This window comes from Oerskovia sp. NPDC060338 (assembly GCF_042726295.1).
Classification (GTDB): domain Bacteria; phylum Actinomycetota; class Actinomycetes; order Actinomycetales; family Cellulomonadaceae; genus Oerskovia; species Oerskovia merdavium.
The window spans coordinates 172,477-228,283 of the sequence record NZ_JBHXCQ010000004.1; the positions used below are offsets into that span (position 1 = coordinate 172,477).

General features: G+C 72.3%; 53 protein-coding genes (2 of these 53 running past the window's edge). 12 read left to right on the forward strand and 41 right to left on the reverse strand.

Annotation, left to right across the window (positions count from 1 at the left end):
• The 17 genes from ACFWGN_RS06610 to ACFWGN_RS06690 form a co-directional block, all read right to left on the reverse strand.
• Positions 1–592: the 5' portion of a polyprenyl synthetase family protein gene (locus ACFWGN_RS06610; RefSeq protein WP_377616189.1), read on the reverse strand. The gene continues 431 nt to the left of window position 1, outside the view; 592 of the gene's 1,023 nt are visible here — the first part of the coding sequence; its start codon is at positions 590–592; its stop codon lies off the left edge, out of view.
• On the reverse strand, positions 589–2,397 hold the full coding sequence (nuoN, locus tag ACFWGN_RS06615; protein ID WP_377616190.1) for an NADH-quinone oxidoreductase subunit NuoN: 1,809 nt from the start codon (positions 2,395–2,397) through the stop codon (positions 589–591). Before nuoN ends, ACFWGN_RS06610 begins: the two co-directional genes overlap by 4 nt.
• Positions 2,394–3,959: an NADH-quinone oxidoreductase subunit M gene (locus tag ACFWGN_RS06620; RefSeq protein ID WP_377616191.1), complete on the reverse strand. Its 1,566-nt coding sequence runs from the start codon at positions 3,957–3,959 to the stop codon at positions 2,394–2,396. Before ACFWGN_RS06620 ends, nuoN begins: the two co-directional genes overlap by 4 nt.
• 7 nt (positions 3,960–3,966) lie before the next feature.
• Positions 3,967–6,024: an NADH-quinone oxidoreductase subunit L gene (nuoL, locus tag ACFWGN_RS06625; protein ID WP_377616192.1), complete on the reverse strand. Its 2,058-nt coding sequence runs from the start codon at positions 6,022–6,024 to the stop codon at positions 3,967–3,969.
• Positions 6,025–6,034: 10 nt separating this feature from the next.
• Positions 6,035–6,334, reverse strand: a complete 300-nt coding sequence (gene nuoK, locus ACFWGN_RS06630; protein ID WP_056649827.1) for an NADH-quinone oxidoreductase subunit NuoK — start codon at positions 6,332–6,334, stop codon at positions 6,035–6,037.
• A 1-nt stretch (position 6,335) separates the two neighbouring features.
• A complete protein-coding gene (locus tag ACFWGN_RS06635; RefSeq protein WP_056649825.1) occupies positions 6,336–7,163 on the reverse strand; it encodes an NADH-quinone oxidoreductase subunit J in 828 nt (275 codons plus the stop codon).
• Positions 7,160–7,828: an NADH-quinone oxidoreductase subunit NuoI gene (gene nuoI / locus ACFWGN_RS06640; protein ID WP_056649822.1), complete on the reverse strand. Its 669-nt coding sequence runs from the start codon at positions 7,826–7,828 to the stop codon at positions 7,160–7,162. Before nuoI ends, ACFWGN_RS06635 begins: the two co-directional genes overlap by 4 nt.
• On the reverse strand, positions 7,821–9,266 hold the full coding sequence (gene nuoH, locus ACFWGN_RS06645) for an NADH-quinone oxidoreductase subunit NuoH (RefSeq protein WP_377616193.1): 1,446 nt from the start codon (positions 9,264–9,266) through the stop codon (positions 7,821–7,823). The genes nuoI and nuoH overlap by 8 nt, the downstream gene beginning before the upstream one ends.
• A complete protein-coding gene (locus ACFWGN_RS06650) occupies positions 9,263–12,001 on the reverse strand; it encodes an NADH-quinone oxidoreductase subunit G (protein ID WP_377616194.1) in 2,739 nt (912 codons plus the stop codon). Before ACFWGN_RS06650 ends, nuoH begins: the two co-directional genes overlap by 4 nt.
• Positions 12,001–13,335, reverse strand: a complete 1,335-nt coding sequence (nuoF, locus tag ACFWGN_RS06655; RefSeq protein ID WP_377616317.1) for an NADH-quinone oxidoreductase subunit NuoF — start codon at positions 13,333–13,335, stop codon at positions 12,001–12,003. The genes ACFWGN_RS06650 and nuoF overlap by 1 nt, the downstream gene beginning before the upstream one ends.
• Before the next feature lie 11 nt (positions 13,336–13,346).
• A complete protein-coding gene (nuoE, locus tag ACFWGN_RS06660; protein ID WP_191804572.1) occupies positions 13,347–14,186 on the reverse strand; it encodes an NADH-quinone oxidoreductase subunit NuoE in 840 nt (279 codons plus the stop codon).
• Positions 14,183–15,544: an NADH-quinone oxidoreductase subunit D gene (locus tag ACFWGN_RS06665; RefSeq protein ID WP_191804570.1), complete on the reverse strand. Its 1,362-nt coding sequence runs from the start codon at positions 15,542–15,544 to the stop codon at positions 14,183–14,185. The genes nuoE and ACFWGN_RS06665 overlap by 4 nt, the downstream gene beginning before the upstream one ends.
• Positions 15,541–16,263, reverse strand: coding sequence for an NADH-quinone oxidoreductase subunit C (locus tag ACFWGN_RS06670; protein WP_377616318.1), 723 nt, complete (start codon positions 16,261–16,263; stop codon positions 15,541–15,543). Before ACFWGN_RS06670 ends, ACFWGN_RS06665 begins: the two co-directional genes overlap by 4 nt.
• Positions 16,264–16,334: 71 nt before the next feature.
• A complete protein-coding gene (locus ACFWGN_RS06675; protein ID WP_056649804.1) occupies positions 16,335–16,886 on the reverse strand; it encodes an NADH-quinone oxidoreductase subunit B family protein in 552 nt (183 codons plus the stop codon).
• Positions 16,887–16,911: 25 nt separating this feature from the next.
• The gene (locus ACFWGN_RS06680) at positions 16,912–17,274 is read right to left on the reverse strand and encodes an NADH-quinone oxidoreductase subunit A (RefSeq protein ID WP_056649801.1); all 363 of its coding nucleotides are present in this window, start codon (positions 17,272–17,274) and stop codon (positions 16,912–16,914) included.
• 151 nt (positions 17,275–17,425) lie between these two features.
• Positions 17,426–18,727, reverse strand: a complete 1,302-nt coding sequence (locus ACFWGN_RS06685; protein WP_191804566.1) for a geranylgeranyl reductase family protein — start codon at positions 18,725–18,727, stop codon at positions 17,426–17,428.
• A gap of 253 nt (positions 18,728–18,980) precedes the next feature.
• A complete protein-coding gene (locus ACFWGN_RS06690; protein WP_377616196.1) occupies positions 18,981–19,676 on the reverse strand; it encodes a demethylmenaquinone methyltransferase in 696 nt (231 codons plus the stop codon).
• Positions 19,677–19,708: 32 nt separating this feature from the next.
• Between ACFWGN_RS06690 and ACFWGN_RS06695 the strand changes: the two genes are divergently transcribed.
• Complete coding sequence (locus tag ACFWGN_RS06695; RefSeq protein WP_377616197.1) at positions 19,709–21,166, forward strand: isochorismate synthase MenF; 1,458 nt, start codon at positions 19,709–19,711, stop codon at positions 21,164–21,166.
• Between the two features lie 115 nt (positions 21,167–21,281).
• Positions 21,282–21,821, forward strand: coding sequence for a hypothetical protein (locus ACFWGN_RS06700; RefSeq protein WP_377616198.1), 540 nt, complete (start codon positions 21,282–21,284; stop codon positions 21,819–21,821).
• A gap of 237 nt (positions 21,822–22,058) precedes the next feature.
• Here ACFWGN_RS06700 and ACFWGN_RS06705 read toward each other — a convergent pair whose 3' ends face one another.
• From ACFWGN_RS06705 to ACFWGN_RS06720, 4 genes are all read right to left on the reverse strand, one after another.
• Positions 22,059–23,708, reverse strand: coding sequence for a trypsin-like peptidase domain-containing protein (locus ACFWGN_RS06705; protein ID WP_377616199.1), 1,650 nt, complete (start codon positions 23,706–23,708; stop codon positions 22,059–22,061).
• A 114-nt stretch (positions 23,709–23,822) separates the two neighbouring features.
• Complete coding sequence (gene menD / locus ACFWGN_RS06710; protein WP_377616200.1) at positions 23,823–25,637, reverse strand: 2-succinyl-5-enolpyruvyl-6-hydroxy-3-cyclohexene-1-carboxylic-acid synthase; 1,815 nt, start codon at positions 25,635–25,637, stop codon at positions 23,823–23,825.
• Complete coding sequence (locus tag ACFWGN_RS06715) at positions 25,634–26,629, reverse strand: o-succinylbenzoate synthase (protein ID WP_377616202.1); 996 nt, start codon at positions 26,627–26,629, stop codon at positions 25,634–25,636. The genes menD and ACFWGN_RS06715 overlap by 4 nt, the downstream gene beginning before the upstream one ends.
• Before the next feature lie 139 nt (positions 26,630–26,768).
• A complete protein-coding gene (locus ACFWGN_RS06720; protein WP_377616203.1) occupies positions 26,769–27,377 on the reverse strand; it encodes a TetR/AcrR family transcriptional regulator in 609 nt (202 codons plus the stop codon).
• Positions 27,378–27,571: 194 nt separating this feature from the next.
• Between ACFWGN_RS06720 and ACFWGN_RS06725 the strand changes: the two genes are divergently transcribed.
• Positions 27,572–28,537 (forward strand): 1,4-dihydroxy-2-naphthoyl-CoA synthase, encoded by a 966-nt coding sequence (locus ACFWGN_RS06725; RefSeq protein ID WP_191804551.1) that lies wholly within the window; start codon positions 27,572–27,574, stop codon positions 28,535–28,537.
• 66 nt (positions 28,538–28,603) lie between these two features.
• Here the strand turns inward: ACFWGN_RS06725 and ACFWGN_RS06730 are convergent, their stop codons facing one another.
• Positions 28,604–28,852, reverse strand: coding sequence for a hypothetical protein (locus ACFWGN_RS06730; RefSeq protein WP_191804549.1), 249 nt, complete (start codon positions 28,850–28,852; stop codon positions 28,604–28,606).
• Between the two features lie 174 nt (positions 28,853–29,026).
• Between ACFWGN_RS06730 and ACFWGN_RS06735 the strand changes: the two genes are divergently transcribed.
• Positions 29,027–29,698: an RBBP9/YdeN family alpha/beta hydrolase gene (locus ACFWGN_RS06735; RefSeq protein ID WP_377616204.1), complete on the forward strand. Its 672-nt coding sequence runs from the start codon at positions 29,027–29,029 to the stop codon at positions 29,696–29,698.
• Here ACFWGN_RS06735 and ACFWGN_RS06740 read toward each other — a convergent pair.
• Positions 29,691–30,800, reverse strand: a complete 1,110-nt coding sequence (locus ACFWGN_RS06740; protein ID WP_377616205.1) for a DUF3048 domain-containing protein — start codon at positions 30,798–30,800, stop codon at positions 29,691–29,693. The genes ACFWGN_RS06735 and ACFWGN_RS06740 overlap by 8 nt on opposite strands.
• A 26-nt stretch (positions 30,801–30,826) precedes the next feature.
• Between ACFWGN_RS06740 and ACFWGN_RS06745 the strand changes: the two genes are divergently transcribed.
• Together ACFWGN_RS06745 and ACFWGN_RS06750 are read left to right on the forward strand one after the other, a co-directional pair.
• A complete protein-coding gene (locus tag ACFWGN_RS06745) occupies positions 30,827–32,059 on the forward strand; it encodes an AMP-binding protein (protein ID WP_377616206.1) in 1,233 nt (410 codons plus the stop codon).
• Positions 32,060–32,069: 10 nt separating this feature from the next.
• On the forward strand, positions 32,070–32,939 hold the full coding sequence (locus ACFWGN_RS06750) for a 1,4-dihydroxy-2-naphthoate polyprenyltransferase (RefSeq protein WP_377616207.1): 870 nt from the start codon (positions 32,070–32,072) through the stop codon (positions 32,937–32,939).
• Here ACFWGN_RS06750 and ACFWGN_RS06755 read toward each other — a convergent pair.
• Positions 32,936–33,241, reverse strand: coding sequence for a DUF4229 domain-containing protein (locus ACFWGN_RS06755; protein WP_377616208.1), 306 nt, complete (start codon positions 33,239–33,241; stop codon positions 32,936–32,938). The genes ACFWGN_RS06750 and ACFWGN_RS06755 overlap by 4 nt on opposite strands.
• Positions 33,242–33,376: 135 nt before the next feature.
• On the opposite strand from ACFWGN_RS06755, the gene ACFWGN_RS06760 reads away from it, so the two are divergent.
• Positions 33,377–33,883 (forward strand): PLD nuclease N-terminal domain-containing protein, encoded by a 507-nt coding sequence (locus ACFWGN_RS06760; RefSeq protein WP_377616209.1) that lies wholly within the window; start codon positions 33,377–33,379, stop codon positions 33,881–33,883.
• A gap of 51 nt (positions 33,884–33,934) precedes the next feature.
• Here ACFWGN_RS06760 and ACFWGN_RS06765 read toward each other — a convergent pair whose 3' ends face one another.
• The 7 genes from ACFWGN_RS06765 to ACFWGN_RS06795 form a co-directional block, all read right to left on the reverse strand.
• Complete coding sequence (locus ACFWGN_RS06765; RefSeq protein ID WP_377616210.1) at positions 33,935–35,263, reverse strand: LCP family protein; 1,329 nt, start codon at positions 35,261–35,263, stop codon at positions 33,935–33,937.
• A 142-nt stretch (positions 35,264–35,405) separates the two neighbouring features.
• Positions 35,406–36,365 (reverse strand): c-type cytochrome biogenesis protein CcsB, encoded by a 960-nt coding sequence (gene ccsB / locus ACFWGN_RS06770; protein WP_377616211.1) that lies wholly within the window; start codon positions 36,363–36,365, stop codon positions 35,406–35,408.
• The gene (locus ACFWGN_RS06775) at positions 36,362–38,281 is read right to left on the reverse strand and encodes a cytochrome c biogenesis protein ResB (protein WP_377616212.1); all 1,920 of its coding nucleotides are present in this window, start codon (positions 38,279–38,281) and stop codon (positions 36,362–36,364) included. The genes ccsB and ACFWGN_RS06775 overlap by 4 nt, the downstream gene beginning before the upstream one ends.
• Positions 38,281–39,048 carry a cytochrome c biogenesis CcdA family protein gene (locus ACFWGN_RS06780; RefSeq protein ID WP_377616319.1) on the reverse strand — a complete coding sequence of 256 codons (768 nt, stop codon included), beginning with the start codon at positions 39,046–39,048 and terminating at the stop codon, positions 38,281–38,283. Before ACFWGN_RS06780 ends, ACFWGN_RS06775 begins: the two co-directional genes overlap by 1 nt.
• 69 nt (positions 39,049–39,117) lie before the next feature.
• A complete protein-coding gene (locus ACFWGN_RS06785; RefSeq protein ID WP_082848771.1) occupies positions 39,118–39,762 on the reverse strand; it encodes a TlpA disulfide reductase family protein in 645 nt (214 codons plus the stop codon).
• 52 nt (positions 39,763–39,814) lie between these two features.
• On the reverse strand, positions 39,815–40,504 hold the full coding sequence (locus tag ACFWGN_RS06790) for a histidine phosphatase family protein (RefSeq protein WP_354507906.1): 690 nt from the start codon (positions 40,502–40,504) through the stop codon (positions 39,815–39,817).
• Between the two features lie 92 nt (positions 40,505–40,596).
• The gene (locus tag ACFWGN_RS06795; RefSeq protein WP_377616213.1) at positions 40,597–41,103 is read right to left on the reverse strand and encodes a MarR family winged helix-turn-helix transcriptional regulator; all 507 of its coding nucleotides are present in this window, start codon (positions 41,101–41,103) and stop codon (positions 40,597–40,599) included.
• Between the two features lie 215 nt (positions 41,104–41,318).
• Between ACFWGN_RS06795 and ACFWGN_RS06800 the strand changes: the two genes are divergently transcribed.
• Positions 41,319–41,870, forward strand: coding sequence for a YceI family protein (locus tag ACFWGN_RS06800; protein ID WP_354507910.1), 552 nt, complete (start codon positions 41,319–41,321; stop codon positions 41,868–41,870).
• A 163-nt stretch (positions 41,871–42,033) separates the two neighbouring features.
• Here ACFWGN_RS06800 and ACFWGN_RS06805 read toward each other — a convergent pair whose 3' ends face one another.
• Both ACFWGN_RS06805 and ACFWGN_RS06810 read right to left on the reverse strand, forming a co-directional pair.
• Positions 42,034–42,738, reverse strand: a complete 705-nt coding sequence (locus ACFWGN_RS06805; protein ID WP_068623777.1) for a redox-sensing transcriptional repressor Rex — start codon at positions 42,736–42,738, stop codon at positions 42,034–42,036.
• A 95-nt stretch (positions 42,739–42,833) separates the two neighbouring features.
• Entirely contained in the window at positions 42,834–43,193 is a 360-nt protein-coding gene (locus ACFWGN_RS06810) for a glutaredoxin family protein (RefSeq protein ID WP_377616214.1), read from the reverse strand.
• 105 nt (positions 43,194–43,298) lie between these two features.
• Here ACFWGN_RS06810 and ACFWGN_RS06815 point away from each other — a divergent pair, with 105 nt between their 5' ends.
• Positions 43,299–44,108, forward strand: a complete 810-nt coding sequence (locus ACFWGN_RS06815; RefSeq protein WP_377616215.1) for an HAD family hydrolase — start codon at positions 43,299–43,301, stop codon at positions 44,106–44,108.
• Positions 44,109–44,247: 139 nt separating this feature from the next.
• Here ACFWGN_RS06815 and ACFWGN_RS06820 read toward each other — a convergent pair whose 3' ends face one another.
• Both ACFWGN_RS06820 and ACFWGN_RS06825 read right to left on the reverse strand, forming a co-directional pair.
• Positions 44,248–44,346, reverse strand: coding sequence for a 30S ribosomal protein bS22 (locus ACFWGN_RS06820; protein ID WP_003792170.1), 99 nt, complete (start codon positions 44,344–44,346; stop codon positions 44,248–44,250).
• A 221-nt stretch (positions 44,347–44,567) separates the two neighbouring features.
• Positions 44,568–45,764 carry an acetoin utilization protein AcuC gene (locus ACFWGN_RS06825; RefSeq protein WP_377616216.1) on the reverse strand — a complete coding sequence of 399 codons (1,197 nt, stop codon included), beginning with the start codon at positions 45,762–45,764 and terminating at the stop codon, positions 44,568–44,570.
• Positions 45,765–46,035: 271 nt separating this feature from the next.
• Here ACFWGN_RS06825 and ACFWGN_RS06830 point away from each other — a divergent pair, with 271 nt between their 5' ends.
• Entirely contained in the window at positions 46,036–47,412 is a 1,377-nt protein-coding gene (locus ACFWGN_RS06830; RefSeq protein ID WP_377616217.1) for a TrkH family potassium uptake protein, read from the forward strand.
• A gap of 72 nt (positions 47,413–47,484) precedes the next feature.
• Positions 47,485–48,156, forward strand: coding sequence for a TrkA family potassium uptake protein (locus ACFWGN_RS06835; protein ID WP_056649726.1), 672 nt, complete (start codon positions 47,485–47,487; stop codon positions 48,154–48,156).
• Positions 48,157–48,207: 51 nt separating this feature from the next.
• Here the strand turns inward: ACFWGN_RS06835 and ACFWGN_RS06840 are convergent, their stop codons facing one another.
• From ACFWGN_RS06840 to ACFWGN_RS06860, 5 genes are all read right to left on the reverse strand, one after another.
• Positions 48,208–48,783: a hypothetical protein gene (locus ACFWGN_RS06840; protein WP_377616218.1), complete on the reverse strand. Its 576-nt coding sequence runs from the start codon at positions 48,781–48,783 to the stop codon at positions 48,208–48,210.
• Between the two features lie 366 nt (positions 48,784–49,149).
• Positions 49,150–49,626: a hypothetical protein gene (locus ACFWGN_RS06845; protein WP_377616220.1), complete on the reverse strand. Its 477-nt coding sequence runs from the start codon at positions 49,624–49,626 to the stop codon at positions 49,150–49,152.
• Positions 49,627–49,759: 133 nt separating this feature from the next.
• On the reverse strand, positions 49,760–50,491 hold the full coding sequence (locus ACFWGN_RS06850; protein ID WP_377616321.1) for an ABC transporter permease: 732 nt from the start codon (positions 50,489–50,491) through the stop codon (positions 49,760–49,762).
• Positions 50,492–50,583: 92 nt separating this feature from the next.
• Positions 50,584–51,360 (reverse strand): ABC transporter ATP-binding protein, encoded by a 777-nt coding sequence (locus ACFWGN_RS06855; protein WP_377616221.1) that lies wholly within the window; start codon positions 51,358–51,360, stop codon positions 50,584–50,586.
• Positions 51,347–52,000, reverse strand: coding sequence for a TetR family transcriptional regulator (locus ACFWGN_RS06860; RefSeq protein WP_377616222.1), 654 nt, complete (start codon positions 51,998–52,000; stop codon positions 51,347–51,349). The genes ACFWGN_RS06855 and ACFWGN_RS06860 overlap by 14 nt, the downstream gene beginning before the upstream one ends.
• A 153-nt stretch (positions 52,001–52,153) precedes the next feature.
• Here ACFWGN_RS06860 and ACFWGN_RS06865 point away from each other — a divergent pair, with 153 nt between their 5' ends.
• The gene (locus tag ACFWGN_RS06865) at positions 52,154–53,170 is read left to right on the forward strand and encodes an Abi family protein (RefSeq protein WP_377616223.1); all 1,017 of its coding nucleotides are present in this window, start codon (positions 52,154–52,156) and stop codon (positions 53,168–53,170) included.
• A gap of 196 nt (positions 53,171–53,366) precedes the next feature.
• Here the strand turns inward: ACFWGN_RS06865 and ACFWGN_RS06870 are convergent, their stop codons facing one another.
• Positions 53,367–55,807 carry the 3' portion of an immunoglobulin-like domain-containing protein gene (locus ACFWGN_RS06870; protein ID WP_377616224.1) on the reverse strand. 352 nt of this gene lie beyond the right edge of the window, so the window shows 2,441 of its 2,793 coding nt (coding positions 353–2,793); its start codon lies beyond the right edge, outside the window; its stop codon occupies positions 53,367–53,369.

Below are 55,807 nucleotides of genomic sequence, written 5' to 3' on the forward strand. Positions count from 1 at the left end.
CGAACATCGCGCCCAGGCGAGCCGAGGTCGAGAGCAGCGACGCGGTCTTGTCCGCGAGGACCTCGAGGTAGTGCTCGACGGGGTCGTCGCTCTCCGAGGGGCCCGTCGTCTCGTGCAGCTGGCCGAGGCACAACCGCTCGAAGGTCCGTGCCTGGATGAGCACGGCCTCCGGACCCAGCGCGGCGACCGTCGACGCCGCACGGGCGAAGAGCAGGTCTCCGATGAGGATCGCGACGGAGTTGCCCCACACGGCGTGCGCCGAGGGAGCGCCGCGTCGCACGGGCGCGGAGTCCATCACGTCGTCGTGGTAGAGCGAGGCCAGGTGGGTGAGCTCGACGACGACGGCCGCCTCCACCACCTCCGGGCGGGCACCGTCGCCCAGCTCCGCGCACAGCAGTGCGAGGAGCGGGCGCAGGCGCTTTCCGCCGGCGTTCACGAGGTGGCGGGACGCGGTGTCCGCGAGCCCGTCGGAGTGCGCGACGGCGTCGCCCAGGCGCGCCTCGACGGTCGCAAGGCGTGCGGTGAGCGTCGCGGAGAGCTCCGGATCGGTCAGGGGGATCGCCGTCGCTGAGACGGGTGGCACTGTGGTCACGGTCTGAACTTAGCCGCCTCGAGGGCAAGATCGAGAACCGAGGAGGGCAAAACGCCGAGAAGGACGACTCCTGTCACGCAGATCACGATCGCGACCGTGGTGAATCCCTCGGACCGGACGACCGTCACCCGGGTCGTGAGCGCGGCCAGGGCGGAGGCCGCCGCGGGTCCCCCACCCGCGTTCTCGCGGCCCTCCTCCCCGACCCCGCCGGCGGCGCTCGACGGCGACGGCGTGAAGAACATGAGGACGATGATCCGCACGTAGAAGAACACCGAGACCGCCGAGGCAAGGACCCCGATCAGGGCGAGCGGCCAGGCCCCCACCGCGACGGCGGCACCGAACGCCGTGAACTTCGCGATGAAGCCCGCGGTCAGGGGGATGCCTGCCATCGAGAGCAGGAACAGGGCGAACGCCCCCGCGAGCCACGGGCTGCGCTTGCCCAGCCCGGCCCACTCGGTCAGGTGCGTGGCCTCGCCGAGGATCGCTCCGCCGTCGGGCGCGTGGAGGTCCCCCGCTCCAGCGGCCGCGGGCCCCGCTGCTGCTGCGGACCCTGCCGTCCCGCCGGTACCCACCGCAGCGAGCACCGGGCTCTCCGTGGCGGCCTGAGGCTGCGGCGACCGCTCGCGCACGAGCGTCACGACCGCGAAGGCCCCCACGGTCGCCAGACCGTAGGCGAGCAGGTAGAAGACCACGGCCCGGACACCGAACCCGCTGAGCTCGCCGAAGCCCACGAGCGCCACGAGGAGGAAGCCCGCGTGCGCGATCGACGAGTATGCGAGAAGACGCTTCATGTCCGTCTGGATCACACCGATGACCGACCCGACGACCATGGTGAGGATCGCGACGACCCACAGCGCGACCACGAGCTTCTCCTGCAGGTCCGGCGGGAGCGCCGAGCCGATCAGGTAGAGCACACGCACCAGCGCGCCGAACGCCGCCGCCTTGGTGCAGGCCGCCATGAAGCCCGTGATGGGCGTGGGAGCACCCTGGTAGACGTCGGGGGTCCACGAGTGGAACGGGGCCGCGCCGACCTTGAAGAGCAGGCCCGCGAGCACCATGACCAGGCCCAGGAGCACCAGGCCCGTCATCCCGTCGAGCCCGCCGCCGTCCAGCAGCGCCGCGCGCACCTCGGCGATCCGCACCGAGCCCGCGAAGCCGTACACGAGCGCCACGCCGAAGATGAAGATCGCCGACGCGAAGGCCCCCAGCAGGAAGTACTTGAACGAGGCCTCCTGCGACAGGAGCCGACGACGGCGCGCGAGCGCCGTGAGCACGTACAGCGGCAGGGAGAGCACCTCGAGCGCGACGAACATCGTCAGCAGGTCGCCCGTGGCGGGGAAGATCATCATGCCGCCCACCGCGAACAGCACGAGCGGGAAGACCTCGGTCTGCTCGAGACCGCGGCGGCGGGCGAGGTCCTCGTAGGCCGAGCCGGGCACGGCCGCAGCGGTGGGCGCGAACGCGTCCTGCCCGGTCGAGGTGCGGTCGGCGATCACGAGCGTGGCCAGCAGCGCGAGGACCACGACGATCCCCTGGAGCGCCAGGCCGAACGGGTCGATCACGAGCGACCCGCCCAGCACCTGGATGCCGTTGAGCTCCTGCACGTCGCCCCAGAGCAGGACGATCGTCGTGAGGGCCCCGACGAGTGCGCCCAGGGCCAGGACGACCTGGACCGCCCGGCGGTGCCGGTCCGGCACGAAGGCCTCGACCAGGACGCCCAGGACACCGGCCCCCAGGACGACGATCACGGGGACGAGGTAGGCCCAGTCGATCGTGGGGGCCACGAAGGCGGCTGCGGTGCTCACGAGTCGCTCCCTTCAACGCTGAGGAGTTCGGGGTTCGGGGCAGGGTCCTCGAGCCCGACGGCCGTCATGGTCGCCTGCGCGGGCTCGCGCACCAGGTCGAGCGCGGGTGCCGGGTAGAAGCCGAGGACCAGCAGGGCCACGATCAAGGGCGCGACGACCCACTTCTCGCGAGCTCCCAGGTCCGCGGTCCCCGTCAGGGCGTCGGGCGTCCGGCCCGTGAAGACCTTCTGGTAGGTCAGCAGCACGTACAGCGCCGCGAGGACCACACCCAGGACCGCGACGAGCGCCGCCGGGTGGCTGCGCGAGAACGTCCCGACGAGGACCATGATCTCGGACACGAACGTCGACAGGCCGGGCAGCGAGAGCGCCGAGAGACCCGCCACGAGGAACGTGCCCGCGAGGATCGGCGTCACCCGCTGCAGGCCGCCGTAGTCGGTCAGGCGCTGCGAGCGCGTCGGGTGCCGCGCGATCAGGAAGCCCGCCAGGAGGAAGAGCGCCCCGGTCGAGATGCCGTGGTTGAACATGTAGAACGACGCCCCGGAGATGCTGAGCGACGTGAACGAGAAGATCCCCAGCACGATGAACCCGAAGTGGGACACCGACGTGTAGGCGATGAGCCGCATGACGTCGGTCTGGCCGATCGCCATGAGCGCGCCGTAGAGGATCGAGACCACTGCCAGCACCACGATCACGGGAGCCGCCCACCGGCTCGCGTTCGGGAACAGCGGCAGGCACAGCGTCAGCATGCCGAACGTGCCGACCTTGTCCAGGACGCCCACGAGCAGCGTCGAGGTGCCCGCGGGGGCGTGCTCGGCGGCGTCGGGCAACCAGGTGTGGACCGGGAAGAGCGGCGCCTTGATCGCGAAGGCGAGGAAGAACGCGAGGAACAGCAGCCGCTCGGTGCTCACGGGCAGCGGGTTCGCCGCCAGGTCGTCGACCAGGGTCTGGGTCAGGAAGCCCTGCTCCCCGCCCGGCCCGTTGAGGTAGAGGGCGATGACCCCGACGAGCATGACGAGCCCGCCCGCGAGCGAGAAGAGCAGGAACTTCACGGCCGCGTACCGCCGCTGCGCCCCGCCCCCGAACCCGCCGATCATGAAGTAGACCGGGATCAGCATGGCCTCGAACAGGACGTAGAAGAAGAACACGTCGCGGGCCACGAAGACCGCGACCATGAACGCCTCGAGGAGCAGCACCAGGCCCAGGTAGTGGCGGAGCTTGGCGAGGTCGCCGTCCTGCTCGCGCCACGCGGCGAGCACCACGAGCGGGACCAGGAGCACCGCGAGCCCGACGAGCAGGAGCGCGACGCCGTCCGCGCCGACCGCGTAGCTCACGCCGAGCTGCGGGATCCACGCGTGGGTCTCGGTGAGCTGAAAGGTGCCCGCGTCCGCAGTGTCGAACGCGCTGATCGCGAGGCCGAGCAGCACGAGCTCGGCGAGCGCGAAGACGACCGCGACGGTCCGCAGGTGCTTGCGCGCAGAGGTCGCGCCCAGCCCCCAGACCGCCGCCGCGCCGACGAGCGGCAGGACGATCAGAAGTGTCAGCCAGGGAATATCGGTGGTCATCGGTCCCTCAGCTCCCTGTTCCGGTGGTCACGGCGAGGACCACCGCGACGATCACGATCAGGCCAGCGAGCATCGTCGCCGCGTAGGACCTGACGAATCCGTTCTGCATGCCGCGCAACTTCTCCCCTGTCGCTCCGACGAGGCCGGCGAGGCCCATCCAGCCGCCGTCGACCATCTGCCGGTCCCCGTAGACCAGGGATCGTGTGAGGTACTGCCCGGGCCGCATGAAGACGGCCTCGTTGACGTCGTCCTGGTAGAGGTCCCGTCGCGCGGCCCGCGTGAGCGCCGACCCGTGCGGAGGCACGATCGGCACGCGGGACACCGCGTACTGGCGCCAGGCGAGCAGCACGCCCACCAGGACCAGCAGGAGGGTCAGCGCGATGAGCGCCCAGACCGGCAGGACCGGCTCGGCGTGCTCGGCGTGGCCCGTGACGGGCGAGAGCCAGTCGACGAACCCGTTGCCGATCGCGAGGAGTCCGCCGAGCGCGACGGACCCGACCGCGAGGACCACCATGGGGATCGTCATGAGCGCCGGGGACTCGTGCGGGTGCTGCACGGGGCCGTCTGTCGAGAGCGGCCCCGTGGGGCTGCCCGACCCGTCGTTCCAGCGCTTGTGCCCGTGGAACGTCATGAAGAACAGGCGCGACATGTAGAACGCGGTGATCCCCGCGCCCAGCAGCGCCACACCGCCGAAGACCCATGCACGCCACTCCTGGCCGTCGATCGGGACGAACGCGGCCTCGATGATCTTGTCCTTGGACCAGAACCCGGAGAACGGCGGGATGCCCAGGATCGCGAGCCAGCCCAGACCGAACGTGACCCACGTGACCTTCATGTACCTCGACAGCGCGCCGAAACGGCGCATGTCCACCCCGTCGTTCATGCCGTGCATGACCGAACCCGCACCCAGGAACATCCCGGCCTTGAAGAAGCCGTGCGTCACGAGGTGGAAGATCGCGAACGCGTACCCGATGGGTCCCAGGCCCGCCGCGAGGATCATGTAGCCGATCTGCGACATGGTCGAGGCCGCCAGGGCCTTCTTGATGTCGTCCTTGGCACAGCCGATGATCGCCCCGAACAGGAGCGTGATCGCACCGACGATGACCACCACGAGCTGCGCCGTCGGGGCCCCTTCGAACACGGGGGCCGAGCGGACCACCAGGTAGACGCCCGCGGTGACCATGGTCGCCGCGTGGATGAGGGCCGAGACCGGCGTGGGGCCCGCCATGGCGTCCCCGAGCCAGGCCTGGAGCGGGAACTGGGCCGACTTGCCGCACGCGGCGACCAGGAGCGCGAGGCCGATCGCCGTCAGCAGCGCCGTGCCCGCCGCGGGGGCGTCGGCGAAGACCGTCGCGAAGTCCACCGCGCCGAAGCCCGCGAACATGAGCATGAGCGCGACGATCAGGCCCAGGTCGCCCACACGGTTCATGATGAACGCCTTCTTGGCCGCGACCGCGTTGGCCCGCTCGTGGTTCCAGAACCCGATGAGCAGGTACGAGGCCAGACCCACGCCTTCCCAGCCGACGAACAGCAGCAGGTAGGAGTCCGCGAGGACCAGGATCAGCATGGCTGCGACGAACAGGTTCAGGTAGGCGAAGAACCGGCGCTTGTCCGGGTCGTGCTCCATGTACGCGACCGCGTAGACGTGGATGAGCGTGCCGACGAAGGTCACGAGCAGCACGAACGTCATGGACAGCGGGTCGATCCGCAGACCCACGCCCACGTCCAGGCCGCCCGCGGCGATCCAGTCGAAGAGCCGGTGGTCGACCACCCGCTCGTCGGCCGGCAGGCCGAGCATCGAGAAGAAGACGACGAGGGCGACGACGAACGCGCCGCCCGACATCAGCACCCCGAACCACGCGCCCCAGCGGTCGCTGCGGCGCCCCGCGAGCAGCAGGATCGCGGCGCCCAGGAGGGGCAGCAGGATCAGCAGCGGGGCCAGCAGGAACGGGCCGGGCACGATAGTCGAGACGGGCACGATCTCCTGCGTCGGGAGGGCGGCCGGGAGCAGCGCGCCGAGCTCGCCGACGCGCGGGAGGGCTGAAAGCAGAGTCACCGTTGGCATGCCTGCCCTCTCAGTTCTTCAGCAGGTTGACGTCGTCGACCGAGGCCGAACGGCGGGTACGGAAGATGGCCACGATGATCGCGAGCCCCACGACGACCTCGGCCGCGGCCACGACCATCACGAAGAACGCGATGACCTGCCCGTGGAGGTCTCCGTGCATGCGCGAGAACGTCACGAAGGTGAGGTTGGTCGCGTTGAGCATGAGCTCGATGCCCATGAACACGATGATCGCGTTGCGGCGCAGCAGCACCGTGGTCGCGCCGATCGCGAACAGGATCGCGGCGAGGATCAGGTAGTTGGTCAGCTCCATGTCAGCGTTCCTCGTCCTCGTCGGTGCCCGCGGCCAGCTCGGGGAACCTGCGGCCCGTGAGCTCCGGCTCGTGCTCGACCAGCACGTCGCGCTCGGCCGCGAGGATGCGGTCGGCCGACCTCTCCTGGCCGCGGATGCGCAGGATCCGCGAGACCGAGTGCTCGATGGGGCGACCCTGCGGGTCGAGCGCCGGGGTGTCCATGGCGTTGTTCTGCGCGTAGACGCCCGGGGCGGGCAGCGGCGTGAGGAGCCCGCCCTCGGCGAGGGCCGCGACCTTGGCGTCCGAGACCTGCCGCTGCCCGACGCGCGGCACGAGCCGGCGGCGGTGGGTCAGGACCAGGGCGGCGATGGCCGCGGTCACGAGCAGGATCCCGACGACCTCGAGGGCGAACACGTAGTCCGCGAAGAGGATGCGGGCGAGCGCCACGGGGTTGGTCTCGGCGTTCGCGGCCGTGAGCCCGACCGACGGCGGGAACGTCGCCTGCGCGATCACCCCGACCAGGACCGAGCCGAGCCCCAGGCCCAGCAGGATCCCGATGAAGCGCTGACCGCGGATGGTCTCGACGAGCGAGTCCGAGGCGTCGACGCCCACGAGCATGAGCACGAACAGGAAGAGCATCATCACGGCGCCCGTGTAGACCACGATCTGCACGACGCCCAGGAAGGCGGCCTCCTGCGCGATGTAGAGGATCGCGAGGCTGATCATGACGAACACGACGCAGATCGCGGCGTGCACGGCCTTGCGGGCGAACAGCAGGCCGAGCGCGGCCAGGACCATGAGGGGGGCGAGGACCCAGAACAGGACGACCTCTCCCCCGCTGACCGTCACCGGACCACCTTGCGGACCTCGGGGCGCCGCGCGGCGGCGGGGTCCACGACGGGCGGCAGGGTCGGGTCGTCGGGCCGGTGCTCGCGCACCCAGTCGATCTGCTCGGGCACGGGCCCGGTCACCTCTCCCCGGTAGTAGTCGGTGTCGGTCGTGCCGGGCACCATGGGGTGCGGCGCGGCCAGCATGCCCTCGCGCAGCGGCGCGAGGAGGTCTTCCTTCTCCCAGATCAGCCCTTCACGGGTAGGTCCGGTGAGCTCGTACTCGTTGGTCATGGTGAGCGCCCGGGTGGGGCACGCCTCGATGCACAGCCCGCAGAAGATGCAGCGCAGGTAGTTGATCTGGTAGACGCTGCCGTAGCGCTCTCCGGGCGAGCGGTGCGCACCGTCGGGGAGCGCCGAGTTGTCCGCGCCCTCGACGTAGATCGCGTCCGCGGGGCACGCCCAGGCGCACAGCTCGCACCCGATGCACTTCTCGAGCCCGTCCTCGTACCGGTTGAGCTGGTGACGCCCGTGGTAGCGGGGCTTGGTCGGCACCTTCTCGAACGGGTACTGCTCGGTCACGGTCGGCTTGAACATCGAGGAGAACGTCACCCCGAACCCGGCGACGGGCGCGAGCAGCCCGCCGAGCCCCTTCCTCTGCGGGATCAACGACTCGTAGTCAGCCACGGGGGACCTCCTCGTCCTGGGCGTCGGGTGCTGCGGGACCGTCTCCCGCGGGCGGGCTGCCCTCGGGGACCAGGCGCCGCGCCCTGCGCGGTGCGCTGGGCAGGGTCTGTCCTGGCAGCGGCGGGACGGGGAAGCCGCCCGCGAAGGCGTCGAAGGGCTCGGGGGCCGCGGTGGTGCCCTTGCGGTAGGGCGAGGTGCCCGACGGCGCCGCTCGCCCGCCCGCGTCGGCGTCGGGCTGCTTCTTCTGCGGCCACAGGAAGATCGCGGCGATCGCGACCACCCCCAGGACGACGGCCGCCACGAGGATCGCGCGGTTGTCGACGTCACCGAAGCGGATCATGCCCTGGACGACCGAGAGCACGACGATCCAGGCGAGCGCGGCCGGGATGAGGACCTTCCACCCGAACTTCATGAACTGGTCGTAGCGCAGGCGCAGGAGCGTGCCGCGGACCCACACGAACACGAACATGAAGGCCCAGACCTTGACGAGGAACCAGAGGATGGGCCACCAGCCCTCGTTGAACATGCCGTCGTTGATCGCCGACAGGGGCCACGGCGCACGCCAGCCCCCCAGGAAGAGCGTGGTCGCGACGGCCGAGACGTTGATCATGTTGATGTACTCGGCGAGGAAGAACCACGCGAACTTCATGGACGAGTACTCGGTCATGTAGCCCGAGACCAGCTCGCCCTCGGCCTCGGGGAGGTCGAACGGCAGGCGGTTGGTCTCGCCGATCATCGCGATGATGTAGATCACGAAGCTCGGGATGAGGATGAGCGCCCACCAGACCTGGGTCTGGGAGTCGACGATCTGCGAGGTCGACATGGAGCCCGCCATGATGAAGACGCTCACGAGGGCCAGGCCCATCGCGAGCTCGTAGCTGATGACCTGGGCCGTCGAGCGGACCGCGCCGAGCAGCGGGTAGGTCGAGCCCGACGACCAGCCGCCGAGCACGATCCCGTACACGCCCACCGAGGCGCACGCCAGGATGTAGAGCACCGCGACGGGGAAGTCGGTGAGCTGTGCGGGCGTCGAGTAGTCGGTGAACGGGATCGTGACGTTCGGCCCGAACGGGATGACCGCGAACGTCAGGAGCGAGCAGAACACCGCGATCATGGGCGCGAGGATGTAGACGAACTTGTCCGCCGCCGTGACCGTGAGGTCCTCCTTGAGGAGCAGCTTCATGGCGTCCGCGAGCGACTGGAGCAGACCGAACGGCCCGTGCACGTTGGGTCCGGGACGGACCTGCATCCGGGCCACGACCTTGCGCTCGAACCAGATCGCGATGAGCACGCTCGTGAGCAGGAAGACGATGATCAGCACGGCCTTGACCAGGTAGGTCCAGCCGTTGTCCTGGGAGAAGTCGGCCGTGATCCCGGGCACGCCCGGGGTCTCGGTGACCGAGGCAGTGCCCAGGGCGAGGTTCAGCAGGCCGCTCATGATGCTCCCCCGTCGGTGGGCTGGACGCTCTGGCCGGGCCGCGAGGCTCCGGGAGCGGGCTCGATCCGTACGAGCGCTCCCTGAGCCACGCCGAGCTCACGATGGACCCGCGAGCCCTCGGAACCGAGCGGGAGCCAGACGACGTGCTCGACCATGTCGGTGATCACCACGGGCAGCTCGATCGAGCCGCGGTCGGTCGACACCCGGACCGCGTCCCCCTCGAACAGGTCCGCGGCCGCCGCGGTCGTCGCCGACAGCCGGGCCACGGGCCGCTTGGCCGTGCCGGCGAGGAACCGCTCGCCGTCCTGGCCGCGGCCGCTGTCCAGCAGCAGGCGCCATCCCGCGAGCACCGCGGTGCCCGGGGCGACCGCGGGTGGTTCGGCCGCTGCGACCTCGGGGGCCGGCGGGCGGGTCCCGTCCCAGGTGCCGAGCTGGTCGATCTCCGCCCGGACCTCGTCCGTCGTGCGGGCCCCGAGCACGAAGCCCGCCGCGTCGGCGAGCGCGTCGAGCACGCGGTGGTCGGGCATCGCGGTCGTGGCGAGCGCGGCCTCGAAGGTCCGCACGCGGCCCTCCCAGCTCACGAACGCGCCGGCCTTCTCGACCGGCGGCGCGACGGGCAGCACCACGTCCGCGAGCGCCGTGACGTCCGAGGCGCGTACCTCGAGCGAGACGACGAATCCTGCGGCTTCGAGCGCCCGGAGACTGTGCGCGGGGTCGGGCAGGTCGTCGGAGTGCAGGCCGCCCACGAGCACGCCGCCGAGCTGACCCACGGACAGCGCGTCGAGGATCTCTCCCGTGCTCCGGCCCGGCGTCCCCGGGAGGTGCTCGACGCCCCAGGCGACGGCCACGTCGACCCGGGCTGCGGCGTCGGTCACCGGGCGTCCGCCCGGGAGGAGGGCCGGCAGCGTGCCGGCCTCGACCGCCCCGCGCTCCCCCGCCCGGCGCGGGATCCACGCGAGGCGTGCTCCCGTGCTCGCGACGAGACGCACGAGCGCCGAGTACCCGCCGGGGACCCCGGCGAGCCGTTCGCCGACCAGAACCACGGCCCCGGGCTCGGCGAGCGCGTCGCGCAGTGCCGAGACCTCGGCCGGTTCCTCGACCGACTCTGGGGCGTCGGGGCCCACGGCCCCGTCGTGCCCGAACAGCGTCTGGGTGCCCGTGGCGAGCACGTCGAGCCACTCGGCCTCGGTGCCCGGGGCCGCCCGCAGGAGCGTGCCGTCGAGGCGCTGCACGCCCCGGCTCGCGAACGGTGCGAGCGAGAAGACCCGCAGGCCGCGCTTCTGGACGCCCTTGCGCAGGCGCAGGAACGTCACGCCGGCCTCCTCCTCGGCCTCGAGGGCCACGAGGAGCACCGCGGGCGCGTGCTCGAGCTCGTCGAACGTCACGCCCAGCCCGGTGCCGGCGACCGCGTGGGCGAGGAAGTCCGCCTCCTCGGTCGAGTGCGCGCGGGCGCGGTGGTCCACGTCGTTGGTCCCGAGGACGACGCGGGCGAACTTGCCGTACGCGTACGCGTCCTCGACCGTGAGGCGGCCTCCGGGGAGCACCCCGACGCCGCCCGCGGCACGGGCCTGCGCGAGGCCCGTCGCCGCGACCTCGAGGGCCTCGGCCCAGCTCGCGGGGCGCAGCTCGCCGCGCGTGACCCGACCCTCGGCGTCGACCTCGCGGTCGCGCACGAGCGGGTGCGTCAGGCGGTCCGGTGCGTCCTGCCACGCGAACGCGAAGCGGTCCTTGTCGGTGATCCACTCCTCGTTGACCTGGGGGTCCTCGCCCGACAGGCGACGCAGCACCACACCGCGGCGGTGGTCGATGCGGATCGCGGACCCGCACGCGTCGTGCTCGCCCACGCTCGGGGTCGAGACGAGGTCGAACGGCCTCGACCGGAACCGGTACGCGGCACCCGTCAGGGCTCCGACGGGGCAGATCTGCACGGTGTTGCCGCTGAAGTACGAGGCGAACGGGCGTCCCGACTCGTCCTCGAGCGCGGCCCCCACGGGAGCCTCGAACCCGGCCTGCGCGCCGTACGGCAGCGAGCCTGCGGGCGCTGCGGGCTCGGACTCGCCGTCGGCGAAGCCCAGGACGCGCGCGTCGAACCGGCCGATCTGCTGCTGCGCCCCACGCTTCTGCAGGTCGATGAACGCGTCGCCCGCGATCTCCGCGGAGAACCGGGTGCAGCGCTGGCACAGCACGCAGCGCTCGCGGTCGAGCAGGATCTCGGTCGAGATCGCGATGGGCTTGGGGAACGTGCGCTTGACGTCGACGAACCGGCTCGTCGAGCGCCCGTTGCTCATGGCCTGGTTCTGCAGGGGGCACTCGCCGCCCTTGTCGCAGACCGGGCAGTCGAGCGGGTGGTTGATGAGCAGGAGCTCCATGACCCCGTGCTGCGCCTTGTCCGCGACGGCCGAGGTGTGCTGGGTCTTCACGACCATGCCGGGCGTGGCCTCGAGCGTGCAGGAGGCCTGCGGCTTGGGCATGGGGCGGACGTTGCCCTCGCGGTCGGGCGTCGCGACCTCGACGAGGCACTGGCGGCACGCACCCGCGGGGGCGAGCAGCGGGTGGTCGCAGAACCGCGGGATCTGGATGCCGACCTGCTCGGCGGCACGGATCACGAGCGTGCCCTTGGGCACGGCCATCTCGATGCCGTCGATCGTGAACGTCACCTCGTCGCGACGCGCGGGGGGCTGTGCGCCCCCTGCCGCCGCGGCGGGCGACGTGCCGGCGGACGTCGTGGTCGTCATCAGTGCGCTCCTGCCGTCAGGGCCTGCGGGGCACGCCGGGGCGTGTAGTCGAACAGTGCGGCGGCCGAGGGGTCGAACGGGCAGCCGCGGCCGGTGATGTGCGCCTCGAACTCCTCGCGGAACAGCGCGATGCTGCTCGTGACGGGCGACGTCGCGCCGTCGCCGAGCGCGCAGAACGCGCGGCCGAGGATGTTGTCGCACGTGTCGAGCAGGACGTCGAGGTCGCTCTCGGTGCCCTCGCCGTGCTCGATGCGGCGCAGGATCTGCTTGAGCCAGTACGTCCCCTCGCGGCACGGCGTGCACTTGCCGCACGACTCGTGGGCGTAGAAGTCCATCCACCGGCTCACGGCCCGCACCACGCACGTGGTCTCGTCGAAGATCTGCAGGGCCCGCGTTCCGAGCATCGAGCCCGCCGCGGCGACCGACTCGTAGTCGAGCGGAGTGTCGAGGTGGGCGTCGGTGAACAGGGGCGTCGAGGACCCTCCCGGCGTCCAGAACTTCAGCCGGTTGCCGCCACGGATCCCGCCGGCCATGTCGAGCAGCTCGCGCAGCGTGATGCCGAGCGGCGCCTCGTACTGGCCCGGGCGCACGACGTGCCCCGACAGCGAGAACAGCCCGTGGCCCGACGACCGCTCGGTCCCCATGGACCTGAACCAGTCCGAGCCCTCGTTGACGATCGCCGGGACGCTCGCGATCGACTCGACGTTGTTGACCACGGTGGGCCGTGCGTACAGGCCCGCGACCGCGGGGAACGGGGGCTTGAGGCGCGGCTGGCCGCGCAGCCCCTCGAGCGAGTCGAGCAGCGCGGTCTCCTCGCCGCAGATGTAGGCGCCGGCACCCGCGTGGACCGTGACGTCGAGGTCGAAGCCCGAGCCCTGGATGCTCTTGCCCAGGTACCCGGCCGCGTACGCCTCCTCGACCGCGTGCAGCAGGCGGCGGTACACGTGCAGCACCTCGCCGCGCACGTAGATGAACGCGTGGTCGCAGCCGATCGCGTAGGACGTGATGGCCACGCCCTCGATCAGGAGCTGCGGGCTCGCGAGCATGAGCGGGATGTCCTTGCACGTGCCGGGCTCGGACTCGTCGGCGTTGACGACGAGGTAGCGGGGCCCGCCGTCGGGCGCGGGCAGGAAGCCCCACTTCATGCCCGTGGGGAACCCGGCGCCGCCGCGGCCGCGCAGGCCCGAGTCCTTGACGACCTGCACGACGTCCGCGGGCGGCTGCGCGAGGGCCTTCGCGAGGCCCTTCCAGCCCCCCTGCGCGACGTACGCGTCGAGCGTCCAGGAGCGCCGGGCGTCCCAGGTCTCGCTGAGGACCGGGGTCAGGGGGTCGATCGTCTGCTCGCTCACGGCTGCTTCCCCTTCGAGGCGTCGGGCGTGGCGCCCGTGGCGTCGGCGGGCGTGGTGGGCTTGCGCTCGGCCGAGGACTGCTCGTGCCCGACGGCGGAGGCGCCCTGAGCGGCCGCCTCGCCCGTGTCCGTGGCCGACCCGTCGACCTGGTCCGGAGCCGCTCCGCCCGGCGCGGTCCAGTCGTGCTCGCGCGCGAGCCGCAGCCCGGCGAGCGTGGGCTCCCCTGCCCCGACACCCTCGTCGGCACGCCCGTCGGAGAACCCGGCGAGCACGCGGCTCATCTGCTTGAAGCTGCACACCGAGGCGGCGCCGCGCGTGGGGGCGACCTGCTCGCCGGCCCGCAGGCGGTCCGCGAGCTGCGTGGCGCCCGCCGGGGTCTGGTTGTCGAAGAACTCCCAGTTGACCATCACGACGGGCGCGTAGTCGCACGCCGCGTTGCACTCGACACGCTCGAGCGTGATGGCCCCGTCCTCGGTCGTCTCGTCGTGCCCGACCCCCAGGTGCTCGGAGAGCTCGTCGAAGATCTCGTCGCCCCCCATGACCGCGCACAGCGTGTTGGTGCACACCCCCACGGTGTAGGTGCCGTTGGGGTGGCGCTTGTACTGCGTGTAGAAGGTCGCGACGGCCGACACCTCGGCCGCCGTGATGCCGAGCTGCTCGGCGCAGAACGCGATGCCGTCGCGCGAGACGTACCCGTCCTCCGACTGCACCAGGTGCAGCATGGGCAGCAGCGCCGAGCGCTTCTGCGGGTACCGGGCGACGATCGCCGCGGTGTCCTGCGCGAGGCGCGCGTACGTCGCCTCGTCGTATCCGGACCTGTGAGCCTCGAGCGTCATCGGTCCACCCCTCCCAGCACCGGGTCGAGCGAGGCGACCGCGACGACGACGTCGGCGACCTGGCCGCCCTCGCACATCACGGCGACCGCCTGCAGGTTGTTGAACGAAGGATCACGGAAGTGCGCCCGGTAGGGGCGCGTGCCGCCGTCGGACACCAGGTGCACGCCGAGCTCGCCGCGCGGGTGCTCGACCGACTGGAAGACCTGGCCCACGGGGACCCGGAAGCCCTCCGTGACGAGCTTGAAGTGGTGGATCAGGGCCTCCATCGAGGTGCCCATGATCTCCCTGATGTGGTCGAGCGAGTTGCCCATGCCGTCGCTGCCGATCGCGAGCTGGGCGGGCCACGCGATCTTCTTGTCGCCGACCATGACGGGCTGGCCCGCCGTGGCCTCGAGCCGCTCGAGGCACTGCTCGACGATGCGCAGCGACTGGTAGCACTCCTCGAGCCGCAGCACGACGCGCGAGTAGCAGTCGGCGTCGTCCGAGGTGGGCACGTCGAAGTCGTACGTCTCGTAGCCGCAGTAGGGAGCGGCCTTGCGCACGTCGTAGGGCAGCCCGGTCGAGCGCAGGACGGGCCCCGTGATCGCGAGCGCCATGCAGCCCGAGAGGTTGAGGTGACCCACGCCGACCAGGCGGGACTTGAAGATCGGGTTGGCGAGCATGAGGTCGCCGAGCTGGCCGAGGTAGCCGCGGATCAGCGGGTCGGCCTTGCGGATCTGGGCCACGACGTCCGGCGGGACGTCCTGCACCACGCCCCCCGGGCGCACGTACGCGTGGTTCATGCGCAGCCCCGTGACGGCCTCGAAGATCCGCAGGATCTCCTCGCGGGCCGTGAACGAGATGGTCATGACCGTGGTCGCGCCCATCTCGTTGCCGCCCGTGCCGAGGCACACCAGGTGGGACGCGATCCGGTTGAGCTCCATCATGAGGACGCGGATGATGCTCGCGCGCTCGGGGACGTCGTCCGTGATGCCGAGGAGCTTCTCGACCGCGAGGCAATAGGCCGTCTCCTGGAACAGGGGCGCGAGGTAGTCCATGCGGGTGCAGAACGTGACCCCCTGGGTCCACGTCCGGAACTCCATGTTCTTCTCGATGCCCGTGTGGAGGTAGCCCACACCGCAGCGGGCCTCCGTGACGGTCTCGCCGTCGATCTCGAGCATGAGCCGCAGCACACCGTGGGTCGAGGGGTGCTGGGGGCCCATGTTGACGACGATGCGTTCCTCGCCCAGCTGGGTCGCCTCGGCCGCGATGTCGGCCCAGTCGCCGCCCGACGCCTCGTAGCTGGGGATCGACGCGTCGAAGTCGCCGTACGGCGCCTTCGTGGCGTGGGGTGTCGCGTGCGGGGTGGTGGGGCTCACGAGTACGACCTCCTCTGGTCCGGCGGGGGCACCGTGGCGCCCTTGTACTCGACCGGGATGCCGCCGAGCGGGTAGTCCTTGCGCTGCGGGTGACCCGGCCAGTCGTCCGGCATCTCGATGCGGGCCAGGGCCGGGTGGTCGTCGAAGACGATCCCGAAGAAGTCCCACGTCTCGCGCTCGTGCCAGTCGTTGGACGGGTACACCGACGTGGTCGAGGGGATGTGCGGGTGCGCGTCCGGGACCGCGACCTCGAGGCGCAGGCTCCGGCCGTGCGTGATCGACGTCAGGTGGTAGACGGCGTGCAGCTCGCGGCCCACGTCGTGGGGGTAGTGCACCCCGCTCACGCCCATGCTCAGCTCGAACCGCAGGTCCTGCTCGTCGCGCAGCGCGCGGGCGACCGTGACGACGTGCGGGGGCCGGACGTGCAGCGTGAGCTCGGCGTGCGGCCCCGGCGGGTCGACGACGACCTGCTCGACGGCGTCCTCGAAGCGCACGCCCGCCTCGGCGAGCACCTCCGCCAGGACGTCCACGGCCTCGTCGAACCACCCGCCGTACGGGCGCGCGCTCGGCCCGGGCAGCACCACGGGGCGCACCAGCCCCCCGTAGCCCGAGGTGTCTCCCGAGCCGTGGGCCCCGAACATGCCCGTGCGGACCTCGACGACCTCGAGCGGCTCGCGCCCACCCGGGCCCGGTCCCGCCACGAGCTCCTCGCCGGGCACGTCGCCCTGGGCGACCTCGTCCCGCTGGACGGCGTCCGCCGGGCGGCCCGTCGTCCCGTCGTTGGTGCTCGTCACCGCAGCAGCCCCTTCATCTGGAACGTCGGGGTCGCCTCGAGCGCCGCGGCCTCGGCGGCCTTGGCCGCCTCCCGCCGGTTCACGCCCAGCGGCTCGGCCTGGATCTGCTCGTGCAGCGCGAGGATCGCGTTGATGAGCATCTCGGGGCGCGGCGGGCAGCCCGGCAGGTAGATGTCGACCGGCACGATGTGGTCGACCCCCTGGACGATCGCGTAGTTGTTGAACATCCCGCCGCTCGAGGCGCACACGCCCATCGACAGCACCCACTTGGGCTCGGACATCTGGTCGTAGACCTGGCGCACCACGGGCGCCATCTTCTGGCTCACGCGACCCGCGACGATCATCAGGTCGGCCTGCCGCGGCGAGGCCCGGAAGACCTCCATGCCGAAGCGGGACAGGTCGAAGCGCGACGCGCCGGCCGCCATCATCTCGATGGCGCAGCACGCCAGGCCGAACGTCACCGGCCACAGCGACGCCTTGCGGAAGTACCCCGCGAGGTTCTCCACGCTCGTGAGCAAGAAGCCCGAGGGAGCCTCTTCGATCCCCATCTGCGTTCTCCCTATCTGGTTCCGGCTAGTCCCACTCGAACCCGCCACGGCGCCATTCGTAGACGAACGGCACGGTGATCAGGGCGAGGAAGCTCAGCATGGCGACGAGCCCGAAGGTGGCCAGGACCGTGAAGTCCACCGCCCACGGGTAGAGGAAGACCACCTCGATGTCGAAGATGATGAAGGTCATCGCGACGAGGTAGTACTTGATCGGGAAGCGCCCTCCGCCGATCGCGTGCGGGGTGGGCTCGATGCCGCACTCGTACGCGTCGAGCTTGGCGCGGTTGTATCTCTTGGGGCCGATCACGGCGCTCGCGGCGACTCCGCCGAGGGCGAGCACGGCTCCGATGCCCATCAGGACGAGCACGGGCACGTAGGGGTTGGTCATCGGTCTGCTCTCCGGGGGGCGCGCTGGGGCATGTCGGGAGTGCTGCCGCCGGGCGTCCGCGCGAAGCTGCGGGCACCCGGGTCTGACGGGGGTAGGGGTGGTGACTGCGTGAACAGCGGTGACGGCCTCTTTGCCGCCTCACCAAGGTTTCTCATGCCGATGGCACCACCCTCGTCAGTCCCGCGATGACCCGGTCGACGACGTCGCCACCACGTGGTTCGTAACAGTCGGACAACAGCTTGAGGACGAAGCGCATGACGAGCGGCCGCGGCAGCCCGTACCGGGTGCACAGCCGCATGATCTCGGGGTGCTCGATGAGGCGCACGAAGTACCGGCCGAGCGTGTAGTACCCGCCCAGGTCGCGGCGCATGATCTCGGGGTAGGTCGCGAGCGTGCGCTCGCGGGCGGCGTCGGTGCTCCGGGCACGCGACTGCGCCACGACGTCCGCCGCGACGCGCGCGGCCTGCATGGCGTAGGCGATGCCCTCGCCGTTGAACGGGCTGACCATGCCGCCCGAGTCTCCGACCAGCACCACGCCGCGCGAGTAGAGGGGCTTGCGGTTGAAGCCCATGGGCAGGGCCGCCCCGCGCACGGGTCCGGTCTGGTTCTCCGGGGTGAACTCCCACTCGGCGGGCGCGTTGGCCATCCACCGGGCGAACAGGTCCTTGTAGTCCACGTTCGCGGCCGACTGCCGTGCCGGGGTCGAGTTGACCGAGCCGAGGCCCACGTTCGCGGTGCCGTCGCCGAGCGCGAAGATCCACCCGTAGCCGGGCAGGAGGTTCGACTTCCCGGCCGGCCCGTCCCAGAGCTCGAGGTGGGACTCCATCCAGGCGTCGTCGTGGCGCGGGGTCTTGAAGTAGGTCCGCACCGCGACGCCCATGGGCCGGTCCTCGCGCTTCTCGAGCCCCAGGGCGAGCGCGAAGCGGGACGAGACGCCGTCCGCGGCGATGACGACAGGGGCGCGCAGCTCGTGCTCGTCCCCGGCGCGGCGCCCGTTCTCGTCGAGCGGGCGTGCCGTGACGCCCACGACGCGGCCCGTGCGCTCGTCGAGGAGCGGGCCGGTCACGTTGGTGCGCTCGAGCAGCTTGGCGCCCGTGCGCTGCGCGTGCTCGGCGAGCGTCTGGTCGAGGTTCATGCGTGAGCGGGCGAGGCCGTAGGACGGGTAGGCCTTGAGCTCGGGCCAGGGCAGCTCCCACGAGCGTCCGCTCGCGACGACCCGCAGACCCTTGTTGCGGATCCAGCCGTCCTCGGCGCGCGTGGGGACGCCCATGCGGACGAGCTCGCCCACCGCCCGCGGCGTCAGTCCGTCGCCGCAGATCTTGTCGCGCGGGAACGAGGCCTTCTCGAGGAGGAGGACGTTGAGGCCCGCGGAGGCACAGTAGTGCGCCGCCGTGGCCCCTGCCGGGCCCGCGCCGATGACGATGACGTCCGCGTCATCACTCCTGCTACGCACGTTCTCACCTCGCTCGGCAAGCTCGAACACACCTCGGAAAGCCCCTTGTGAAGTCGCTCACAATGGACATCGCCACTCTAGTCACAGACGCGGGCGGATGTGTAGCAAGGCAACCCTTCCCTCGCGGCCGAACCGGCAGGTCAGGCGCCCGACGCGCCGCGCCCCGCCCGCGCGCACCACGCACGGTGCGCCGCGGGGCACGGGCCACGGGCCGCGACGGACCCGAGCGCGACCGCCGGGGCGAAGACCCCGCTCAGGCGGGGCGCACGGCCCGGTGCAGCGCGACGAGGCCGCCGCTGAGGTTCCGGTAGGCGGCACCCTCCCACCCGGCGTCGATCATGAGGTGCGCCAGGTCGGGCTGCGCGGGCCAGTCCTGGATCGACTCGACGAGGTACTCGTACGAGCTCTTCTCCTTGGTCACGAGCCCCGCCATGACGGGCAGCATCTTCATGAAGACGCCCGTGTAGAGCGCGCGGAAGGGCTTCCACGTGGGGCGGGAGAACTCGCAGATGACGATCCGGCCGCCCGGGCGTGTCACACGCAGCATCTCGCGCAGCGCGGCGTCGGTGTCCACGACGTTGCGCAGGCCGAACGAGATGGTCACGGCGTCGAACGACGCGTCGGCGAAGGGCAGCGCCGTGGCGTCCCCCGCGACGAACGGCAGGTCCGGGCGCCGGCGCTTGCCCACCTGGAGCATCCCGACCGAGAAGTCGCACGGCACGACCTCGACGCCCTCGTCCGCGAACGGCTCGCTCGACGTGCCGGTGCCGGCCGCGAGGTCCAGGACCCGCTCTCCGGGCAGCGCAGCGACGGCGTCGACCGTCTGCTTGCGCCACCTCCGGTCCTGCCCCAGCGAGATGACGTCGTTGGTGAGGTCGTAGCGGGAGGCGATCCCGTCGAACATCGAGGCGACCTCGGTGGGCTTCTTGTCCAGGCTTGCTCGCGACATGAGCCCATCGTTTCACGCCTACGCTGGAGGCGATGACTGCGCACGCTCACCCCCGCAGGGACGCCGACGACCTCGGCGCCCCCGACACGGAGTCCCCTCGCCCCGGGTCCGCCGACTTCCTGGCCTCCCCCCGCCTGGTCGTGCGGACGACCCGCCTGCCCGACGGGCTGCCGGGCGACCTGACGGCCCTGCTCGACCTCCTGCCCGACGCGCGCCCCCTGGCCTGGGTGCGACGCGGCGACGGGATCGTGGGGTGGGGTGAGGCGCTGCGCCTCGAGGCGTGGGGTCCCGGACGGTTCGCCGACGCCGAGGCGGCCTGGCAGGAGGTGCTGGGCGCCGCCGTCGTGCACGACGAGGTGGACCTGCCAGGCTCCGGCCTGGTCGCGTTCGGCTCGTTCGCGTTCGACGACGCGTCCGGCACGGCCGGGGACGCCCGCCCGGGCGGGACGATCGTGGTGCCCCGCGTCGTCCTCGGGCGCCGGGGCGGGCCCGAGGGCACGGCCTGGGTCACGAGCATCACCCAGGGCGACGCCCTGCCCGACGACGTCGCGTCCGTCCTCGACCCGACTCGCCGCGAGCCCGTGGCCGGGCCGGGCGTGGTCACGACCGTGGACGGCTCGCTGAGCGCTGAGGACTGGACCGCGGTGGTCGCCGAGGGCGTCGAGCGCATCCGGCGCGGCGACCTCGAGAAGGTCGTGCTCGCGCGCGACGTCCTGGCCACTGCCGAGCACCCCGTGGACCCCCGCTGGATGCTCCGTCGCCTCGCGGTCGCCTACGACGCGTGCTGGACCTTCTCGGTGGACGGCATGGTCGGCGCGACCCCCGAGCTGCTCGTGCGCAGCGAGAAGGGGCTCGTGACCTCGCGCGTGCTCGCGGGGACCATCCGCCGCTCGGGCGGGGCCGAGGCCGACGACGACTCGCTGCTGCGTGCCGCGCACCTCGCCCGCTCGTCCAAGGACCTCGAGGAGCACGAGTACGCCGTGGCCTCGGTCGCCGACGCGCTCGCCCCGTTCTGCTCGTCGATGAACGTGCCCGACGCACCGTTCGTCCTGCACCTGCCCAACGTCCTGCACCTGGCCTCCGACGTCACGGGCGTGCTCGCGGCCGGGACGGGCGGGTCCCCCGCGCCGACGAGCCTCGCGCTCGCAGCCGCGCTGCACCCGTCGGCCGCCGTGTGCGGCACCCCGACGCTCGCGGCGCGCGACCTCATCCGCGAGATCGAGGGTATGGACCGCGCCCGCTACGCGGCCCCGGTCGGGTGGTTCGGCGCGGACGGCGACGGCGAGTGGGGCATCGCGCTGCGCTCGGCGGAGCTGTCGCCGCAGGACCCGCACCGGGTGCGCCTCTTCGCCGGCTGCGGGATCGTCGCCGCCTCCGACCCGGGGGCAGAGCTCGCCGAGTCAGAGGCCAAGCTCGAGCCCATGCGGTACGCGCTCGAGGACCGAGACGAGCCGATCGACCGCACGCACGCCACCCCTGGCAGAGCCTGAGTCCTTCGACACTCCTGGTGGTTTGGTGAGTTACGCGACGTATAGCCCGTTCGACGGACATCTCCGGACAACGCCCAGGTCGGCCTGTTAAATTCGCCCGGTGCCCGATGCGACGATGACGATGACTCTGGATCCCACGCAGCGCGACGTCACCGTGCGCCGCGCCACGACCGCGGACCGCGAGGACCTCTGGCTCCTGGTGCTCCGCCTGCAGCCCGACGCGCCGGACCGGGGGACGTACGACCGTGTCGTGGGCCCCCTCCTGCGCGCGCTCGACACCCTCCTGCTGGTCGCCCAGGACCCCACGGGGGTCGTCGGCTACCTGCTCGCGAGCCAGCGCCTGACCTTCAGCGGGAACGGCGCGGTCGTCGAGATCGACGAGATCGCGCTCGCCCCCGAGGCCGACCAGGGCCTGGTCGCGGCCGAGCTGATCGGCGCGGTCCAGGCGTGGGGCCAGGAGCAGCGCGCGACGCGCGTCACGCTCGCCGACGTCCTGCCCCGTGAGACCGCCGAGGAGCTCGGGTTCGTCACGACCGAGGTCCGCTCCACCAAGGCGCTCGACCTGCTCGACGCCGACCCCGTGCTCACCTCGCCCTGGGACGGCCCGGCCGTGCCCGCGAGCGACGCCGACGAGGCCCTGCCGGTCCGCGACTGATCCTTCCCCGGGCACGACGACGCCCGGTCCGTGCGGAGAACCGCATGGACCGGGCGTCGGTGCCGAGGGGCACCTGCAGGGGAACAGGGCCACGCCTCGGCTCGGTCTCGCCGGTCACGGGGGACGCGTCCCGGCGGGACCGCGAAGGACCGCAGCGGCACCGGCTCACGTCGGTGGGCACAGGGGGGAGGTCCCCACCGGTGCAGCCGGTACCGCCGGGTCCGGCCTGTGGTGTGCTCAGCCCTGACCGTTGAACCAGTCGAAGGGGTTGGGCACGTTGTTCGGGTTCGTCTGGTCGGACCCGTCCTGGCTGTTGCCCGGGACCTGACCCGAGCCCGGGACCTGACCCGAACCGTCCTGACCGCCAGAGCCCTGCTCGGAACCCGAGCCCGAGTCGGTGCTCGTTTCGGTCGGCTTGGCGGCGAGCGTCACGTCGACGTCGATCGCCTTGCCGTCGCGGACGACCGTGAGCTTCGCGACGTCGCCGGTCGCGCGCTCGCGCACGAACCCGGTCAGCGACTCGGCACCGCTCACGGCGTCACCGTCGATCGCGACGATCACGTCACCGGCCTTGATGCCGGCCTCGGCGGCCGGGGAGCCGTCCGAGACCTCCTTGACCTCGGCGCCGCGGCGCGTGACGCCGTCGGCCGTGGCCGTCGCGTCGGTCATGCTCACGCCCAGGAAGGCGTGCTCGGCCGTGCCGCTCTCGATGAGCTGCGCGCTGATGTTCTTCGCGAGGTTCACCGGGATGGCGAAGCCCAGGCCGATCGAGCCGGACTGGCTCGACGTCGTCGCGATCGACGAGGTGATGCCGATGACCTCGCCCTGCGCGTTGAACAGCGGGCCACCGGAGTTGCCCGGGTTGATCGCGGCGTCGATCTGGATCGCGTTGGTGACCACGGTGCTGCCACCGTCGGAGCCCGACGCGGCGACCGGGCGGTCGAGCGCGGAGACGATGCCCGTCGTGGCGGTGTTCGCGAGGCCCAGCGGGTTCCCGACGGCCAGGACGGACTCGCCGACCGTGACGTCGTCGGAGTCGCCGAACGACGCGGGGGTGAGGTTGCTCGGCGGGTCGACCAGCTTGACGACCGCGAGGTCGGTCGTCGGGTCGAGCCCGACGATCTTGGCCTCGTAGAGGCGTCCGTCGCTCAGGGTCACCTGGACGGTGTCGTCCTGCGCGCCCTCGACGACGTGGTTGTTCGTCAGGACGTGGCCGTCGGTGTCGATCACGACACCCGAGCCCTCGCCACCGCCCGAAGCCGTGGTGACCTGGATCGAGACGACGGACGGCGCGACGGCGCTCGTCACGGCCTGCCAGTCCGGGTTCTCCGACGTCGAGCTCGCCACGGGGACCGTGGAGTTCTCCTTGTTCTCACCGATCGAGGCCAGCGAGCTGGGCGCGGTGCCCGATCCGTCGAGCACGCTGAGCAGGCCGGCGGTCCCGGCGCTCGCGAGGACGGCCGCCGCGGCGGCCGCGCCGACCACGGGGATCCACGTCTTGCTCTTCTTCGGAGCGGCGGGCGCTGCCTCGGTCGCGACCGGGGCGGGCGGCATGCCCGCTGCGGAGTACGCGGTGCTCGTGGGCGCACCGTACGGGGCCTGGGCCCCGTGCTGAGCGGGCGCGGCGTGCGGTGCCTGCTGAGCGGGCGCGGCGTGCGGCGCCGGCGGCGCGGGCACGGGAGCCGGGTGCGGCGCGGCGAACTGCTGCGTGGGCTGCGCCTGCGGGGCCGGGGCCTCCGGGGTGGGCGTCTGCGGGGCGGCGGGCGCCTCGGGCGTCACGGGCGTCACGGGCAGCTGCTGCGTGGCCTGCGCGTCGATGCGCTGCGTGTCGCCGTCGCGGGGAGCCTCGGGCTGGGGGACGTTCGACTGCGGGGTGTTCTCGGTCATGGGGTGTTCCCTCCTCGGTTCTTTCTGAGGACTACTTCACACCCGGGCGCTGAAACGCTGCTTGAACGATCCTGTGAGTTTGCTGCGAGTTCCCGACGACGGCTGGGAGCCTTCTCAGGCGACCCCGGGCCGCTCCGGGTCGCTCGGAGCGAACCCCGTGGGCACCGCCCGCAGGACCGCTTCCCGCACCTCGTCCGCGAGGCGGGTGCCGTCGGTCCGGCGCGAGCCGCGCGCGACGCGGACCTCGAGCACCTCGACGCCCCGGGGGCGTCCCGCGAGCGCCTCGCGCAGCCCCTCGACGTCGGCCACCAGCCGGTGCCGCACGCCGTAGCCCGCGCACAGCGCCGCGAGGTCGGCCCCGTGCGGGGTCGCGAAGACCCGCTCGAACGCCGGGCTCGTCGAGGGCTCCTGCTCGGCGAGCGCCCCGTACTCGAGGGTCGCGAAGATCGAGCCGCCGTCGTCGTTGACGACCACGACCTGGAGGTCCGCTGACGGCTCGAGCGGCCCGCGCAGGAGCCCGCCCGCGTCGTGCAGGAAGGTGAGGTCACCGACGAGCGCGCGCGTGCGGCGCCCGGCGCGCGCAGCGACGTGGGCGACGCCGGTCGCGGTCGAGACCGTCCCGTCGATGCCCGCGAGGCCGCGGTTGGCCAGCACGAGCGGTGCGACGTCCCAGTCGGCGACCAGGTCCAGGTCGCGCACGGGGTTGCTCGAGCCGACCACGAGCACGTCGTCCGGCCCGCTCACGTCGGCGACGGCCACCGCGACGGCGAGCGCCGTCGTCGGGCCGGGGGCCGAGGCGTGGGCGGCGACGACCTTGCGCGCCACCTCGCCCGCTCCGCGCCACGTGTCGAGCCAGGCCCGGTCCCCCGCCGGCCCAGTCCACCACCCGGCCGGGACGCCGGGCAGGACGGCGCTCGCCGACCGGGCCGCGTCGGGCCAGGGTGCCGCTCCGGGCGCGACCACGAGCACCTCGACGTCCTCTCGCCCGAGGAGCTGCTGGACGGGGCGAGAGAGCGTCGGGCGGCCCATGACCACGACGCGCTCGACGCGGCCGCCGAGGGCTCCCAGGACGAGCCGGTGCGCAGCGACCGCGTGCGTCCCGGCCGCGGCTCCTGACGAGGCCTCGGCGAGCAGGGGCCAGCCGCGTGCCTCGGCGAGGCGCCGCGCGTCGTCCCCCGCCCCGTCGCCGGCGACGACCACGGTCGCAGGGCCGGGATCGAGCGGGTACGGCCCGACGTCGTCGCTCACCGCCTCCACGACGGTCCGGCGTGCGTCGGCGCGCGTCTCGCCCGATGCCTCCCCCGGCCCTGCGGACAGGAGGCCCGCGAGCGCCGCCGAGGGGGCGAGGGGCTCACGGAACGCGACGTTCAGGTGGACCGGGCCGGGGTACCGGGACCGTGTCCCGCGCGCGGCCGCGAGCGCCCGCACCAGGACCGCGCGGAGGTCGCGGGTCTCGCCCGGGCGGCCGTCGGGAGCCGGGACGTCGACGGCGTGGCGCACTGCTCCCCCGTAGAGGCCGACCTGGTCCGTCGTCTGGTTGGCGCCCGTGCCGCGCAGCTCGTGCGGACGGTCGGCGGTGACCAGGACGAGCGGCACCCCGGTGTGGTGGGCCTCGAGCACCGCGGGGTGCAGGTTGGCGGCCGCCGTGCCCGAGGTCGTGACCACGGCCACCGGGCGCAGGTCCGGGCCCTCGGTGATCGTGGAGCCGCGCGAGAGGCCGAGCGCGAGGAAGGCCGCGGTGCGCTCGTCGATCCGCACGTGCAGGGTCAGCCGGCCGGCCGCGGCGGCCGCGGCGAGCGCGTACGCGAGCGCCGCGCTGCGCGACCCGGGCGACAGCACGACGTCCGTCACCCCGTCGGCGACCAGGCTCTCCACGATCTCCCGGGCCGCGACCAGGGCGGGCGGGAGGACGGGCTGGTCGCCGGTCACGCCGCCGCTCCGTCGAGGAGGGCGCCGACGCGCTCGTACCGGGCGGTCCAGCGCGCACCGGTGGCCGGGTCCGCGACGGCACGGGCGAGCGCCCGGGCCGAGGGCTCGGGGCGGCGCACCGTGATCTCACCGCCCACGGGCAGGAGCGGCTCGTCGACCACGTCGTGAGCCAGGAGCTGGGACGTCGCGAGGCCGCACGCGTACGGCAGGTCCGGCAGGGCGGCCGCGAGCGCCAGGCCCGCCGCGAGGCCCACCGAGCTCTCGAGCGCCGAGGAGACCACGACGGGGAGCCCGACCTGCTCGGCGAGGTCGAGGCAGGCCCTGACCCCGCCGAGCGGCTGGACCTTGAGGACCACGACGTCCGCGGCGTCGGCACGCAGGACCTCGAACGGGTCCTCGGCGCGGCGGATCGACTCGTCGGCCGCGACCGGGACGGACACCGCGCGCCGCACGGCCGCGAGCTCGGGGACGCTCGCGCAGGGCTGCTCGACGTACTCGAGGCCACCGGCCGCACGGTCGAGGAGCGGGATCCGGTGCAGGGCCTCGTCGAGCGACCAGGCACCGTTGGCGTCGACGCGGATGTGCCCGCCCGGCCCGAGCGCGTCCCGGACGGCCTCGAGGCGCGCGATCTCCTGGTCGACGGGCTCGACCCGCCCGTCGGGCCCGCGCTGGGCGACCTTGACCTTGGCGGTCCGGCAGCCGTCGGAGGCCAGGACGATGCCGTGCGCGCGCTGCGGGTCCGTCGCCGGGACCGTGACGTTGACGGGCACGCTCGAACGCACGGGCGCGGGCCACCCCAGGTGCGCGGCCTCCCGGGCCGCACGCAACCACGCGGCCGACTCGGCGTCGTCGTACTCCCAGAAGGGCGAGAACTCGGCCCAGCCGGCCTCCCCGCGCACGAGCAGCCCGTCGCGGACGTCCAGGCCCCGGAAACGGGTGCGCAGGGGCGTGGACCAGGCGACGAGCGGCGGGACAGGAGGTGTGGGGGGCACGGTCACAGGTTATCTCCGGACGCCGGCCCGGGCGGCCCGGTCGGTGTCCGGGGCCCGGCCCGCCCCGGACGCCGGGGCTCGTCGAGCCGGGCCGGGCCGGGCCGGCTCGACGACCCACGGCTCGCGCGCGGCGGACGGCTCAGGCGCCCCCGAGCAGCTCGGTCACGCAGTCCACCGCGAGGTCGCGCACGGCGCGCCCCTCGCACAGCGCGGTCACCGCGGCGCCGTCGACCACGGCGATCAGCAGGACCGCGGAGAACCGCGCGCCGAGCTGGTCGAGCAGCGAGTCGATCACGACGTCGAGCTCTCCTCGGCCTTGCGCGAACGCGGCGGCCATGACGGGGCTGCGGCCCGCGCTCACGACGTGCTCGTAGAAGCCGAGGAGCTCGCCGTGGTCCCCCGGGGGCAGGACCGCGTCGACGAGCAGGAGGGCACGCGAGCGCGTGCTCAGGGTCTCGACGCCGCCCTCCGCGACCAGCTCGGTCACCGAGTGACCGATCGCCTGGGCGCGCTCGGCCCAGCCGCGGACGATCTGCTCGCCCGCCGCGCCCAGCAGGTCGTCGAGACCCGTGAAGTAGTAGGTCGTCGCGGCGAGCGGGACGTCGGCCTGGGCGGCGACCGAACGGTGCGTCACGGCCCCGGGACCGTCGCGGAGGATGAGCTCGGCCGCGGCCGTCACGATGCGGTCGCGTCGCTGGGTGCCGCGGGCCTGCCTGCGGGGGACGTGCTTGTCGGTCTCTGGAGCCATCGGTGACTTCCTCCGGACAGGTTGAGGCCGTCGGTCCCGCGCACGGCGGGGACCAACGGCAGGATCTTGAGCACAGACGTGGCCTCACCGAAGTACACGATCGAGAGCGTCGCCGTCAAGATCTCGCCGATCCCACCCTCACACCGTAGGCCACACCGACGGTGGACGGCGCCCGGGCGGCTAGGGTGGCCGTCGTGAGCAGCATCCCCGCACAGGTGTCCGAGACGTTCGATCCCCAGTCCTGGCGCACGGTCGCCGGGTTCGAGGGACTCACCGACATCACCTACCACCGTGGCGTCGAGCGCGGCCTGGTCGACGGTGAGCCCCGCGAGCGCGACCTCCCGGTCGTCCGCGTCGCGTTCGACCGGCCCGAGGTCCGCAACGCGTTCCGTCCCCACACGGTCGACGAGCTCTACCGGGTGCTCGACCACGCGCGCATGACCTCCGACGTCGGGACGGTCCTCCTCACGGGCAACGGTCCGTCGGCCAAGGACGGCGGCTGGGCGTTCTGCTCGGGCGGCGACCAGCGCATCCGCGGACGCGACGGCTACCGGTACACGACGAGCGAGGACGCCCAGACGGCCGACGCGATCGACCCCGCCAAGGCCGGTCGGCTCCACATCCTCGAGGTCCAGCGCCTCATCCGGACCATGCCCAAGGTCGTCATCGCCGTGGTCAACGGGTGGGCCGCCGGGGGCGGGCACTCGCTGCACGTGGTCGCGGACCTGTCGATCGCGAGCCGCGAGCACGCGCGCTTCAAGCAGACCGACGCCAACGTGGGCTCGTTCGACGCCGGTTACGGCTCGGCGCTCTTCGCCCGGCAGGTCGGGCAGAAGCGAGCCCGCGAGGTCTTCTTCCTCGCTCGTGAGTACTCGGCCCAGGACGCCTACGAGTGGGGCGCCGTGAACGAGGTCGCGGACCACGCCGACCTCGAGAGGCTCGCGCTCGAGCACGCGCGGATCATCGCGACCAAGTCGCCCCAGGCGATCCGCATGCTCAAGTTCGCGTTCAACCTGGCCGACGACGGGCTGGCGGGCCAGCAGGTCTTCGCGGGCGAGGCCACGCGGCTGGCGTACATGACCGACGAGGCCGTCGAGGGACGCGACGCGTTCCTCGAGCGCCGCGACCCGCAGTGGGACGCCTTCCCGTACTACTTCTGACGGGCATCGGCGTTCCCGACGGGCGCAGGCGTTCCGACGGGTACCGGTGCCGCCGCGCGCGCCGCGTCAGCCCGTGATGAAGCCGCTGAGGAGCCCGACGATCCCGCGGCCGGCGAACGCCGCGGTGACGGCCAGGCCGAACAGCAGGACGATCGACGCGACGACGGGGCCGATCGACCCGGCCGGCCGGGCGCCGTCCTCGTCGTCGTCCTCCTCGGCGCGCAGGACGGGCCGGGCGGGGGTGATCGAGGGCGGGAACGGGGTGACCGTGGACGTGGGCTCGAACGGGCTCTGGGTGGGGTTGATCGTTGCCATGCCCCTACGTTCCCGCGGGCACCGGTGGCGGCACATCGGTCCAGCGGCTCGACCTGCGCGCCCACCGGTCCACCTCAGGGGTGAGCAGGTCCTCCTCCTCGGGGAGGACGGGCCCCGCGCAGACCTTGCCGCCCCCTCCGGAACATCGCTCCGACCTGCGGCGTTGCTCAGGGCATGACTCCTCGCACCGATGCCACGACCGTCGCGCACCAGACCGTCCATGAACCGGCCCCGAGCCCGGCCACTACTCTCCCCGCGACCCGGATCGTGGTGGTGCACGGCCTGGGCGCCACCGCCGCCAGCCACTGGTTCGGCGCGCTCCAGGACCGGTACGCGCCGCGCGGGATCGAGGTCCTGGTCCCGGACCTGCCGGACTCGCTGGCCCCGGACCTGGACACGTGGCTCTCGACGCTCGCCGCGGTGGTCGGGACGATCGACGAGCGGACCGTCCTGGTGGGTCACAGCCTCGGCTGCGTCAGCATCCTCCAGCACCTCGCCGCCCGCGACGACGACTGGCGGCTCGGTGGTCTCGCGCTCGTTGCCGGCTTCGTGGAGCAGGTCCCCGGCATCCCCGAGGTCGACCCCTTCGTCGCGCACGACACCGACCCGGCGGGGATCGCCGCTCGCACGGCACGTCGCCTCGTCCTCACGGCCGACGACGACCCGGTGGTCCCCCGGCGTCTGACCGAGCACCTCGCCCAGGTCCTCGACGCCGACCTGACCGTGGTCGACGGCGCCGGGCACTTCCTCGCACGCGGGGGCTTCGACCGGCTCGAGGTGCTCGAGTCGGTGCTCGACGGGTGGACGCTCACGGACCCGCCGACCGTCCGGCCCCGGATCAGCTGACCGTCCAGCTCCCCCCCTCACGCGGGACGAGCTCGACCCACGTGACGCCCTGCTCGAGGAGGACGGGCTCGCCGTCGGGCCCCGTGAGGACGAGTGGCTCGTCGACCGACTCCTGCGACCACGTCACGGCCACGTGCTTCCCACCGCTGGCCACGAGCCCGTCGCCCGAACCCACGAGCAGCGTCTCCGGCACGGGCGTCCCGGCCGGGTCCTTGAACTGCGTGTCGCGGACCTCGACGCTCAGCGCCACGACGTTCTGTGCCGAGAGCCGCGTGCCGTCCGACGAGGCGGCCGGCGTGGTCCCCTCGTTGCGCAGGAAGGCCGCCTGCTCCGCGTCCCAGACCCACTGCGCCCGGCTCGCGAACGTCAGCTTCACGTCGAGCAGGCTCAGGGGAGCGCCCGTCGTGGTCGCGGTGCCCTGTCCCGGGATCCGGACGTGCCGGAGCTGGGTGGGGGGCGCCGTGCGGTCGTCGTCGGCCTGGGCCCAGAAGTCGGCCGGCGTCCCGTAGAGGTTGTGCGGGGCGCGCTTGCCCTTCTTGAGGAAGAACCCGTCGTCGCCCTCGTCGTGGACCACGGTCTGGATGCCGGCCGCGCGGACCGCCTCGACGAACGGGGGCTGCCCACCGCTGAAGGCGAGCACGCCGCGCGTCGGCCCGACGATGGCAGGGTCCATGGGACGCACCGAGCGGACGGGACCGACCGTCTCCGGCGACTGCGAGTGGTAGACCGCGACGAACCGCGTGATGCCGCCCTCGACGACCTCCTCCCACACCATGTCGGCCTGCTCGAGACCCGTCTGGGGGCGTGCCTGCGGCAGGTTCTCGATCTTGACCGCGAGCGCCGGGCGGTCGTCGACCTCGTCGACGGGGACGCCGGTGAGCGGCCAGGCGGGCGGGATCGCCGGGTCCGGCGGGCCTGCCTTGTCCGGATCGACGGTTGCCGGGACCGTGCTCGTCGGGACGTCCACGGGCCCACCGCTGCAGGCCGCCAGCACGAGCGCGACCGCGACCAGCACCCCGAGGTTCCGTCCGAGGTGTCCTGGCGTCGCTGCCGTCACGGTTCCCTGCCCTTCGCCCTGCTGCGGTCCACGGTTCCTCGTCACCTTACGACCGGATCTACGCTGGACGGATGTCACGCGCCGATGGTCCCTCCGACGCCCTCGCCCTGCGTGCGGCGGTCGCCGACGCCCTCGCGGGCCGCGGCCCCGCGGTCGCCCCGGCTCCGCTCGCCTTCTCCGGGCCGCTGCCCGAGGGCACGGCCCTGGTGCTGCAGACCTCGGGCTCGACGGGCCTGCCTCGCGAGGTCGCCCTGAGCGCGAGCGCGCTCGTCGCCTCGGCACGTGCCACGCACGAGCGCCTCGGCGGGGACGCGCAATGGTTGCTCGCGCTGCCGCCGTCGCACGTCGCGGGACTCCAGGTGATCCTGCGCTCGGTCGTCGCCGGCACCCGTCTCGTGACCGCGGACCTCGACGCCCCGTTCTCGCCCGCAGGCTTCGCTGCGGACGCCGCGCGCATGGACGGCGACCGCCGCTACGTCTCGCTCGTCCCGACGCAGCTCCACCGCCTCGTGCACGCCCAGGGCACCGCGGACGGCGAGGCCGCGCTCGCCGCGCTGCGCTCGTTCGACGCGATCCTGCTCGGCGGGGCAGCGGCCCCGCCCGCGCTGCTGGCCGCGGCGCGCGCTGCAGGGGCCAGGGTCGTGACGACCTACGGGATGACGGAGACGTGCGGCGGCTGCGTGTACGACGGCGTCCCGCTCGCGGGCGTGCGGGTGCGGGTCGTCGAGCGCTCGTCCGGGCGGGTCCTGCCCCCGGGGGACGCGGGGGTCGTCGAGATCGGCGGACCCGTCCTCGCGACGGGCTACCTCGGTGACGAGGCGCTCACGGCCGAGACGTTCCGGCACGACCCGGACGGCTCGCGCTGGCTGCGCACCAACGACCTGGGCTCGCTCTCCCCGGACGGCACGCTGACGGTCCACGGTCGGGCCGACGACGTCGTGGTCACGGGCGGCGTCAACGTCGCCCCGGCCGCGGTCGAGGCCGTGCTGGCCGACGCGCTCACGGGCGAGGACGGCATCGGAGAGGTGTGCGTCGTCGGCGTCCCCGACCCCGAGTGGGGGCAGGCCGTGGTCGCGGTCGTGACCCGCGGCGGCGCCCTCACCAGGGCCGTCGCCCCCGAGGGCGAGCCCGACGCCGGGCTGCTGTCCCGTGCCCGGCACGCGGTCGCGACTACGCTGGGACCGCCCGCCGCACCGCGGTACCTGCTCGTCGTGGACGACCTGCCGCGACGAGGACCGGGCAAGATCGACCGGGCGGCCGTGACCGCGCTCGCCGCCCGCACCGCACCTCGCACCACCCACTGATCGGAGCACCATGGCCACCTCTGCCGAATGGGTCGCGGGCGCGCGCCTGCGCACCCTCCCCGCGGCAGCCGCACCCGTCCTCGTCGGCTCGGGAGCCGCGGCGCAGATCGACGCGTTCGCGTTCTGGCCCGCGCTGCTCGCGCTCGGGGTCGCGCTCGCGCTGCAGGTCGGCGTGAACTACGCCAACGACTACTCGGACGGCGTGCGTGGCACCGACGTCGACCGCGTGGGCCCCATGCGGCTGACCGCGTCGGGGGCCGCGCTCGCCTCGCAGGTCCGCAACGCGGCCTTCGCGTGCTTCGGGGTCGCCGCGGTCCTCGGGCTCGGGCTCGTGGCGCTCACGGGGCACTGGTGGCTCCTGGCCGTGGGGGCGCTCGCGATCGTCGCGGCCTGGTTCTACACGGGCGGCAAGAACCCGTACGGCTACCGCGGCCTCGGCGAGGTCGGGGTCTTCGTGTTCTTCGGGCTCGTCGCGGTCCTCGGCACCACGTACACGCAGGCGGGTCGCATCACCTGGGTCGCGGGCGTGGGAGCCGTGGCCGTGGGCCTGCTCGCGTGCGCGCTGCTCATGATCAACAACGTGCGGGACATCCCCACCGACGTGCTCGCAGGCAAGCGGACCGTGGCCGTGCGCCTCGGGGACTTCCGGGCCAGACGCGCCTACGTCGCGATGATCTGGGTGCCGATCCTGCTGGCCGTGGTGTGCGCGTTCGCCGCCCCGTGGTCCCTGCTGGTGCTGCTCCTGCTGCTGCCGGCGGTGCTGCTGACGCTCCCGGTGCTCGCCGGGGCGCGCGGGCCCCTGCTGGTCCCCGTCCTCGCCGGGACGGGCATGTTCGAGCTCGGGTACGGCGCGCTGCTGGGGCTGGGGCTCGCGCTCTAGCCGTCGGTGCGGCGCACGGGCGGCTCGTCGGCGGAGGCCGCGTCGACCGCGGCGTCCTCGAACGCGGCGTCGTCCTCGACCGCCCGCGAGAACTGCTCACCCGTCGCCCGGCGGTGCGCAGCGCGGTCCGCGAGGTACTGCGCCGCGCGCTCGCGCGGGCCCCGCAGCGTCAGGTAGGAGACCAGCAGGGCGAGCACGGCCGCGATGACGGCGCACACGACCCAGTGGCCGAGGTCGAGGGCGTAGAGCACGGCGAAGAGCACCCCGAAGATCGCGAGGCGCAGGACGGAATAGATGACCATGGGCACTCCTCCAGGGTAGGCGCCCCGCAGACCTGGGGGCGACACGCCCCGGTATGTACGAGCACCGCCCCGGCCCCCGCCCCCAGAAGGTCGCAGGCTGGACACGTCCTGACCCGAGACGCATAGGCTGGGGGCATGTCCCGCGTCCTGCTGACCCTGCTCGCCGTAGGCCTCGCGGTCTACGCCCTCTCCGACTGCGCCACGAGCGACGAGAACGACCGGAGCGGGATCCCCAAGGGACTGTGGATCGTGATGATCATCTTCCTGCCGTTCGTCGGACCCCTCGCATGGATCCTGGTCTCCCGCACGCAGCGCTCGCGTCACGCCGCAGCGGGCGCGACCGGATCGCCCCGCCGCCCGACGGGCGGAGGAGGACGGCGTCGCAGCAGCGGACCGATCGCCCCCGACGACGACCCGGACTTCCTGTGGAAGCTCGAGCAGCAGCGACGTCGTGAGGCGCGCGACGAGGGTTCTGCGCCCGGTTCGGGGACTGCGCCAGGAACGCCCCCCGGTCACACCCCGGAGGCCGCGGACCGCCAGGACGAGCGGGAACAGGGGCCGCGGGCCCCGGGCAAGGGCTCGAAGGGCGAGACGGACAGCGCTCCGGACGCTCCGTCGTCGGGCAACAACGACCCGTCCTAGCGAGCGCGGGCCCGCACCGGGGTCGTCGCCAGCGGACCCGTCAGGCCCGCGTCAGCAGGTCTCCTTGGCGTCGGCCGAGGTGATCGCCTCGCCCGGCAGACGATCGGCGAGGGGGTCGACGGGCTCCACGGTCTCGGTACCGGTCGACGTGTCACCGGGCGGGATCGTCGCAGTGTCCGGCGTGGCCGGGGTGTCCGGCGTCTGGGTGGCCTCGTCCTCGATGACAGGCTGGTCGGCCGCCAGCCGTGCCCACACGTCCTGAGCCTCGTCCGAGAGCACCACACGGGCGGGGTTCGACGGCATGGGCCCTGACGGGATCGTCAGGAACGTGACCGCCTCCGGGCGCACCGAGCGCAACGAGAACGCGAGCCCCTTGAGGTCGACGCCACCGCTGATCGACAGCGAGCTCGTCGCGGCGTCCAGGAAGCGGATCAGGCTCGGGAGGTCCGTGAGGATGTTCTTGCTCAGCACGGACTGCGTGAGCGCGGCGAGCAACGCCTGCTGGCGCCCCATCCGGTAGGTGTCCGAACCGTCGCTCAGCCCGTGCCGGGCACGGGCGAGCGCGAGGGCCTCGGTGCCCGACAACACATGGTTGCCCGCCGTGAGGTGCAGGTTCGCGTCCTCGTCGTCCATGTCCTCGGAGATGCACATGGGGACGCCGTCGAGCGCATCGACCATGGTCTGGAACCCCGCGAAGTCGACGACCATGAACCCGTCGGTGCGCACCCCGCTGATCTGCTCGACCGTCATCTGCGTGCAGGTTGCTGCCGACGCGAGGTCCTGCCCCGCGTCCCAGCCTCGCGAGAACGCCGAGTTGAACATCGCGCTCGACGACGCCTTGGTCGTCCCGCCTCCCGTGACCGTGCACTCGGGAACCGGGATCATCAGGTCGCGCGGGATCGAGACGAGCTCGACGCGCGTCCGGTCGGCCGATATGTGCAGCAGCATGGTCGTGTCCGAGCGCATGCCGTCCTCGGCCCCACCGATCGCCTCGTTCACCCCGGACCGGTCGTCCGAGCCGATGAGGACGAGGTTCACAGGGAGCCCCGCGAGGGGGTCCGCGGGGTCCGGGGTCGCGGCGGCCGGCCGTGACGCCTCAGGGGCGACGAGGGCCTGGTTGTCCACCTGGTCGACGTTCGACAGCGACTTCACGACGAGCGCCGCGGCACCCGACACGCCGAGGGCGAGCACTGCCGTCATCACGAGCCCGACGACCCGCACCACCCTCCGGTCACGTCGAGCTCTCGCATGGCGCACGGTCGCGACCGCCTCGTGGTGCGGGGTCGGGCGCGCCTCGCCGTCCGGGCCCCCGCTGTCCGTGCTGTGCGCCCGGGCGCCCGACGGCACGTGCGCCTTGCGCCTGCTGGGTTCTTCGGTCACGAGCACCGACACTAGCGACGCCACCTGTGGGGGCGCTGGGCGGGGCACGTGAGCCGTGTCGAGATCCCGTGAAGAGTACGACGAGGGCCGCCCCGCACAGCGGGACGGCCCTCGCCCTCGCCCCGGTTCCGGGGCCGGCCGACTACTCCTGGGTCGTGATGCCCGAGTACGAGTGCTTGCCGTTGAAGATCAGGTTGACGCCCGTGAAGTTGAACAGCACGCACGCGTAGCCCACGATCACGAAGTAGGCCGCGCGCCGTCCGGACCAGCCGCGCGTGGTGCGGGCGTGCAGGTAGGCCGCGTAGACGACCCACACGACGAAGCTCCAGACCTCCTTGGGGTCCCAGCCCCAGTAGCGACCCCAGGCGTGCTCGGCCCAGATCGCACCACCGATGATCGTGAAGGTCCACAGCACGAACGCGACGGCGTTGAGGCGGAAGCTCAGTGCCTCGAGCTGTGCCGGCTTGGGGGTCGTGTCGAGCCAGCGCCAGGCCGGGTGCCCCAGGAACCCGTTGCCGTTCTCGCGCGAGTCGCGCAGGAGCTGGATCACGGACATGACGAACGCGACCGTGAAGATGCCCGTGGCGATGATCGCGACGCCCACGTGGATCACGAGCCAGTAGGACTGCAGCGCGGGCTGGACCCCCGTGGCGTCGAGGAAGAACGAGTTCTGGGCCACGACGAGGAACAGCACGGCGAGTCCCGTGACGAACGCGCCGAGGAACCGCACGTCCCGCTTGAGGCTCACCCCGAGGAACACCGCCATCGCGACGAACGCACCGACGAGCGTGAACTCGTACATGTTGGCCCAGGGGGCACGGCCTGCGGCGATACCGCGGGTCACGATCGCCCCGAGCAGCAGGATGGTGCCCAGCCATCCGGTCGAGATGCCGATGCCCGCGGCCTTGCGCGAGACGGGCTTGGCGGGGGTCGCGACCGCGACCGCGACCGGGGCGTCGGCGTCACCGGTGGCGGCCACCGGTTCGGCGACCGGCTCCTTGGCCCCCAGCCTGGACAGGTCGATCGCGAAGGCGACGAACGCGACCGTGAGCGCGGTCGCCGCCGCCCACACCAGGTCGGAGCTCAGCTCGGCAACGGTCATCGGTCAGCCTTTCGTGGTCGGTCGGCGCGAGCCGGCCCGGTGGGACGGGAAGCGGACGCGCCAGGCGTCCTGGTGGGACGTTCGGGTGGGGCAGGCAGGTCGGTGGCCTGCTCGGTCCCGGGGAGCGACTCGACCACGCGGTCGACCTCTCCTTGGAGTCCGGCGTCGTCGCCGCGGGCGAGCCCCGCCACGGTGACGACGGTACGCGGCGCGGACGCCTCGCCGTCGGGCCCTTCCTCGCTCCACGCACGCAACCACACGCGGCGGCGCGGTGTGAAGAGCGAGACGGCCAGGCCGCCGAGCGCGCCGAGCGCGAACACGAGGATCCAGACGAGCGCCGGGTCGTGCCGCATGTCGAGCGCCACGTAGCGTGCGACGGGCCCGTCGGCGAACGTGAGGGTGCCCAGACCGTCCGGCAGATCGACCGTCTCGCCCGGGGCGACGAGGAGCTGGACGCGGTCCCCCGCCTCGTCGACCGACGCCGTGAGCGTGTCGGTGTTGAGCCGGTAGACGTTCTGCGGCAGCCCGTCGTCGAGGCCCAGGTCTCCCCGGTAGACCTCGAGGACCAGCAGCGGGTTGGCCGGCTGCGGGAAGATCGAGCGAGCCCCGTCCTCGGTCACCTCTGCGGTGGGCAGGAAGTAGCCGACGAGGCCGATCTGATCGAGGCCGGGCGACGTGTCCGGTACCTTCACGACGCCGCGCGAGGTGTACATGGTGTCCTCGGGCAGGAACGGTACGCGGCCCGCGAAAGCGACCTGTCCCTCGGCGTCGTGGATGGTGATCTCGGGGGCGTAGCCGTTGCCCTGGAGGTAGATCTTGGCCCCGCCCGCGACGATCGGGTGGTTGACCTTGATCTGCTCCTCCTGCGAGGAACCGTCGGGGTTGCGCACCGTGACGTTGGCCGTGAAGTCGCGCGACTGCGCGAACGCGACCTGGTCCATCGCGAACTCGGCGTCGAACGAGTCGAGCGTCATCGAGAACGGGACGAGCGAGCTTGGGCTGAACAGCGAGCCGCTCTCGAACGTGTCGTAGTCGACGACCGCGTTCGCGAACCCGCGCCCCTCGGTGATGATCGCCTGCCCGCGGAAGTGCAGGAGCTGTCCGGTGGCGACCGAGACGAGCAGGCCCAGGAGCGAGAGGTGGAACACCAGGTTGCCGGTCTCGCGCAGGTAACCGCGCTCGGCGGCCACGGTCCGGCGCTCGGGCAGGCCGCGGGCCACGTCGGCGGGTTCGGTCGAGACGTCCACGCGGAACGTCGGCAACCAGCGAAACCGGCCGCGCAGGTGCGCTGCGGCCGCCTCGACGACCTCGTCGGGCGTCGCGGTGCTCGTGGTCTCGGCCTTGGCCGGGAAGCGGTCGAAGCGGCGCGGGGTGCGTGGCGGGCGGTTGCGCACGGCCTGCAGGTGCGCCTTGGTGCGCGGCAGGATGCAGCCCACGAGCGAGACGAACAGCAGGATGTAGATCGCGGAGAACCACACCGACGCGTACACGTCGAAGAAGCCCAGCCGGTCGAGCCACTCGCCCGTGCGCGGGTTGTCCTGGAGGTAGGTCAGGACCGCGGCCGGGTCCTGGGGGCGCTGCGGCAGCACCGAGCCCGGGACGGCCGCGACGGCGAGCAGCATGAGGAGCATGAGCGCGACGCGCATGCTCGTGACCTGGCGCCAGACCCAGCGCAGGGTGCCCTGGAGGCCGAGCGAGGGGAGCTGCGGCGCGCCGGCCTCGCCCGAGCGCGCGGTTCCGCGCGCGTCCGGGGTCGCGGCGTCGGGTCCGGTCGCGCGCGGCGCGCGCTGCGAGCTGCCCGACGGCGTCGCTCGCGTCTCGGCGGGCGCCTCGCCCTCGGCGGTGCGAGCCTCGGGCTCGGGGTGGCTGAACGCGTCGTCGATGCCCTCGGGGCGGTAGAGGTCCTTGTCGCTCATCAGATCACCGTCTCGAAGCCCGTGATGAGCCCGCCGAGGCGTGAGGTCCAGGTGCCCCAGACCCCGGTCACGAGCGCCAGCCCGATGAGGATGAGCATGCCGCCCCCGATGCGCATGATCGCGAGCCGGTGGCGACGCAGGAAGGCAACGGCCTTCTTGGACCGCTCGAGACCGATCCCGATGAGCAGGAACGGGATGCCGAGGCCCAGGCTGTAGGCGATGCCCAGGATCGCCCCGCGGCCTGCGGTGGCCTCGTCGAGGGACAGCGCCATGACCGCCGTGAGCGTCGGGCCGATGCAGGGTGCCCAGCCCAGGCCGAACACGATGCCCAGGAGCGGTGCACCCCAGATCCCCGCGGTGGGGCTCAGGTGCAGGCGACGATCCCGCTGGAGGAACGGCACGGCGCCCATGAACGCGAAGCCCATGAGGATCACGAAGACCCCGATGACGCGCGTGATGACGTCCTCCCACTGCTTGACGTGCACGCCGACCGCTCCCGCGGCGACCATGAGCAGGACGAAGACGAGCGTGAAGCCGGCCACGAAGAGTCCGACCCCCGTCGCGACCCGCCACCGGCCCGGGGCACGCACCGTCCGGACGGCCGTACCGCCACCGGAGCTGCTGCCGCCCTGGCGGGACGTGGCCCCGGCGTTGGCCGCGGCGAGCCCGCTCACGTACCCGACGTAGCCGGGGACGAGCGGCAGCACGCACGGGGACGCGAAGGACACGAGCCCCGCGAGGAGTGCGACCGGCACCGCCAGCAGCATGGACCCGCTGAACGCCGTGGTGGCGAACGTGGAGCCGACGTCACCGGCGAAGGAGAGAGGGTTCACGGGTCAGGCGTCCTCTGCGAGGACGTCGTCGACGAGCCCGGTGAGGGTCGAACCCTCGGCACGACCGATGATGCGTGCGGCGACGCGCCCCTCGCGGTCGAGGACGACCGTCGTGGGCACCGCCTGGATGGGCACCGAGCCCTCGAGCGTCGCGATCGCCTCGCCGCGCGTGTCCTCGATCGAGGGGTAGGGCACCTCGAACGTGCGCTCGAACGCGAGCGCGGCGCCCGCGTCGTCGGTGCTGTTGATCCCGAGCAGGCGCACCCCCTGGTCCGCGCGGTCGTTCGCGAGCGCGACCAGGTCGGGTGCTTCGGCCCGGCACGGCGCGCACGACGCGTACCAGGTGTTGAGCACGACGACGTCGCCGGCCCACTCGCTCGTGTCGATGGCGTTGCCCTCGAAGTCCGTGCCGGTCAGGACGACGGGGTCGTCACGGTCCGACACGTCCCACGTCTTGACCGAGCCGTCGCCCGAGACGTAGCCCTGACCCACGACGTCGTCGGGGCTCGTGGCGCCCGACTCCTGGGCGCAGCCCGTGAGGACCAGGCCGAGCGAGACGATCGCGACGGGGACGAGAGCAGGACGACCGGCGGTGCGACGCCCGGGTGCGGGCGCGCGACCGTGCCGGGCACGGAAGGGGTGGATCATGGCAGCACTGTCTCCCACCTGCCTGGGCACAACCTGAGAAAGCCCTGGTGGGTCACGCTCCGGAGACCTTCGCGGCCCCCGGCAGCAGGTCTGCGACCGGCTCGGTGTAGTGGATCCCGACGAGGCGGTCGCCGTCGAAGCGCAACGACGTGAGGGACGCGAGCGAGCACTGGCGGTTGCGCGGGTCGTGCCACAGCCGCTTGCCCTCGAACGCCAGGCGCGAGATCCAGATGGGGAGCTGGTGGCTCACGAGCACGACCTCGCGGCCCTCGGCCTGCTCGCGCGCGTCGTGGACCGCGGCGTGCATGCGCGCGACCTGCTCCTTGTAGGGCTCGCCCCACGACGGGCGCAGCGGGTTCCACAGGTAGGGCCAGTGCCCGGGGTGCCGCAGCGAGCCGTCGCCCACGCCGAACTTCATGCCCTCGAAGTGGTTGCCCGCCTCGATGAGCCGCTCGTCGGTCCCGAGCGGCAGGCCGAAGGCCTCGGCGACGGGCGTCGCGGTCTCCTGCGCGCGCTGGAGCGGGGACGCGATGACGAGGGCGACGTCGAAGGGCTCGTGCACGCCGTCGTCGGGCAGCGCGGGCGCACCCTCCGCGGGCTTGCCCGACAGGTGCCCCGCGACGCGACGCGCCATGGTGTGCCCGAGCTCGGAGAGGTGGTACCCGGGGATTCGCCCGTAGAGGATGCCGTCCGGGTTGAAGACTTCACCGTGACGCATGAGGTGGACCGTGGTTGCAACCATGCCGACCAGTCTCCCAAAGATCTGGCCCGCGCGGTGCACGTGCCCGGGGTGCTCCGGGCCACACGTCACCGCCCGGCGCGCCCGGGCCCTACCTACTGCTCGCGCGGCTCCGCGACCCGGCACGCCTCGGCGATGGCGTCCATGGCCTCGCCGAGGTTGCGGAGCTGGGCCGGGGTCAGGACGTCGACCATGTAGCGACGGACCGCGGTCACGTGGCCAGGGGCCGACGCGACGAGCTCGGCGTACCCGGCCTCGGTCATGACGCAGTTCACACCCCGTCCGTCGCCCACGCTCGCGGCGCGGCGCACGAGACCGCGCTGCTCCATGCGGTGGACCGTGTGGGTCACGCGGCTGCGGGAACGGGCCAGGCCGTCGGCCAGCGCGGACATGCGCAGGGTGTGGTCGGCCGCCTCGGACAGGCGGACCAGGAGCTCGTACTCGCCGAGGGTCAGGCTCGAGAGGTCCTCGTGCTCCCTGCTGAGGGCCTCGACGAACCGCGCCGAGCCGTCGAGGAACGAACGCCAGTAGCGCTGCTGGTCGTCGTCGAGCCAGGGGGTGGCGTGCACCGTGGTGGCGTGCTGGTCCTGCTGAGCCGTCATCTCTTCCTTCATCCGTCACGCCCCCTCCGTGTGAACAACGGCCCCATTCTCCCATCGTCGGGGGTGGCGGCTGGTCCAGGGAGAACTCGTGCCCTCCTCGGGGAATAGAGGGCGATGGGCTTGCGTTGATGCGTTCGTATGAAGTTGAATCTTCAACTAATGGCACGTCGACGGCGCGCCTGACGCAACGCAACTCGACCTCTCAGGAGACACCCATGGCCACGAACCTTCCCGCCGGACTGACCGCAGGCACCTACGCGATCGACCCCTCGCACTCCCAGGCGACCTTCACGGTCCGCCACGCAGGCATCTCCAAGGTCCGCGGCTCGCTCGCGATCGCCGACGGCAACATCACCATCGGTGACGACGTCGAGTCCTCCAACGTGGTCGCCGCGATCGACGCCAAGTCGGTCAACACCGGTGACGCGGGCCGCGACGGCCACCTGCAGTCGGCCGACTTCTGGGACGCCGAGAAGAACCCGACCTGGAACTTCGTCTCGACCGCCGTCGAGGCCGACGACGACGACTTCGTCATCGCGGGAGACCTGACCATCAACGGCGTGACCAAGCCGGTCAAGCTCGAGACCGAGTTCACGGGCACCGCCGTCGACGCCTACGGCAACTCGCGCGCCGGGTTCGAGGCCGAGACCGAGATCTCCCGCAAGGAGTTCGGCCTGACCTGGAACGTGGCCCTCGAGGCCGGCGGCGTGCTCGTCGGCGACAAGATCAAGATCGCGCTCGACCTCTCGGCGATCAAGCAGGCCTGAGCCTCTCTCCCCCGACCGGCCCCCGCGCCCTGACGCAGCCCGGTACGCCAGGAGCCGGCGACCCGTGACGGGTCGCCGGCTCCTGTGCTGTCCGGGCGAGGTGCGCACGGTGCCCGACGGCGGGACGCGCCCCCGCGGTCGGCTCGCCACCCGGCGGGGCACCCTAGGCCCCGGCGCCCTCGTCGTCGTCCTCGTCCGCGCCGGGCTCGCCCGAAGGACGGTTCGCGAGCGCCCGGGCCTGCGCGTGGAAGGCCAGGATCTGCAGCTCGCTGCCCACGTCGACCGAGCGCACGATCACGTCGTCGGGCAACTGGAGGGCGCGCGGCGCAAAGTTGAGGATCTCGCGGACCCCGGCCTCGACGACCCGCTCGGCGACGTCCTGCGCGACGTGCGCGGGCGTGGCCAGGACGACGATCGTGACGTTCTCGCGGGCGATGACCTCCTCGAGCGCGTCGACGTGCTCGACCACGAGCCCCGCAGCCTCGGTCCCCACGACCGACGGTGACGCGTCGAGCAGGGCCGCGACCTCGAAGCCGCGGGTCCCGTAGCCCGAGTAGTTCGCGAGCGCGTGGCCCAGGCTACCGATGCCGATGATCGCGATCCGGTGCTCGTCGGTCACGCCCAGCGCCGACGTGATGTAGGTCGCGAGCGAGTCGACCACGTACCCCACACCGCGCGTCCCGTACGACCCGAGGAACGACAGGTCCTTGCGGAGCTGTGCGGAACCGACCCCGGCCAGCTCGGCGAGCTCGGTCGACGACGTGGTCTCCACGCCGCGCCCCTCCAGATCGCGCAAGGCCCGCAGATAGGCGGGCAGACGTGTCACCGTCGCGCCAGGAATGCCGGTGTCCCCCAGGGTCTCTGCCACTCGTACCACCCATACCTCGTCATGTCGTCGTCGTTGACGACCTCGCTGTGCTGCTGTCTCGGATCATCTCAGGCTCTGGGCCCGAACGCGGAACGTCAGCCGCTGACGCGCCGCCGCGCGAGCGCCTTGGCGAGCCGTGCGCCGTCGACCTGCCAGAACCCCTGCTGGACCCCGTCCACGGTCACGACCGGGACGTAGTCCCCGTACTCGGCCGCGAGCGCACCGGTCGGGTCGTCGTCCACGTCGACCTCGGTCCACGTGACCTGCTGCTCGGCGCACACCGCCTCGACGATCTGACGGGCCGTGTCGCACAGGTGGCACCCGTCGCGCCCGTAGAGCACGACGCGCGGGGGCACGGCCCGGGGAGCGGTGGCAGGGGCGAGGGCCTCGGACCCTGCCTCGGGTCCTGCGGCTCGTCCTGCGGCATGTCCGGCGGCGGGTTCTGCGGGGCTCACTCCCCCAGCCTACGCATCCCGGACAGAAGGTCCGTCCGGGTGCCCGGCGTCTTGAGGTGCGCGGGGCGTCGGCGGGCGTCGGCGGGCGCCGATAGAGTGGACGGCATGCCGACGTCTGCACCTGGGTCCACCCATCCGACGGCGGCCTTCTTCGACGTCGACAACACCATCATCCGGGGCGCCAGCTCGTTCCACCTGGCCCGGGCGCTGTACCAGCGCGGCTTCTTCTCCACCCCGGACCTCGTGACGTTCGCGTTCCACCAGGCCCGCTACCTCGTGCTCGGGGAGAACAAGCGCCAGATCGACCAGGTCCGCTCGCGCGCCCTCGACCTCATCGCGGGCCGCTCGGTCGCCGAGGTCGTCGCGATCGGCGAGGAGGTCTACGACCAGGTCCTCTCGCTGCGGATCTTCCCCGGCACCCAGAAGCTCCTCGACGAGCACATCGCGGCCGGCCACCAGGTGTGGCTCGTGTCCGCGACCCCTCTGGAGATCGGTCAGCTCATCGCCCGGCGGCTCGGCGCGACCGGGGCGCTCGGCACGGTCGCCGAGCACGAGGACGGCCTCTACACGGGCCGCCTCGTGGGCGACATGATGCACGGCCGGGCCAAGGCGGCCGGTGTCCGCGAGCTCGCCGAGCGTCACGGGATCGACCTCGCCGCGTCCTACGCCTACGGCGACTCGCTCAACGACGTGACCATGATGCAGGCCGTCGGCCACCCGTGCGCGATCAACCCCGACACGCGCCTGCGCCGCCACGCCAAGGACGTCGGATGGCCCATCCGCGAGTTCCGCGGCAGGCGCCGACGCGTCGCGAACCGCGGGCTCAAGACCGCGAGCTGGGCGGGGGCGGCCTGGGTCCTCGGGCTCGTCATGCGCTCGATCCGGCGCTCGCTCAAGGGCCGCACGGGCCTCTGACCCACCGCGGTCCAGGAGCAGGCCGCGACGCGACCTCCGCTGCCTGGTCGGGCACGACCCCACCCGGACATGCGAAGAGCCCGGCACCCCTGAGGGTTCCGGGCTCCTGCGACAGCCGGCGCGAGACCGCGCCGCACTGCTACTTCTTGTTACGACGCTGGTGGCGCGTCTTGCGAAGCAGCTTGCGGTGCTTCTTCTTGGCCATACGCTTGCGGCGCTTCTTGATGACGGAGCCCATGGGTCCTCACAATGCTGGATCGGTGTGCGATCGGGATCGCCCCGATCATGGTGGTCCACGGCTGATCGGGAACCGACCAACACGAGAAAAAGTCCGTCCCTTACCCTACCTGCTCCCAGCCTGTCGCCCGAAATCGAGCGAGGGTGACGTCGTCGGGCAGGAGGCGGGGCGCCCTGGCGGGCGCTCGCACGCCGCCCCGTTCCGGGGCTCCCCGACCCACCTCAGTCGAAGTGTGCGTCCAGTCCGAGCAGCGGGAACACGGCCCTGCGCGTCGCGACGACCGCGCGGTCGACCTCGTCCTCGGGGTCGTAGCCCCGCCCCCACGACGTGAACGCGACCTCGCCGTCCCCCATGAGCGCGGCGGTCTCGCGGTGCGCGACCGCGGTGATGTGGTCGCGCCACGCGACCGGCACGGGCGTGGACGGCGCCACGGGCGCGTGGACGACCTCTGCGACGACGTTCGACCACGCGAACGGGACGACCGACGTGACCGAGTAGCCCCCGCCGCCCAGGGCGACCCAGCGCCCCTCGGCGAGCTCGTGCGCCAGCTCGTGGATCCACCGCACGGCCGCGCGCTGGGCGTCGATGCTCACGTCGAGGTCGCTCAACGGGTCGTGACCGTGCGCGTCGCAGCCGTGCTGGGACACGATCACCTGCGGCCGGAACGCGCGCAGGACGGGCGGGACGACCGCGTCGACGGCCCGCAGCCAGCGCGAGCCGTCGGTCCGTCGAGGCAGGCCAAGGTTGACCGCGGTGCCCGACGCCGAGGCGCCGCCCGTGTCCGTCGCGTGGCCCGTGCCGGGGAACAGCGTCGCGCCGCTCTGGTGGACCGAGACGGTCAGGACGCGCGGGTCGTCCCAGAAGATCGACTCGACCCCGTCGCCGTGGTGCGCGTCGAGGTCGACGTACGCGACACGCTGGGCGCCGTCGTCGAGCAGGCGACGGACCGCGGCCGCGGCGTCGTTGTAGATGCAGAAGCCCGACGCGGCCCCGCGCTGGGCGTGGTGCATACCGCCCGCGATGTTCACGGCGTGCAGCGCGTGCCCCGACCACACCGCGCCCGCGGCCTCGTACGAGCCCGACAGGATGCGGGCCGCGGCCTCGTGCATCCCGGCGAAGACCGGGTCGTCCTCGGTGCCCAGCCCCAGCGCGGCGTTCTCCACCCCCTGCTCCGAGGCCGCGTGGACCGCGGCGACGTACGCGGGGTCGTGCACCAGGTCGAGCACCTCGTCCGTGGCCGGCGACGTCCCGACGACCTCGACCCCCGGGGCGTCGAGCAGGCCCAGCGCGCGCACCAGGCGCATGGTCAGGTCGAGGCGCGTCGGGGACATGGGGTGCCCGTGCCCGAAGTCGTACCCGAGCAGGTCCGGGCTCCACACGACCTGCGCGACGAACGGCACGGTGTCGGTTCCGGTCACGTGCGCTCCTCGCTCGGTGTCTCGTCCGTGCGACGGGTGCTCCGTCGCACGGCCCGTACCGCGACGCGAGAGCGCGTTCGGCAGCCGGCAGGAAACACGGTATCGCCCGCGCGGCCCGACGGCGCCACGCGGTTCAGCCGGTGGGCACGGCCCGTCCTGTGGCAGAGTTGGGCGACACATCGGCACGCACGGCGACCGGACGGCCCCGCAGGGCCCGCCCCGCCGCTCGTCCACCCGGACGAGGACGCACGGACAGCGAGACGGAGGACCGATGCCCCAGGGGGTCTCCGGGCGCTTCTTCGCAGGGCGCGAGCTCGTCGACCGCCTCGCCCGCCACTCACCGGCCCGCCTCGCGGTCACGGTCTTCGCCGCGGTGATCTCGCTGTTCACGCTGCTCCTCATGGCGCCGTGGGCCACGACGTCCGGGAGGTCCGCACCCCTGATCGACGCGCTGTTCACCGCGACGTCGGCCGTGTGCGTCACGGGCCTCGTGGTGGTCCCGACGGGAACCTACTGGTCCACGTACGGGCAGGTCGTGATCCTCGTCGGCATCAAGATCGGTGGCCTGGGCGTCATGACGCTCGCCTCGATCCTCGGCATGGCCGTCTCGCGGCGCATCGGGCTGACGCAGAAGCTGCTCACGGCCTCGGAGACCAAGACGACCCGGCTCGGCGAGGTCGGCTCCCTGATCCGCGTCGTCGTCATCACGTCGACCAGCATCGAGCTGCTCATCGCGCTGCTGCTCCTGCCGCGCTTCATCGTGCTCGAGGAGACGTTCGGCGAGGCCGCCTGGCACGGCCTGTTCTACGGGATCTCGGCGTTCAACAACGCGGGATTCATCCCCACGGCCGAGGGCCTGACCCCGTACGTGGGCGACTGGATGCTGCTCATGCCGATCATCATCGGCGTGTTCATCGGCTCGCTGGGCTTCCCCGTGATCCTCAACATCATGCGCAACCGGCGCCGCGCCTCGAAGTGGAACCTGCACACCAAGCTGACCCTCACCACGAGCGCGATCCTGGTCGTGGTCGCCGTGGTCCTGTTCGCGGCGTTCGAGTGGACCAACGCCAAGACGCTGGGTCCGCTGAGCCTCAACGAGAAGATCCTCGCCTCGCTGTTCGCCGGGGTCATGCCCCGGTCCGCGGGCTTCTCGACGATCGACATCAACGGCATGCACGAGTCGAGCTGGCTCATCACGGACGCGCTCATGTTCGTGGGTGGTGGCAGCGCCTCGACCGCGGGCGGCATCAAGGTCACGACCCTCGCGGTCATGCTGCTCGCGATCGTGTCCGAGGCCCGCGGCGACCGCGACCTCGAGGCGTTCGGTCGACGCATCCCCCGCGAGACCCTCCGCCTGGCCGTGGCCGTGTCGTTCATCGGTGCGACGGCCGTGCTCGTCGCGAGCCTGCTGCTGCTCGAGATCACGGGCTGGACGCTCGACGTGATCCTCTTCGAGACCATCTCGGCGTTCGCGACCGTGGGCCTCTCGACGGGTGTGACGGCCGACCTCCCGACCGCCGGCAAGTACGTCCTGGTCGTGCTCATGTTCATCGGGCGCACCGGGACCATGACGCTCGCGGCCGCGCTCGCGCTGCGCGACCGGCGCCGCGTCATCCGTTACCCCGAGGAACGCCCCATCATCGGCTGACCCCGCCTCCCCGCTTCCCTGGCACGGTCCCGGTTCGCTGCCGGCCCGCGCTCCCGACGAAAGGTCCCCCAGGTGCCCGACAAGAAGGCCCCCGAGAAGAATGCCGGCGTGCTCGTGATCGGTCTCGGCCGGTTCGGGTCCGCGATCGCCGCGACCCTCGACCGGCTCGGCCAGGACGTGCTCGCGGTCGAGCGGTCGCCCGAGCTCATCGCGCAGTGGTCGGGCCGCATCCCGCTCGTCGAGGCCGACGCCTCCAACCCGACCGCCCTGGAACAGCTCGGCGCGCGCGACTTCCCGGTCGCGGTCGTGGGCGTGGGCACCTCGCTCGAGGCGAGCGTGCTCATCACGGGCAACCTGGTGGACCTGGGCACGCCCCAGATCTGGGCCAAGGCCATCTCTGCCGAGCACGGTCGCATCCTGCAGCGCATCGGCGCGCACCACGTGGTGTTCCCCGAGGCCGACGCGGGCAGCCGCGTCGCGCACCTGGTCTCGGGCAAGCTGCTCGACTACATCGAGGTCGAGGACGGCTTCACGATCGTCAAGATGCGTCCCCCGAAGGAGACGCAGGGCTTCACGATCGAGCAGACCAAGGTCCGCGACCGCTACGGCGTGACCATCATCGGCGTGAAGTCGCCGGGTCAGGACTTCGTGTACGCCGAGCCGACCACGCGCATCTCCGCGAACGACCTGCTCATCGTCTCGGGGCACGCCGAGCTGCTCGAGCGGTTCGCGGCGCGGCCGTAGTCACGGGGCCACGCCCGGTCCACCGTTCAGGACGACGCCCGACGGCGCCGCTCAGCTCGCGCGCGTCCGGCGGCGTCTGAGCGCCGCGCCTCCCGCGACGAGGGCTCCCGCGACGGCCAGGGTGCCGGCGACCGTGACGCCGGTCGAGGCCAGCGGGCCGGGGACCTTGCCGGGGGTCCCGCCCTCGGCCGTCGTGCCGCCGCCCGTCGTCCCGCCGTCCGTGCCGCCGCTGCCGTCGGTGCCGCTGCCGGGGGCGCTGCGGACGTCGAACGACGCCGACCGGACCGACGCCCCGCTCGCGGGGTCGGTGACCACGACGTAGTGGGGGCCGGGGAGCGTCGAGAGCGGGATGGTCGTGACGAGCTCGATGGTCCCGTCCGCGCGCGCGGTCACGGTCCCGAGGAACGTGGGTGTCGAGTGGAGGTGCACGTCGTACGTCACGAACGGTACGAATCCTTGCCCGCGGACGACGAGCTTCCCACCCGGCACAGGGTTCTCCGCGACCGCGTCGACCACCGAGAGCGGGGTGATCCCCGTGATGCCGACCTGGAGGCTCACGCCCTCCGGCCCGTGGTCCCCGACCGGGACGGGTGGGGCCGCGACCGCGGGCAGTCCTCCGAGGACCATCCCACCGACCATCACGAGTCCTGCCACAGCCCCTGCGAACGTGCGGACTCCAGCCCGCGGGTTCACGATCCGCACTTGCGCACTCCCTTGTCGCCTCGCGCCCCCGAGCGCGCCCATCCTCCCACGTCTCAGGCCCCGTGCGGGCGCCTCAGCGGGTGAGATTCGGCGAACCGTGGTAATCGGTCGACGGGCCGTGGAAGGCGGCAGGGGCAGAGGGCTCTCAGGGCGCGCGCGGGCCCAGGAGGTCCCCGTGCCGACAGCTCGACGTGGACTGCTCCCTGGCCGGGCACACCTCAGGCCGTGTCAGCCCCAGGTCCTCGAAGGGAGCCGGCCGTCGACGAGAGGCACCGGAGCGGACAGCAGGCCTCAGTCGCCGGTGAAGACGCCGATGGTCAGCTCGGAGTCCACCTCGAGGCACGGCGCGTCGAGCGTGGCGAGCGCGTCGTTCCAGGCGTCCGACCTGATGACGGTGGGTTCGGTCCTGGGCCAGGTCTCGACCGCAGGGACGGTGGCCTGCAGGTCGGCGACCCCCAGGCTCACGGCACTGTCGCCTCCCGAGGGGATGCGGTGCAACACATGGGTCGCGACCTCGTACCAGCCCTGCTGCTCCTGGGCAGCCATGCGGCCCTCGCTCAGTGCGATGTCTGCGTTCTCCACGATCGTCATCACGTCGGAGACCGCCGCGCACGCGTCGGCGTCCTGCGCCGCGTCCTCGGTCGCGTCGACCTGAGCAACCTCTCCCGTGGGCTCGGGAAGGGCGGCACTGCTCTCCCCGCTGCAGCCCGCCATCGTCAGAGCCACCAGCACCAGAGCCGAAGCCCCGGCCGCCTTGCTTCCTCGCATGAACGCTCCCCCATCGTGACCGTGCGTGGGCTGAGACTACACAGTTCGGCCCGAGATGATTCGTCTGGGGAGGGCGGAAGACGAGGCGGGCGGTTCTGAGCTCGACGTGAGGCGCCCCGCACGTGGGGCGACGCTAGGCCGTCCGGCGCCGCAGCGTGAGCGTCCCCAGCACGATCGCCCCCAGGATGAACCCGACGATGACCGCGACGGCGCCGCGGACGTCGGCGAAGCCGCCGCCCGCGGCCACGTCCTGGAGCGCCGAGACGCCGTACGTCAGGGGCAGCACCCGGCTGATGGCCTCGAGCACCGCGGGCATCTCGTCGCGCGGCATGAGCAGGCCGCACGTGATGAGCTGCGGGAACAGGACCACGGGCATGAGCTGCACGGCCTGGAACTCCGAGCGGGCCAGTGCCGAGGCCGCGAGCCCCAGGCACGACCCGAGGATCGCGTCGAGCACCGCGACGAGCACCACGAGGCCCATGGGCCCTGCCACGTCCATGCCGCACACCCACACCGCGAACGCCACCACGACCAGGGCCTGAACTGTCGCGAGGAGCGCGAACGCGAGCGCGTAGCCGCCCACGAAGTCGCCCTTGCCGAGCGGCAGGGTCATGAGCCGTTCGAGCGTCCCGGACTGCCGTTCGCGCAGCGTCGTGACGCTCGTGACGAGGAACATGATGATCATGGGGAACAGCCCCACGAGGATGGGGCCGAACTGGTCCAGGACGGGCGTCCCGTCGAACATCCAGGCGATGAGTCCCAGCAGCACGCACGGCAGCACGACGAGCAGCGCGATCGTGCGCGGGTCGTTGCGGATCTGCCGCAGGACCCGGCCCGCGGTCGCGAGGGTCAGGCCCGGACTCAGGGCGCGCGGTGCGTGGCTCGCCGGCGGAGCCTGCTCGTGGTCGGCCGCGGCCCCCGTCGCGAGCGCGCTCGCCTCCCGTGCGTCGTGCGTGCTCATGACGCCTCCCCTCCGAGGTGACGTGGACTCCTGACGGCCGCTGCGCCGTCGGGCACGGGGGTCTCCTCCACGAGGCGCAGGAACGCGTGCTCGACGTCGTGGGCACCCGTACGCTCGAGCAGGCCCGGCAGGGTGTCGTCCGCGAGCAGGCGACCGTCGCGCAGGAGCAGGAGCCGGTCGCAGCGCGTCGCCTCGTCCATGACGTGCGACGACACGAGCAGCGAGGTCCCGGCGTCGCGCAGGCGCGCGAACAGGTCCCACAGGTCGCGGCGCAGCACGGGGTCGAGACCGACCGTCGGCTCGTCGAGCACGAGCAGCTGCGGGTCCCCGAGCAGCGCGGCGGCCAGCGAGACGCGCGAGCGCTCACCGCCCGAGAGCGTGCCGACCCGGCGCCGGGCGTGCCGCGCGAGGTCCACGGCGTCGGTCACGCGCGCGACGTCTCGCGGACCCACGCCCAGGATGGTCGCGAAGTAGCGCAGGTTCTCGGTCACGCTGAGGTCTGCGTAGACGCTGGGCGACTGGGTCACGTACCCGACGCGGCGCCGCAGCACGGGGTCTCCGGCCGCCCGGCCCAGGACCTCGACCTCCCCGTCCGTGATCTGCTGGACCCCGACGAGCGCACGCATGAGCGTGGTCTTGCCGCTGCCGCTCGGTCCGAGCAGCCCGACGACCTGGCGGTCCGGCACCGTGAGGTCGAGCCCGTGCAGGACGGTGGTCCCGCCGCGGTCGACGCGGAGGCTGCGGACGTTGATGACCGAGTCAGTATTCCCCATGTGAGGAATTCTGCTCCTCGGGAGGTCCCGGCGCAAGACCCTCGTCCACGCCCTCGAGATACCGCTGGATCGTCGGGGCGATCGACTGCACCAGGTCGTCGGCAGACATCGACGCCACGGGCTCGAGCCGCAAGAGGTGCCGGGCGACGAGCACCCCGAGCACCTGGCTCGCGACCAGGCCCACACGCCTCCCCGCGACCTCGCGCGGCAGGAGCGCGGCGACCTGGTCGAACACCGTGCGCTGGAGGTAGCGCGGCAGCTCCTGCACGTGCCCGTCGGCGGACAGCAGCCCGGACAGCACGAGCCGGAGCTGGACCTGCCCGTCGGGTGCGTCCCAGACCGCGAGCACCGTGCGCGCGAGCCGCTCCCCCAGGCCGTCGAGACCGCCCTCGGCGAACCGACCCGCGAGCGCCTGCGGGTCTGCCCCCGCGGGGACGAGCGAGGCCGCGAAGAGCTCCCCCTTGCCGTCGAAGTAGTGCCGGATCAGTCCGGGGTCCACCCCGGCCGCACGCGCCACGCCGCGCATGCTCACGGCGTCGTACCCCTTGGCGGCGAACTCCTCGCGCGCCGCGGCCACGATCGACGCCCGGGTGTCCTCGCCCGCGGGCCGTCGGCCCCGCCGCACCGCACCAGCACTCATGCCTCGATTCTGCCCGACGCCGGAGCGCACCGGCGCTCGCGGGTGCGCTCCGCGCCCCTGGACGGCGACACGAGCAGCGGGTAGCCTCCCTGTATCACGATCAGCCCGTCGCCGAATGGCGGCGGGCTGATTTTCTTGCCGCTGGGGGGCGCGATGGGCGAGTACACCAAGCCGTGGCTGTCGCTCGATCAGCAGATCGAGAAGCTTGACGGACGTGGGGTCGACGTCGATCCGCGCGACCGCACCGCGGACCTCCTCTGCGCCATCGGCTACTACCGCGTCACGGGGTACCTCTACCCGCTGCGCCGCTCGGAACAGTACACCGACGAGAACGGCAAGGTTCGAACTCGGGTTCTGCAGGGCTACAAGCCTGGCGCGTCGATCGACCACATCGCCGAGGTGATCGACCTGGATCGTTCGCTGCGTCTGCTCGTGATGGACGGCGTCGAGCGCATCGAGGTCGCGTTCCGCATGCGCATCGGCTACGTCCTCGGGCGTCGATCCGCATTCGCGCACCTCGACCCAGAGACGTTCCTCCCGACGTTCGTGGAGCATCAGCTGGACCGGACCACCGGTTGGAGGACGCGACCCGGCAAGCACGCAGAGTGGCTCCAGCGCGTCGCTGATCGACGCGACCGGTCGGACGAGACCTTCGTCGCGCACTTCCGGGAGAACTACGGCGGCCGGATGCCGATCTGGGCACTCACCGAGATCCTCGAGCTCGGCCACCTGTCCCGCTTGTACCAGGGACTCAGGGACGACGACGCGGACGAGATCGCCCGAGAGTTCGGCGTTCCGACGAAGAGGTTGATGGCGAGCTGGCTCGCGAGCGTGAACTACGTGCGCAACGTCGCGGCACATCACGCGCGCCTCTACAACCGAAAGCTGCAGCACGCCCCGAGTCGGCCGAAGGTCGGGGTCGTTCCACTCCTCGACCATCTACGCGCTGACGAGACGCCCAAGGGCTCGTTCTCCGTGTACAACGCTCTGGCGGTGATCGCCTACCTCCTCAGATCGATCGACACGGACGCAGGTTGGAGTCGCCGTCTCGTCACCTTGATCGACTCCTTCCCCTCGTCACCAGACCTGACGATCGCCTCGCTCGGGATGCCTGCTGATTGGTCGTCGCTCGACCTGTGGCGGATACCGCCGCCCGACTCCGGGGCGTGAGCAGTACACATCAGGTGTCCCGCGCTCGCGGGTGCGCTCCGCCATCGGGCAGCGGGGACGACGACGCCCGGCCCACCGCGACGCAAGGAGACGTCGCGGCAGGCCGGGCGTGGGCCCCGGCGCACCGGCACGGCGCAGGGCAGCCGCGGGACGAGACAGCACCGCCTCGCCCCGCGGCGGTCAGGGGGTCAGGCGATCACCCGCAGTCGAGGGCCGGGTACGGCGCCTCGAACGTCGCGGAGGTGCCGTCGGCGCCGCCCGTGCTCGCGGTGATCGTGACGACCCCGGCGTCGACCGAGCCCGCACGCGTCGCGAACGACTGCGACGCCGACTTGCCCGGCGCCACCCCGGTGAACGACTTGGACCCGAACGCCGAGGCGACCTTCACGTCGACCGGCACGTCCTCACCGTTCACCGCACGCACCGACACCGTGACCTTGCCCGCCACACACTTCGCCGCAGCCGACACCTCGACCACCAGGTCGGGCTCGGGCTCGGGGTCGACGGGGGTCACGGTGACCGTGGCGGTGGCACGCGTCGTGATCGACGGGCCGAACGACCCGCTGACCGTGAAGGTCCCGGCCTGCGCCCAGGAGGCGGGGTCGACCGCGTCCCACGTGACCGCGAGGTCCTTGGTCGCGCCGTCGCCGTAGGTCGCGGCGACCGTAGCGGGCAGCACGGGCGCGGTGCCCGCGACCGTCGTGACCGTGACGGGGGCGGCCGAGGCCACGAACGCGTCGGCCTGGTAGTGCGCGAGGAGACGGTCGTACTCCTCCTGGGTGACCGGGAGCACCGTGCCGTGGCGCGGGCTCACGGGCAGGGTCGCGGGCTCGGACTTGGTCCAGACCCCCGAGTCGAGGTCGGTCGACTCGAACGGGACGTAGCCCTTGCCACCGTGGTAGCTGGGCTGGTCCATGAAGACGTACCACTTCTCCTCGGTGTTGGACTTGAAGACCGTCGGTCCCTCGCCCGCCGTGAACGTGCCGCCGTAGCCGTTGGGCTGGCCCACACCGATGTTCTCGGTGATGAGGTCCCAGCTCGTGGCGCGCAGGTCCGTGGACTTCTCGCTCCGGACGGTCATGTACTTCTCGTCCTTGATGAAGCGGTAGTACGTGTCGCCGACCTTGGTCACCGACGCGTCGATGATGCCGAGGCCCGTGCCGCGCTTGTTGTCGACCCAGATCCGCGGCTCGCTGAACGTCACGAAGTCACGCGTCGTGGCGTACATCATGCGCTGGTAGCTCGTGGCGATCTTGCGGTCGCTGCTGTCGGTGGTCGGGTAGAGCGCGGACGCCCAGTACACGACGTACTCGCCCGCGGCTTCGTCGTAGAACGCCTCGGGAGCCCAGGTGTTGCCCGCGTAGTCGCTCGAGACCTTGACCATGCGCTGGTCGGACCAGTTCACGAGGTCGGTCGACTCCCAGATCATGAGGCTCAGCGAGCCGCGCTCCTGCGCGTTGCCGAAGTTGTTGCCGCCGTAGATCTTGAGGTCGGTCGCGACGAGGAAGAACTTGTCGCCCTCGGGAGAGCGGATGACGAACGGGTCGCGCAGGCCCTTCTCTCCCAGGCCCGAGCGCAGGACCGTCTTGTCGTCGTTCAGCTCCTGCCACTTGAGCGGGTCGTTGCCCTGGCTCGCGGCGAAGTAGATCTCCTCGCCGTCGGCCGTGCTCTCGCCCTTGAAGTAGGGGAAGAAGTACGCCGCGGGCTCCTGGGCCTCGGGGGCCTGGCGGACCGTCGCGGTGCGGGGCTGGGTCGAGGTCGCGGTGCCCTTGGTCGCGGTCACCGTGAGGATCACCTCGGTGTCGGCCGTGCCGTGCGCCGGGCGGTGCACCACGCCCGTGTCGCTCACGGTGCCGGGCGCCGAGGACGTCCAGGTCAGGGTCGAGCCCTGCGCGCCCTTCGTCGGGAGGGTGAGGTTGCCGCGGACGTCGGCGATGTTGGTCACGACGGCGTGCTGCGCGTCCCACGCGGCGGCCTGGGCGTCGTCGAACGCCGCGGGCACGACCACGGTGAAGGTCCGCGGGAGCGTCACGGCGCCGCGCGTGACCGACGCGGTCAGCGTGACGGTCGCGGCGGGCTGACCGGCGGCGGGCTGGGTGACCTTGCCCGACGACGTCACGACGTCCGCGTGCGAGGTCGCCCACGTGATGGTCGAGCCCTGCGCGCCGGTGACCGGGAGCGTGAGGTTGCTCGTGACGGCGCTCGTGTCGCCCAGGTCGAGGGCTGCGGCGTCGGCTCCTGCGGCCGCGGCCGCGGTCTTCTGCGCGAGGGCCGCGACGTCGTTCGCGGGCAGTGCCCGGTCGTAGACGCGGAAGTCACGGACCTGACCCTTGAGGTACTTGTCGCCTGAGTAGAGCGAGCGACCGATGTAGTTGGCGGTCGTCGTCCCGGCGCCGATCGAGGCCGGCGTCGTGGTGACCGCGGTGTTCTGCGCGACCTGCACGCCGTCCTCGTAGAGGGTCCCGGTCGTGCCGGTCTGCGTGTAGGTCAGGTGCTTCCACACCCCGCGCGCGAGGTTCGAGCCCTTGGTCGTGTTCTGCTCGGTCGACCAGTTGCCCGACGCGATGCCGGTCCGGTAGGCGTTGCCCGTGGTGAACAGGTAGCCGTTGCCGGCCGAGCCGCTCGTGTTGCCCATGC

Bases quoted from the DNA above. Each gene is read 5' to 3' on its own strand.
- ACFWGN_RS06620 (WP_377616191.1), bottom strand. From the start codon at position 3,959: ATGACCACCGATATTCCCTGGCTGACACTTCTGATCGTCCTGCCGCTC.
- nuoL (WP_377616192.1), bottom strand. From the start codon at position 6,024: ATGCCAACGGTGACTCTGCTTTCAGCCCTCCCGCGCGTCGGCGAGCTC.
- nuoK (WP_056649827.1), bottom strand. From the start codon at position 6,334: ATGGAGCTGACCAACTACCTGATCCTCGCCGCGATCCTGTTCGCGATC.
- nuoH (WP_377616193.1), bottom strand. From the start codon at position 9,266: ATGAGCGGCCTGCTGAACCTCGCCCTGGGCACTGCCTCGGTCACCGAG.
- ACFWGN_RS06650 (WP_377616194.1), bottom strand. From the start codon at position 12,001: ATGACGACCACGACGTCCGCCGGCACGTCGCCCGCCGCGGCGGCAGGG.
- nuoE (WP_191804572.1), bottom strand. From the start codon at position 14,186: ATGACGCTCGAGGCTCACAGGTCCGGATACGACGAGGCGACGTACGCG.
- ACFWGN_RS06675 (WP_056649804.1), bottom strand. From the start codon at position 16,886: ATGGGGATCGAAGAGGCTCCCTCGGGCTTCTTGCTCACGAGCGTGGAG.
- ACFWGN_RS06680 (WP_056649801.1), bottom strand. From the start codon at position 17,274: ATGACCAACCCCTACGTGCCCGTGCTCGTCCTGATGGGCATCGGAGCC.
- ACFWGN_RS06690 (WP_377616196.1), bottom strand. From the start codon at position 19,676: ATGTCGCGAGCAAGCCTGGACAAGAAGCCCACCGAGGTCGCCTCGATG.
- ACFWGN_RS06695 (WP_377616197.1), top strand. From the start codon at position 19,709: ATGACTGCGCACGCTCACCCCCGCAGGGACGCCGACGACCTCGGCGCC.
- ACFWGN_RS06700 (WP_377616198.1), top strand. From the start codon at position 21,282: ATGACGATGACTCTGGATCCCACGCAGCGCGACGTCACCGTGCGCCGC.
- ACFWGN_RS06705 (WP_377616199.1), bottom strand. From the start codon at position 23,708: ATGACCGAGAACACCCCGCAGTCGAACGTCCCCCAGCCCGAGGCTCCC.
- ACFWGN_RS06720 (WP_377616203.1), bottom strand. From the start codon at position 27,377: ATGGCTCCAGAGACCGACAAGCACGTCCCCCGCAGGCAGGCCCGCGGC.
- ACFWGN_RS06730 (WP_191804549.1), bottom strand. From the start codon at position 28,852: ATGGCAACGATCAACCCCACCCAGAGCCCGTTCGAGCCCACGTCCACG.
- ACFWGN_RS06735 (WP_377616204.1), top strand. From the start codon at position 29,027: ATGACTCCTCGCACCGATGCCACGACCGTCGCGCACCAGACCGTCCAT.
- ACFWGN_RS06745 (WP_377616206.1), top strand. From the start codon at position 30,827: ATGTCACGCGCCGATGGTCCCTCCGACGCCCTCGCCCTGCGTGCGGCG.
- ACFWGN_RS06750 (WP_377616207.1), top strand. From the start codon at position 32,070: ATGGCCACCTCTGCCGAATGGGTCGCGGGCGCGCGCCTGCGCACCCTC.
- ACFWGN_RS06755 (WP_377616208.1), bottom strand. From the start codon at position 33,241: ATGGTCATCTATTCCGTCCTGCGCCTCGCGATCTTCGGGGTGCTCTTC.
- ACFWGN_RS06760 (WP_377616209.1), top strand. From the start codon at position 33,377: ATGTCCCGCGTCCTGCTGACCCTGCTCGCCGTAGGCCTCGCGGTCTAC.
- ccsB (WP_377616211.1), bottom strand. From the start codon at position 36,365: ATGACCGTTGCCGAGCTGAGCTCCGACCTGGTGTGGGCGGCGGCGACC.
- ACFWGN_RS06775 (WP_377616212.1), bottom strand. From the start codon at position 38,281: ATGAGCGACAAGGACCTCTACCGCCCCGAGGGCATCGACGACGCGTTC.
- ACFWGN_RS06780 (WP_377616319.1), bottom strand. From the start codon at position 39,048: ATGCTGCTGGCGGTGCCGGTCGCACTCCTCGCGGGGCTCGTGTCCTTC.
- ACFWGN_RS06785 (WP_082848771.1), bottom strand. From the start codon at position 39,762: ATGATCCACCCCTTCCGTGCCCGGCACGGTCGCGCGCCCGCACCCGGG.
- ACFWGN_RS06790 (WP_354507906.1), bottom strand. From the start codon at position 40,504: ATGGTTGCAACCACGGTCCACCTCATGCGTCACGGTGAAGTCTTCAAC.
- ACFWGN_RS06795 (WP_377616213.1), bottom strand. From the start codon at position 41,103: ATGACGGCTCAGCAGGACCAGCACGCCACCACGGTGCACGCCACCCCC.
- ACFWGN_RS06800 (WP_354507910.1), top strand. From the start codon at position 41,319: ATGGCCACGAACCTTCCCGCCGGACTGACCGCAGGCACCTACGCGATC.
- ACFWGN_RS06815 (WP_377616215.1), top strand. From the start codon at position 43,299: ATGCCGACGTCTGCACCTGGGTCCACCCATCCGACGGCGGCCTTCTTC.
- ACFWGN_RS06820 (WP_003792170.1), bottom strand. From the start codon at position 44,346: ATGGGCTCCGTCATCAAGAAGCGCCGCAAGCGTATGGCCAAGAAGAAG.
- ACFWGN_RS06830 (WP_377616217.1), top strand. From the start codon at position 46,036: ATGCCCCAGGGGGTCTCCGGGCGCTTCTTCGCAGGGCGCGAGCTCGTC.
- ACFWGN_RS06840 (WP_377616218.1), bottom strand. From the start codon at position 48,783: ATGGTCCTCGGAGGACTGCCCGCGGTCGCGGCCCCACCCGTCCCGGTC.
- ACFWGN_RS06845 (WP_377616220.1), bottom strand. From the start codon at position 49,626: ATGCGAGGAAGCAAGGCGGCCGGGGCTTCGGCTCTGGTGCTGGTGGCT.
- ACFWGN_RS06855 (WP_377616221.1), bottom strand. From the start codon at position 51,360: ATGGGGAATACTGACTCGGTCATCAACGTCCGCAGCCTCCGCGTCGAC.
- ACFWGN_RS06860 (WP_377616222.1), bottom strand. From the start codon at position 52,000: ATGAGTGCTGGTGCGGTGCGGCGGGGCCGACGGCCCGCGGGCGAGGAC.
- ACFWGN_RS06865 (WP_377616223.1), top strand. From the start codon at position 52,154: ATGGGCGAGTACACCAAGCCGTGGCTGTCGCTCGATCAGCAGATCGAG.